The sequence below is a fragment of the Stenotrophomonas sp. GD03654 genome (assembly GCF_029845105.1).
GTDB lineage: Bacteria > Pseudomonadota > Gammaproteobacteria > Xanthomonadales > Xanthomonadaceae > Stenotrophomonas > Stenotrophomonas africana.
Genome location: NZ_JAOCLC010000008.1, coordinates 53,928 through 102,710, shown reverse-complemented (window position 1 = coordinate 102,710; position 48,783 = coordinate 53,928). Strand labels below are relative to the sequence as shown.

The 48,783-nt window shown below is 63.8% G+C and carries 49 protein-coding genes and 1 tRNA gene (1 of these 50 cut by a window edge); 35 read left to right on the top strand and 15 right to left on the bottom strand.

The features are described from left to right. From hutU to hutI, 4 genes are all read right to left on the bottom strand, one after another. Window positions 1–1,624 (bottom strand): urocanate hydratase (gene hutU, locus N5J73_RS05490; protein WP_279940708.1); only part of this gene is annotated, 1,624 nt, incomplete at its 3' end. Further along, window positions 1,621–2,475: an N-formylglutamate deformylase gene (hutG, locus tag N5J73_RS05485; protein ID WP_049448567.1), complete on the bottom strand. Its 855-nt coding sequence runs from the start codon at window positions 2,473–2,475 to the stop codon at window positions 1,621–1,623. The genes hutG and hutU, both read right to left, overlap by 4 nt. Then, window positions 2,472–4,013, bottom strand: coding sequence for a histidine ammonia-lyase (gene hutH, locus N5J73_RS05480; RefSeq protein ID WP_049448565.1), 1,542 nt, complete (start codon window positions 4,011–4,013; stop codon window positions 2,472–2,474). The genes hutG and hutH overlap by 4 nt, the downstream gene beginning before the upstream one ends. Further along, on the bottom strand, window positions 4,010–5,233 hold the full coding sequence (gene hutI, locus N5J73_RS05475; RefSeq protein WP_049448581.1) for an imidazolonepropionase: 1,224 nt from the start codon (window positions 5,231–5,233) through the stop codon (window positions 4,010–4,012). The genes hutH and hutI overlap by 4 nt, the downstream gene beginning before the upstream one ends. Before the next feature lie 67 nt (window positions 5,234–5,300). Here hutI and N5J73_RS05470 point away from each other — a divergent pair, with 67 nt between their 5' ends. Both N5J73_RS05470 and hutC read left to right on the top strand, forming a co-directional pair. Then, on the top strand, window positions 5,301–6,671 hold the full coding sequence (locus N5J73_RS05470) for a formimidoylglutamate deiminase (protein WP_279940707.1): 1,371 nt from the start codon (window positions 5,301–5,303) through the stop codon (window positions 6,669–6,671). 28 nt (window positions 6,672–6,699) lie between these two features. Next, complete coding sequence (gene hutC / locus N5J73_RS05465) at window positions 6,700–7,428, top strand: histidine utilization repressor (protein ID WP_049448561.1); 729 nt, start codon at window positions 6,700–6,702, stop codon at window positions 7,426–7,428. A gap of 157 nt (window positions 7,429–7,585) precedes the next feature. Here the strand turns inward: hutC and N5J73_RS05460 are convergent, their stop codons facing one another. From N5J73_RS05460 to N5J73_RS05450, 3 genes are all read right to left on the bottom strand, one after another. Beyond that, complete coding sequence (locus N5J73_RS05460) at window positions 7,586–8,602, bottom strand: restriction endonuclease (RefSeq protein ID WP_049448559.1); 1,017 nt, start codon at window positions 8,600–8,602, stop codon at window positions 7,586–7,588. Window positions 8,603–8,840: 238 nt separating this feature from the next. Further along, window positions 8,841–9,332, bottom strand: coding sequence for a phasin family protein (locus N5J73_RS05455; RefSeq protein ID WP_049448558.1), 492 nt, complete (start codon window positions 9,330–9,332; stop codon window positions 8,841–8,843). Between the two features lie 80 nt (window positions 9,333–9,412). Continuing rightward, complete coding sequence (locus tag N5J73_RS05450; RefSeq protein WP_005417302.1) at window positions 9,413–9,688, bottom strand: polyhydroxyalkanoic acid system family protein; 276 nt, start codon at window positions 9,686–9,688, stop codon at window positions 9,413–9,415. Window positions 9,689–9,813: 125 nt separating this feature from the next. On the opposite strand from N5J73_RS05450, the gene N5J73_RS05445 reads away from it, so the two are divergent. The 4 genes from N5J73_RS05445 to aroA all read left to right on the top strand — a co-directional run bounded on the left by N5J73_RS05445 (window position 9,814) and on the right by aroA (window position 14,558). Next, on the top strand, window positions 9,814–10,620 hold the full coding sequence (locus N5J73_RS05445) for an FHA domain-containing protein (RefSeq protein WP_049448556.1): 807 nt from the start codon (window positions 9,814–9,816) through the stop codon (window positions 10,618–10,620). 217 nt (window positions 10,621–10,837) lie between these two features. Further along, window positions 10,838–11,923: a 3-phosphoserine/phosphohydroxythreonine transaminase gene (gene serC, locus N5J73_RS05440; RefSeq protein ID WP_049448554.1), complete on the top strand. Its 1,086-nt coding sequence runs from the start codon at window positions 10,838–10,840 to the stop codon at window positions 11,921–11,923. A 45-nt stretch (window positions 11,924–11,968) separates the two neighbouring features. After that, entirely contained in the window at window positions 11,969–13,174 is a 1,206-nt protein-coding gene (pheA, locus tag N5J73_RS05435) for a prephenate dehydratase (protein ID WP_192840572.1), read from the top strand. A 76-nt stretch (window positions 13,175–13,250) separates the two neighbouring features. After that, window positions 13,251–14,558: a 3-phosphoshikimate 1-carboxyvinyltransferase gene (aroA, locus tag N5J73_RS05430; RefSeq protein ID WP_049448549.1), complete on the top strand. Its 1,308-nt coding sequence runs from the start codon at window positions 13,251–13,253 to the stop codon at window positions 14,556–14,558. A gap of 212 nt (window positions 14,559–14,770) precedes the next feature. Here aroA and N5J73_RS05425 read toward each other — a convergent pair whose 3' ends face one another. Both N5J73_RS05425 and N5J73_RS05420 read right to left on the bottom strand, forming a co-directional pair. Then, window positions 14,771–15,343, bottom strand: coding sequence for an energy transducer TonB (locus N5J73_RS05425; RefSeq protein ID WP_049448547.1), 573 nt, complete (start codon window positions 15,341–15,343; stop codon window positions 14,771–14,773). 119 nt (window positions 15,344–15,462) lie between these two features. Next, a complete protein-coding gene (locus N5J73_RS05420; RefSeq protein ID WP_049448545.1) occupies window positions 15,463–16,101 on the bottom strand; it encodes an energy transducer TonB in 639 nt (212 codons plus the stop codon). 113 nt (window positions 16,102–16,214) lie between these two features. On the opposite strand from N5J73_RS05420, the gene serS reads away from it, so the two are divergent. Next, window positions 16,215–17,495: a serine--tRNA ligase gene (serS, locus tag N5J73_RS05415; RefSeq protein WP_049448543.1), complete on the top strand. Its 1,281-nt coding sequence runs from the start codon at window positions 16,215–16,217 to the stop codon at window positions 17,493–17,495. Window positions 17,496–17,582: 87 nt separating this feature from the next. On the opposite strand, the gene N5J73_RS05410 is transcribed toward serS, so the two are convergent. Together N5J73_RS05410 and N5J73_RS05405 are read right to left on the bottom strand one after the other, a co-directional pair. After that, complete coding sequence (locus N5J73_RS05410; RefSeq protein ID WP_049448541.1) at window positions 17,583–17,933, bottom strand: SH3 domain-containing protein; 351 nt, start codon at window positions 17,931–17,933, stop codon at window positions 17,583–17,585. 216 nt (window positions 17,934–18,149) lie between these two features. Next, entirely contained in the window at window positions 18,150–18,737 is a 588-nt protein-coding gene (locus tag N5J73_RS05405) for an NAD(P)H-dependent oxidoreductase (protein WP_049448540.1), read from the bottom strand. Window positions 18,738–18,848: 111 nt separating this feature from the next. On the opposite strand from N5J73_RS05405, the gene N5J73_RS05400 reads away from it, so the two are divergent. Next, the gene (locus N5J73_RS05400) at window positions 18,849–19,856 is read left to right on the top strand and encodes a LysR family transcriptional regulator (RefSeq protein ID WP_088479766.1); all 1,008 of its coding nucleotides are present in this window, start codon (window positions 18,849–18,851) and stop codon (window positions 19,854–19,856) included. Between the two features lie 55 nt (window positions 19,857–19,911). Here N5J73_RS05400 and N5J73_RS05395 read toward each other — a convergent pair whose 3' ends face one another. Further along, complete coding sequence (locus N5J73_RS05395) at window positions 19,912–20,985, bottom strand: DUF4241 domain-containing protein (protein WP_049448539.1); 1,074 nt, start codon at window positions 20,983–20,985, stop codon at window positions 19,912–19,914. 124 nt (window positions 20,986–21,109) lie between these two features. Between N5J73_RS05395 and N5J73_RS05390 the strand changes: the two genes are divergently transcribed. From N5J73_RS05390 to N5J73_RS05350, 9 genes are all read left to right on the top strand, one after another. Then, a tRNA-Ser gene (locus tag N5J73_RS05390) sits at window positions 21,110–21,199 on the top strand. A gap of 83 nt (window positions 21,200–21,282) precedes the next feature. Then, window positions 21,283–22,806 carry a site-specific integrase gene (locus N5J73_RS05385; protein WP_345782446.1) on the top strand — a complete coding sequence of 508 codons (1,524 nt, stop codon included), beginning with the start codon at window positions 21,283–21,285 and terminating at the stop codon, window positions 22,804–22,806. Beyond that, a complete protein-coding gene (locus N5J73_RS05380) occupies window positions 22,806–23,537 on the top strand; it encodes a hypothetical protein (protein WP_088375384.1) in 732 nt (243 codons plus the stop codon). Before N5J73_RS05385 ends, N5J73_RS05380 begins: the two co-directional genes overlap by 1 nt. A gap of 105 nt (window positions 23,538–23,642) precedes the next feature. Then, the gene (locus N5J73_RS05375) at window positions 23,643–23,996 is read left to right on the top strand and encodes a hypothetical protein (protein WP_088375383.1); all 354 of its coding nucleotides are present in this window, start codon (window positions 23,643–23,645) and stop codon (window positions 23,994–23,996) included. 108 nt (window positions 23,997–24,104) lie between these two features. After that, window positions 24,105–24,761, top strand: a complete 657-nt coding sequence (locus N5J73_RS05370; RefSeq protein WP_088375382.1) for a DNA N-6-adenine-methyltransferase — start codon at window positions 24,105–24,107, stop codon at window positions 24,759–24,761. Then, a complete protein-coding gene (locus N5J73_RS05365) occupies window positions 24,754–25,014 on the top strand; it encodes a hypothetical protein (protein WP_049404451.1) in 261 nt (86 codons plus the stop codon). Before N5J73_RS05370 ends, N5J73_RS05365 begins: the two co-directional genes overlap by 8 nt. 9 nt (window positions 25,015–25,023) lie before the next feature. Next, window positions 25,024–25,287, top strand: a complete 264-nt coding sequence (locus tag N5J73_RS05360; RefSeq protein WP_088375381.1) for a hypothetical protein — start codon at window positions 25,024–25,026, stop codon at window positions 25,285–25,287. A 490-nt stretch (window positions 25,288–25,777) separates the two neighbouring features. After that, the gene (locus N5J73_RS05355; protein WP_141098938.1) at window positions 25,778–25,960 is read left to right on the top strand and encodes a ribbon-helix-helix protein, CopG family; all 183 of its coding nucleotides are present in this window, start codon (window positions 25,778–25,780) and stop codon (window positions 25,958–25,960) included. Between the two features lie 69 nt (window positions 25,961–26,029). Further along, the gene (locus N5J73_RS05350; protein ID WP_164078578.1) at window positions 26,030–27,949 is read left to right on the top strand and encodes a DUF5906 domain-containing protein; all 1,920 of its coding nucleotides are present in this window, start codon (window positions 26,030–26,032) and stop codon (window positions 27,947–27,949) included. 57 nt (window positions 27,950–28,006) lie between these two features. On the opposite strand, the gene N5J73_RS05345 is transcribed toward N5J73_RS05350, so the two are convergent. Further along, window positions 28,007–28,969 carry a hypothetical protein gene (locus N5J73_RS05345; protein ID WP_049408736.1) on the bottom strand — a complete coding sequence of 321 codons (963 nt, stop codon included), beginning with the start codon at window positions 28,967–28,969 and terminating at the stop codon, window positions 28,007–28,009. Continuing rightward, window positions 28,960–29,667, bottom strand: a complete 708-nt coding sequence (locus tag N5J73_RS05340) for a hypothetical protein (protein ID WP_049408735.1) — start codon at window positions 29,665–29,667, stop codon at window positions 28,960–28,962. Before N5J73_RS05340 ends, N5J73_RS05345 begins: the two co-directional genes overlap by 10 nt. 147 nt (window positions 29,668–29,814) lie before the next feature. On the opposite strand from N5J73_RS05340, the gene N5J73_RS05335 reads away from it, so the two are divergent. From N5J73_RS05335 to N5J73_RS05305, 7 genes are all read left to right on the top strand, one after another. Further along, window positions 29,815–30,030 carry a hypothetical protein gene (locus N5J73_RS05335; RefSeq protein ID WP_049408734.1) on the top strand — a complete coding sequence of 72 codons (216 nt, stop codon included), beginning with the start codon at window positions 29,815–29,817 and terminating at the stop codon, window positions 30,028–30,030. A gap of 67 nt (window positions 30,031–30,097) precedes the next feature. Then, the gene (locus tag N5J73_RS05330; RefSeq protein ID WP_164078577.1) at window positions 30,098–31,114 is read left to right on the top strand and encodes a zincin-like metallopeptidase domain-containing protein; all 1,017 of its coding nucleotides are present in this window, start codon (window positions 30,098–30,100) and stop codon (window positions 31,112–31,114) included. Window positions 31,115–31,192: 78 nt separating this feature from the next. Further along, window positions 31,193–31,750, top strand: coding sequence for a glycine zipper 2TM domain-containing protein (locus N5J73_RS05325; protein ID WP_164078576.1), 558 nt, complete (start codon window positions 31,193–31,195; stop codon window positions 31,748–31,750). Then, window positions 31,750–32,082, top strand: a complete 333-nt coding sequence (locus N5J73_RS05320; protein WP_049408731.1) for a hypothetical protein — start codon at window positions 31,750–31,752, stop codon at window positions 32,080–32,082. Before N5J73_RS05325 ends, N5J73_RS05320 begins: the two co-directional genes overlap by 1 nt. Window positions 32,083–32,380: 298 nt before the next feature. Beyond that, window positions 32,381–32,719 carry a hypothetical protein gene (locus N5J73_RS05315; RefSeq protein WP_279940702.1) on the top strand — a complete coding sequence of 113 codons (339 nt, stop codon included), beginning with the start codon at window positions 32,381–32,383 and terminating at the stop codon, window positions 32,717–32,719. Then, window positions 32,716–33,192 carry a hypothetical protein gene (locus tag N5J73_RS05310; RefSeq protein WP_164078574.1) on the top strand — a complete coding sequence of 159 codons (477 nt, stop codon included), beginning with the start codon at window positions 32,716–32,718 and terminating at the stop codon, window positions 33,190–33,192. Before N5J73_RS05315 ends, N5J73_RS05310 begins: the two co-directional genes overlap by 4 nt. A gap of 136 nt (window positions 33,193–33,328) precedes the next feature. Next, a complete protein-coding gene (locus N5J73_RS05305) occupies window positions 33,329–33,685 on the top strand; it encodes a hypothetical protein (RefSeq protein ID WP_049422125.1) in 357 nt (118 codons plus the stop codon). Window positions 33,686–33,895: 210 nt separating this feature from the next. Here the strand turns inward: N5J73_RS05305 and N5J73_RS05300 are convergent, their stop codons facing one another. Further along, window positions 33,896–34,870 (bottom strand): hypothetical protein, encoded by a 975-nt coding sequence (locus tag N5J73_RS05300; RefSeq protein ID WP_138927462.1) that lies wholly within the window; start codon window positions 34,868–34,870, stop codon window positions 33,896–33,898. Window positions 34,871–35,140: 270 nt separating this feature from the next. On the opposite strand from N5J73_RS05300, the gene radC reads away from it, so the two are divergent. The 11 genes from radC to N5J73_RS05245 all read left to right on the top strand — a co-directional run. Then, window positions 35,141–35,620, top strand: a complete 480-nt coding sequence (gene radC, locus N5J73_RS05295) for a DNA repair protein RadC (RefSeq protein ID WP_138927463.1) — start codon at window positions 35,141–35,143, stop codon at window positions 35,618–35,620. A 252-nt stretch (window positions 35,621–35,872) separates the two neighbouring features. Beyond that, on the top strand, window positions 35,873–36,184 hold the full coding sequence (locus N5J73_RS05290) for a hypothetical protein (protein WP_138927464.1): 312 nt from the start codon (window positions 35,873–35,875) through the stop codon (window positions 36,182–36,184). A gap of 498 nt (window positions 36,185–36,682) precedes the next feature. Then, the gene (locus N5J73_RS05285; RefSeq protein WP_138927465.1) at window positions 36,683–37,141 is read left to right on the top strand and encodes a hypothetical protein; all 459 of its coding nucleotides are present in this window, start codon (window positions 36,683–36,685) and stop codon (window positions 37,139–37,141) included. A gap of 111 nt (window positions 37,142–37,252) precedes the next feature. After that, window positions 37,253–37,753 carry a spore coat protein U domain-containing protein gene (locus tag N5J73_RS05280; RefSeq protein WP_157804757.1) on the top strand — a complete coding sequence of 167 codons (501 nt, stop codon included), beginning with the start codon at window positions 37,253–37,255 and terminating at the stop codon, window positions 37,751–37,753. A gap of 129 nt (window positions 37,754–37,882) precedes the next feature. After that, window positions 37,883–38,542, top strand: a complete 660-nt coding sequence (locus N5J73_RS05275) for a fimbria/pilus periplasmic chaperone (RefSeq protein ID WP_164078573.1) — start codon at window positions 37,883–37,885, stop codon at window positions 38,540–38,542. Window positions 38,543–38,545: 3 nt separating this feature from the next. Then, complete coding sequence (locus N5J73_RS05270; protein ID WP_100459750.1) at window positions 38,546–40,741, top strand: fimbria/pilus outer membrane usher protein; 2,196 nt, start codon at window positions 38,546–38,548, stop codon at window positions 40,739–40,741. Between the two features lie 197 nt (window positions 40,742–40,938). Next, window positions 40,939–43,713: a DNA methyltransferase gene (locus N5J73_RS05265; protein ID WP_279940696.1), complete on the top strand. Its 2,775-nt coding sequence runs from the start codon at window positions 40,939–40,941 to the stop codon at window positions 43,711–43,713. Then, window positions 43,710–45,815 (top strand): DEAD/DEAH box helicase, encoded by a 2,106-nt coding sequence (locus N5J73_RS05260; RefSeq protein WP_175422511.1) that lies wholly within the window; start codon window positions 43,710–43,712, stop codon window positions 45,813–45,815. The genes N5J73_RS05265 and N5J73_RS05260 overlap by 4 nt, the downstream gene beginning before the upstream one ends. Continuing rightward, complete coding sequence (locus tag N5J73_RS05255) at window positions 45,808–47,001, top strand: GIY-YIG nuclease family protein (protein WP_100459733.1); 1,194 nt, start codon at window positions 45,808–45,810, stop codon at window positions 46,999–47,001. Before N5J73_RS05260 ends, N5J73_RS05255 begins: the two co-directional genes overlap by 8 nt. Window positions 47,002–47,003: 2 nt before the next feature. Continuing rightward, a complete protein-coding gene (locus tag N5J73_RS05250; RefSeq protein WP_238380342.1) occupies window positions 47,004–48,284 on the top strand; it encodes an abortive infection family protein in 1,281 nt (426 codons plus the stop codon). A gap of 140 nt (window positions 48,285–48,424) precedes the next feature. Then, window positions 48,425–48,783, top strand: the 5' portion of a protein-coding gene (locus N5J73_RS05245) for a hypothetical protein (RefSeq protein ID WP_138927467.1). The gene runs 43 nt beyond the window's last position; only the first 359 of its 402 coding nucleotides appear in the window; its start codon is at window positions 48,425–48,427; its stop codon lies beyond the right edge, outside the window.

Below are 48,783 nucleotides of genomic sequence, written 5' to 3'. Positions count from 1 at the left end.
ACTCCACCGCGATCTCATACCCCGCATCGGCATGGCGCATCACGCCGGTGGCCGGGTCGTTCCACAGCACACGCCCAATCCGCTTGGCTGCCGCCTCGGTGCCGTCGCAGACGATCACCATGCCGGCGTGCTGCGAGAAGCCCATGCCCACGCCACCGCCATGGTGCAGCGACACCCAGGTCGCGCCGCTGGCGGTGTTGAGCAGGGCGTTCAGCAGCGGCCAGTCGGACACCGCATCGGAGCCGTCGGCCATCGCTTCGGTTTCGCGGTTCGGCGAAGCGACGCTGCCGCTGTCCAGGTGGTCACGACCGATCACCACCGGCGCCTTCAGTTCGCCGTTGGCGACCATCTCGTTGAAGGCCAAGCCCAGGCGGTCGCGGTCACCCAGGCCGACCCAGCAGATGCGCGCCGGCAGGCCCTGGAACTTGATCTTCTCGGCGGCCATGTCCAGCCAGCGGTGCAGGTGCGGGTTGTCCGGAATCAGTTCCTTCACCTTGGCATCGGTCTTGGCGATGTCTTCCGGATCGCCGCTCAGCGCGGCCCAGCGGAACGGGCCGATGCCGCGGCAGAACAACGGGCGGATGTAGGCCGGCACGAAACCGGGGAAGTCGAAGGCATTGGCCACGCCTTCCTCCAGCGCCATCTGCCGCAGGTTGTTGCCGTAGTCCACGGTCGGCACGCCCAGTGCGTGGAAGCCGAGCATGGCGCGGATGTGGTTGGCCATCGACGCGCGCGCGGCCTTCTCCACTTCCTTGGGGGCGGAAACGCGCTTCTCATCCCACTGCTCGACGGTCCAGCCCTGCGGCAGGTAGCCGTTCACCGGGTCGTGCGCGGAAGTCTGGTCGGTCAGCAGGTCCGGCTTGATGCCGCGCGCCAGCAACTCAGCCAGCACATCGGCGACGTTGCCGAGCAGGCCCACCGACGTCGGTGTACCGGCCTTGCACGACTCGTCGATCAGGCGCAGCGCTTCGTCCAGATTGTCGGTCCAGGTATCCAGGTAACCGGTGCGCAGGCGCATGTCGATGCTGCTCTTGCGGCACTCGACGGCCAGGCAGGAGGCGCCGGCCATCACGGCAGCCAGCGGCTGTGCGCCGCCCATGCCGCCCAGACCGCCGGTGAACAGCCACTTGCCGGTCAGGTTGCCACCGAAGTGCTGGCGGCCCATTTCCACGAAGGTCTCGTAGGTGCCCTGCACGATGCCCTGCGCGCCAATGTAGATCCAGCTGCCGGCGGTCATCTGGCCGTACATGGCCAGGCCCTTCTTATCCAGCTCGTTGAAGTGGTCCCAGTTGGCCCAGCGCGGCACCAGGTTGGAATTGGCGATCAGCACGCGCGGCGCATCGGCGTGGGTGCGGAACACGCCCACCGGCTTGCCCGACTGCACCAGCAGGGTCTGGTCATCGTCCAGGCGCTTGAGCGTTTCGACGATGGCATCGAAGCTTTCCCAGTCGCGTGCGGCGCGGCCGATGCCGCCGTACACCACCAGTTCCTGCGGGCGTTCGGCCACGTCCGGGTGCAGGTTGTTCATCAGCATGCGCAACGGCGCTTCAGTCAGCCAGCTCTTGGCGTTGAGCGTGGTGCCGGTCGGCGCGGCGATGGTGCGGGACGGGTCGTTGCGGGTCATGCGGCGCTCCGGTTCGTAGCGAATTCAAGGCAGGCGTTGAGCACCTGCGCGAGGGTATGGCGCAGCGGTGCGGCGTGGTCGGGGTCGAGCGGGGTGGGCCAGCTGTGTTCGTCCACCTGGTCCGGCAGGGGTTCGTGCATGTAGCCACGGCAGGCCAGCTCCATCTGCAGGCTGTGCACGCCGCCGGCGATGTTGCTGTAGTGGCGGGTGATCCAGCCGCCCTTGAAGCGGCCATTGCGCACCTGGCTCATGCCACTGATCCTGAGCAGGTTTTCAACCACATCGCTCAGGGCGTTGTCGCAGGACGTGTCCGGCGCACCCGAAGGACCGGCGGTGCCCAGGTTGAACTGCGGCAGTTCGCCGTCGAACAAGTGCGGAATATGCGAGCGGATCGAGTGCGCGTCGTACACCACCACGGTGCCGTGGCGTGCACGCAGGCGCGTGATCTGCGAAGCCAGCGCATCGTGGTAAGGCAGGAAATACGTGTCGCGGCGACGTGCGATTTCCGCGTCATCCGGTTCGCGCCCGGCGTGGTACAGCGGCTGGTTGTCGAAGGTGGTCAGTGGGCACAGGCCGGTGGTGTTCTGGCCCGGATACAGCGATACGCCGCTGGGATCGCGGTTGAGGTCGATCACCGAACGTGAGATCGCCGAGCGCACCGTGGTGGCGCCCATGCCGCGCACGAAGTCGTACAGCTCGTGCACCCACCAGTCAGCATCGCGACGGGCCAGCCACGGCGAGTGGTAGTCGCCGATCAGGTCGTGCGGCAGTTCGCTGCCGGTATGCGGGAAGCTGACGATCAACGGGGCGTCGCCCTCGTGCACCGTCAACCATTCGGGATGGGCATTCATGCCTGCGGTTCCACGGTCGGCAGCAGCTCTCCCAGGCCCTGCGCCAGTGCACCGCTGCGCACAAGATTCGTGGCGGTCACCATGTCCGGGTGGAAGTAGCGGTCTTCTTCCAGCGTCGGCACCTGCGCACGCAGGGTGGCGCGCACGGTTTCCAGCGCGGCGCTGGAGCGCAGCGGCGCATGGAAGTCGCAGCCCTGCGCAGCGGCCAGCAGTTCGATGCCGATCACGTTGGCGGCGTTCTCGGCCATCTGCATCAGGCGCCGCGCGCCGTGCGCGGCCATCGACACGTGGTCTTCCTGGTTGGCCGAGGTCGGGATCGAATCAACACTGGCCGGGTAGGCACGCTGCTTGTTTTCCGAGACCAGCGCAGCCGCGGTCACCTGTGGAATCATGAAGCCGGAATTCAGGCCCGGACGCGGGGTCAGGAACGCCGGCAGGCCGGACAGGGCCGGGTCGACCAGCATCGCCAGGCGGCGCTCGCTGATCGAACCGATCTCGCACACCGCCATGGCCAGCATGTCGGCGGCGAATGCGACCGGCTCGGCGTGGAAGTTGCCACCGGACAGCGCCTCGCCGGTATCGGTGAACACCAGCGGATTGTCGGACACGCCGTTGGCTTCGATTTCCAGTGTGGTCGCGGCCTGGCGCAGGATGTCCAGCGCCGCGCCCATCACCTGCGGCTGGCAGCGCAGGCAGTACGGATCCTGCACGCGCACGTCGTTGTCGCGATGCGACTCGCGGATGTCCGAACCCTGCATCAGCGTGCGCAGGGTGGCGGCGGTGGCGATCTGCCCGCGCTGGCCGCGGATCGCGTGGATGCGCGGGTCGAACGGCGTGTCCGAGCCCTTGGCTGCTTCCACCGACAGCGCGCCGGTCACCAGTGCGGCCTGGAACACGGTCTCGATCTCGAACAGGCCGGCCAGTGCATAGGCGGTGGAGAACTGGGTGCCGTTGAGCAGCGCCAGGCCTTCCTTCGCGCCCAGTTCGATCGGCTGCAGGCCGGCACGTGCCAGTGCGTCGGTTGCGGGCAGGCGCTCGCCGCCGATGAAGGCTTCGCCCACGCCCAGCATCACGCTGGCCAGGTGCGAAAGCGGGGCCAGGTCACCCGAGGCACCCACTGAGCCCTGCGCGGGCACCACCGGCAGCACGCCCTTGACCAGCATCGCTTCGAGCAGCAGCAGGGTTTCCTCGCGGATGCCCGACGCACCCTGCGCCAGGCTGACCAGCTTCAGCGCCATCATCAGGCGCACCACGCTGGCCGGCATCGGCTCGCCCACGCCGGCGGCATGCGAGAGCACGATGTTCCGCTGCAGGGTAGCCAGATCTTCGCGCTCGATGCGCACGCTGGCCAGCTTGCCGAAGCCGGTGTTGATGCCATACACCGGCGCGCCCTTGGCGACGATCGCGGCGACTGCAGCAGCACTGGCGCGCACTACCGGCAGCGCGCCCGGGTCCAGTGCAAGTGGCGCACCGCGATAGACCTGCCGCCACTGGGCAAGAGTGACATGGCCGGGGCGAAGAACCAGGGTGTTGCTCATGTGTTGCTCCAGGAGGCAGGCAGGTCGGGCTGTCCGCGCACCACGCGCGCGTGCAGCGGGTTGAATCCCATGCGATAGACCAGGTCGGCGGGCGCGTCGATGTCCCAGATCGCGAGGTCGCAGTCCAGGCCCACGGCCAGTCGCCCGATGCGCTCGCCATGGCCCAGCGCGCGCGCCGCTTCACGGGTGAAGCCGGCGATGCACTCGTCCACGGTCAGGCGGAACAGCGTGGCGCCCATGTTCATCGCCAGCAGCGGGCTGGTCAGTGGCGAGGTGCCCGGGTTGCTGTCGGTGGCCAGCGCCAGTGGCACGCCGGCCGCACGCAGCGCGGCGATCGGCGGCAGGGAGGTATCGCGGGTGAAATAGAAGGCACCGGGCAGCAGCACGGCGACGGTGCCGGCGGCGGCCATCGCGGCAATGCCGGCGTCGTCCAGATGTTCGATATGGTCAGCCGACAGCGCACCGAAGCCGGCCGCCAGTTCGGCACCATGCTGGTTGCTCAACTGTTCGGCATGGATCTTGATCGCCAGCCCGTGCGCGCGCGCTGCTTCGAAGACCTGACGGGCCTGTGCCGGCGAAAACGCGATGTTCTCGCAGAAGATGTCCACGGCCTCGGCCAGGCCTTCGGCGGCAATGGCCGGAATCATCACCTCGCACACTTCGTCGGTGTATTCCTGCGCCTCTCGGCCGGGTGGCACCGCGTGCGCACCGAGGAAGGTGGTCACCACGTTGACCCGGCATTCCTCGCCCAGCGCGCGCGCCACCTGCAGCTGCTTGCGTTCGTCTGGCAGGGTCAGGCCGTAGCCGGACTTGATCTCGATCGTGGTCACGCCTTCGGCACGCATCGCCAGCAGGCGCGGCCGGCTTTCGCGGGCCAGCTGTTCCGGGGTGGCAGCACGGGTGGCGCGTACGGTGGAGACGATGCCACCGCCGGCACGGGCGATGTCGGCATAGCTGACGCCCTGCAGGCGCTGCTCGAACTCGTTGGCGCGGTTGCCGGCGTAGACCAGATGGGTGTGGCAGTCGATCAGGCCGGGCGAAATCCAGCGGCCTTCGCCATCGATGCGGGTGGTTGGCTGCAGCTCGGCATCGCTGCCGGCTGGACCGACATGGACGATGCGGCCGTCAGCGCAGGCCAGTACGCCATCGCGGATGACACCCAGCCCTTCGCCATCGAGGGTGATCAGGTGAACGTTGGACCATAGGGTATCGACGTGCATGGCATCCACAACGCGGCTGTGCTTATATGTCTATACAATATAGGCGTCCATTTCGGGTTGTCCAGCCATGTCGGATTCGCGTTCCACGCACTGTTTCCATGCCGCCCACGTCCTGCTGGCCGACGGCTGGGCCCGCGATGTCCGCCTGCAGGTGCAGGACGGCCGCATCACGGCGATCCACCCGGGGCAGGGCGGCCAGCACGGCGACACCCGCGTCGGTATCCTGGTGCCGGGCCTGCCCAACCTGCACAGCCACGCTTTCCAGCGCGGCATGGCCGGCCTGACCGAGATCGGCGGCGGCGACGGTGACAGTTTCTGGAGCTGGCGTGAGCTGATGTACCGCTTCCTGGCCCATCTGCGCCCGGACGCGGTGCAGGCCATCGCCGCCCAGGCCTACATGGAAATGCTGGAAGGCGGCTTCACCCGCGTCGGCGAATTCCACTACCTGCACCACGACGCCGATGGCCATGCCTATGCCAACCGCGCCGAAATGAGTGCGATGATCGCGGCGGCGGCCGACCAGACCGGTATCGGCCTGACCCTGCTGCCAGTGTTCTATGCACATGCCGATTTCGGCGGCGCGCCGCCGAATCCGGCGCAGCGACGCCTGATCCATGACGTAGAGGGATTTGCGCAGTTGCTGGACGCCGCCAAGCCGGCACTGGGCGCGCTGCCCGACGCGGTACTCGGCATTGCCCCGCACAGCCTGCGTGCAGTCACCGGCGAGGAATTGAGTGCATTGCTGCCGCTCACCGGCGGTCCGGTACACATCCATATCGCCGAGCAGGTGCGCGAAGTCGAGGCCTGCCTGGCCTGGAGCGGCCAGCGTCCGGTGCAGTGGCTGTACGACCATGCACCGGTCGATGCGCGTTGGTGCCTGGTGCATGCCACCCACATCACCGATGACGAGCGCGCGGCCATTGTGGCCAGCCGGGCGGTGGCCGGCCTGTGCCCGATCACCGAAGCCAACCTGGGTGACGGTCTGTTCCCGATGCAGGCGTTCGCGCGCGAGGGCGGGCGCTTCGGTGTGGGCTCCGATTCCAATGTGCTGATCGACGCGGCCGAAGAACTGCGCCTGCTTGAATACGGTCAGCGCCTGACCCTGCGCGGTCGCAACGTGCTGGCGCCGGATGCCACCCGCAGCACCGGTCGCTTCCTGTTTGAAGGCGCACTGCACGGGGGCGCACAGGCCCTGGGCGTGGCCGCCGGCCTGCAGGTGGGGGCCAGTGCCGACCTGGTCGAGCTGGATGCTGAGCACCCCGCGTTGCAGGCGCGGCAGGATGACGCATGGCTTGACAGCTGGGTGTTCGCCGCACGTAATGGCGCGCTGCGATCGGTCTGGCGCCATGGCCGCCAATGCGTGGCCGAGGGCCGCCACCTGCAACGCGAGGCGATCACCACCGCCTTCGCCGCTGCGCTGAAGGGCGTGCTGGGCTGATCGCCTCCCGCCACAGAGACCCCATTACGTGAAGGCCAGCAAGTCCGCCACGCTCAACCAGCGTATCCGCAGCGATCTGGAAAGCCGCATCCTCAGCGGAGAATGGGCGCCGGGCTTTCGTATTCCGTACGAACACGAGCTGATGGAGCAGTACGGCTGCTCACGGATGACGGTGAACAAGGTGCTGACCGCGCTGGCCGAGAGCGGCATGATCGAGCGCCGCCGTCGCGCTGGCTCGTTCGTGGCGCGGCAGCCCCCGCACCTGGAGCAGGTGGCGCTGGAGATTCCCGATATCGCGATGGAAGTCGGCTCGCGCGGCCATCAGTACGCGTATCGTCTGCTGCAGCGCGACCTGCGCCTGGCCAATGCCCGCAATGCCGGTGAAGTCGAGCTGGCCGGCCAGGAAAACCTGCTGGCGATGCGCTGCCTGCATCTGGCCGACGGCCGCCCGCTGGCACTGGAACATCGCCTGATCAGCCCGGTGGGTGTGCCCGAGGTGCTGGACGTCGATTTCAACACCACCGCGCCGGGTAGCTGGCTGTTGCAGAACGTGTCGTGGACCCGCGCCCAGCACCGCATCAGCGCCTGGGGCGCGGACACCGCCACCGCCAAGCTGCTGGACGTGAAGCCCGGCACCGCCTGTCTGGTGATCGAGCGCCTTACCTGGCGCGGCGAACAGCCGATCACCCGTGTGCGCCAGGTGTTCCTCGGCGACGCCTGGGACCTGGTCGCGCGCTTCGCGCCTGGGGCGCGCTAGGGTCGACCCCGCTCGCGCATCTCGCAGCATTGGGCTGAACAGGCGCCATGTAGAGCCGAGCCAATGCTCGGCTGCTGTTCGCGCGATGCGATTGAGTCGAGCGTGGCTCGACTCCACAAGGGCATCCACGCATGGCGTTGATCTACGGACAGCCCAATCAATACGTAGCGCACTGCCGCCAGCGCACCGGCTCATCCACGCCGGGGCGGGCGTTGAGCTGGATGCGCACGTTGCGCAGGGCGGGGTAGTGCAGCACTTCCTCGCAGACCTGCGGCCACACCGCGTCCAGCTCGCCGGTGCGGTTGATGGCCAGCGTCTGCCGGGTCAGCCAGACGCCGCTGGCGATCCCAGGCTTGCCGGCCAAGGCGCGGGACAGATCGGACTGGAAGCGCTCCAGGGTGGCGGCATCCGGGTTGGCGTTGCTGCGTGCGTCGGTGGAGGGTGTGGCCGGTGCAGGCGCGGCGGCCGTTGGCATGCTGGCGGGCGCCGGCGCCGGCGCCGGTTCGGACGCCACCTCAACCGCAGGCGCGACCGGCGCGGAGGCGACCGCCACCTTGGCAACGGGCGGGGCGTTCTGCACATGCAGCCCTTGCAGGCCCAAGCCGACCAGCAGGCCCAGCGTGGCCGAACCCAGAGCGGCAATGGCGATCCGGCGCAGGGCTTCATGGCGGGCGCTGGCGCGCACACGGGTTTCGATTTCCGCCGGAAGATAGGGCTGCAGCAACGGCCACAGGCGCGGGCCGTCCAGCACCTCGACCGCCTGCTTCTCGGCGGCGCTGCGGCCGTCGCGTTCCATCCGGCCTTCGGTCAGCAGCACGCCGCCTTTGGCGCCGGCCAGGCGCGCGGCCGCACCCAGTTCGTTCACTGCGGCGGTGCCGATGCGGTACGCAAGGCCGTGCTTGCACGACACCAGCCAGCTGTTGGGGCCGTCACTGAGCAGGAAATCGCTGCTCGGCTCACGGGATTCCTCGCCCGGGTCATTCAGCTCTCGCAGGCCGCGCTGCTCGCGCAGCATGCGCTTGACCAGTACCGAGAATTCGCGCCAGTGCATGCCGGCCAAGGCCTGCAGGCCGAGTTGCATCTCCTTCTGCCGCCGCTTGATCCACCACAGATAGACAACGGCCAGGGAACAGGTAAGCAGGGCCGACAGCAGGGCCAGGATCCAGGGGAGCATGCAGGAGTAGGGCGGAAGGGGCGAAAGCGGAGAGCGACAGTGTAAAGGTCGCGGTGCCCGGCTGGGTCAGGATGTTCCTGACAGGAAGCGTGATGGAGCGCGCAGATCGGTATACGGCGGACACGAAAAACCCGCCAATCCTGAAGCCGTGAGGGGAGGGAACAAACGGCAGCCGAAGCGATTGGCGGGTTGCTCGCGATTGTCAATCAAATTTTATTGCATTGCAACATGCGCCCGGTCAGGGCACGCCGCCGGGTGACTGGTGGCTGCCAGGTGCGGGGGCATCGGCGCCCGAGGCCGCACGGTTTTCCAGCTTGGCCAGCCGAGCGTGCAGGGCGTCGATGCGGGCCTCCAGCGCAGTCACCTCGTCGGCAGTGGGTACGTGCAGGCGCTTGAGCACGCCCTGCACCTGGTCATCAAAGGCCTTCTCAACCTTGGTCCAGGTGCCGGAGGCCCTTTCGCGGGCCTCGTCCAGCGAGGTCTCGACGTTGTCGCGCCAGCCCGGACCCTGTTCGCCGTGGCGTTCACGGCGGCGGGCCTCCCAGGCTTCGCCTTCCTTCACCAGACCATCAAAGAAGCGGCTGCCTTCAGCCTGTGCACGGCCAAGAGCGCCCAGGCCGGCCAGCCAGACCTGCTGCGCCGAGTCACTCAGCTTGCGCGAGAAGCGCTCGGCCTGGTCACCGAACGAGGCGTCGTCGTTGCGGCGGTCGTCGTTTTCGTAGTGGTTCATCGCACTTCCCGTGGGAGTTGGGCCTGTCCCGAGAGTAGCGCGCGTTGGCGTTGCACGGCCGTGACGGCCGCCGCCGGGGTTCAGCCCAGCTTTTCCTTCAGCACGCGCTGGATCTCGCCTTCGACCATGCCCTTCATTGCCGACAGCAGGAAGCCGAGCTTGGCGGTCACGCGCACGGCGCCCGGCTGCAGTTCGATCGCACCGTCCACGCCGCTGCCGGAGAAATTCAGTACGTCGGCGGTCCAGGACGACTTCAGGCCGAAGCGCTCGGACAACTTGGCGGCAACCTGTTCGATCGCGGCGCGCGCCTGTGCGTCGGGCAGGGCGTGGGCGTGGCGGACATCGATGGTGGACATGCAGGCTCCTGGCGCAGGGCGGGGATGATCAATGAGGGCGAGCATTGTGCGCATCGAGGGCCTCCGCGCCAAGCACTCATCGTGGGTTCTTCTTCGTTGGCGGCCAACCTGCTAGGCTGCGCCGCGTGCAGAACCTGCTTGTTCACTTCAGTCAACAACAACAGCCCGACCAGCCGCTGAGGCCCGGGGTGCAACGCATCGTGCGCCAGGCCAACGGCAGTGTGCGGCTCGGCGATGCCGGCAACGGCGCCCTGCTGCTGGCGCAGTTCTGCATGGACGATCGCGGCCTCTGGTTGCAGGTCGGCAACGGCATCCGCGGCATCCACGTGAACGGCCGCCCGGTGCGGCGCATGGCGCTGCTGCGTGCGGGCGATGCGGTGTACGTGGATGGTGTGGAGATGGTCCTGCAGGGCGAGGTAGAGAGCCTGCTGCAGGCGCCTGCGCCGAAGAACGACGACGGCTCCGATGAGCAGCAGCGCCTGCTGCGCGGCGTCGGCGGCCTGCACCATGGCCGCAGCTTCACCCTGTCGCGAACCCGCTTGGTCGGTCGCGGCGGCGACGCCGACATCGAGATCAATGAGCCGGCCTTCGCCGAACAGCACGCCCGTGTGGAAGTGCATGGCGAGCGCGTGCTGCTGCGCGATCTGGGCAGTGCCGACGGCACCCGGGTCAACGGCGTGGCCGTGCGCCACTGCTGGCTGCAGGCGGGCGACCAGGTGGTGTTCGATGGCCAACACCGGTTCGTGCTGGAAGTACCGCATGACCCACGCCGACGCCCGCTGCCGGATGAAGACGAGTCCAGCCAGGACGCCGAGCAGGCGCCGGTGCTGCCGGCCGTGCCGCGCAGGGTCCGGCGCTGGCCGTGGCTGCTGGTCAGTGCGCTGCTGCTGGCCGCGCTGCTCAGCCTGCTGCTCTGGTTCGGCGCGCGCTGATCTGCTTCCGCTGGGGCTGCTTTGGTAGATGCCGGCCTTGGTCGGCACGCTCCTTCGGTGGCCATGACGCCTGACGGCGTGTGCCAACCAAGGTTGGCGGCTACCGGTGCTGTGCGCCCGGCCAATGGATTCCAATGAAACCAAATTTCCCTTGCGCCACAAGGCCGCAAGGCTGGTGCACTGCGGCATACTAGGGATCTTGCCCCACAGGTGTGACATGACGCGCGCGTTCAACTTCAGTGCCGGCCCTGCGACCTTGCCGGAATCGGTCCTGCGCCAGGCGCAGGCGGAAATGCTGGACTGGCACGGTACCGGTGCCTCGATCGTGGAAATGAGCCATCGCGGCGCGGAATTCATGTCCGTGGCCGCCGAGGCCGAGGCCGACCTGCGTCGCCTGCTCGATATCCCCGAAGACTATGCGGTGCTGTTCCTGTCCGGTGGTGCCACCACCCAGCAGGCCTTGATCCCGCTCAACTTCGCCGCCCCCGGCCAGCGCGCCGATTACGTGGTCAGTGGCCACTGGGGCAAGACGGCGGTCAAGCAGGCCGGTGTCTACGTCGACGTCAACATCGCCGCCAGCAGCGAGGCCAACGGCTACCGCGAGCTGCCGGCACGTGCCGACTGGCGGCTGTCACCCGATGCCGCCTACGTGCACATCACCGCCAACGAGACCATCCACGGCGTCGAGTTCCGTGATGTGCCCGACACCGGCAACGTTCCGCTGATCGCTGATTTCAGCTCGTCCATCGCCAGCGAGCCGCTGGACGTGCGCCGTTATGGCGTGATCTATGCTGGCGCGCAGAAGAACCTCGGCCCGGTCGGCATCGCGGTGATGATCATCCGCCGCGACCTGCTCGAGCGCAGTGGCCAGCCGCGTGCGGACATCTTCGATTACCGCTCGCACGTCGCCCGCGATTCGATGCTCAACACCCCGCCGACCTGGAACTGGTACCTGGCTGGCCTGGTGTTCAAGTGGATGCTGGCCGAAGGCGGCGTGGCCGAGTTCGCCAAGCGCAACGCCGCAAAGGCCGCGTTGGTTTACGGCGCCATCGACGGCTCTGGCGGCTTCTACCGCAACGAGGTCGCACATGCGGCCCGTTCGCGGATGAACATCCCGTTCTTCCTGCCCGATGCCGAGCTCGATGCCCGCTTCGTCGCCGAAGCCAAGGCCGCTGGCCTGCTGGCGCTGAAGGGGCACAAGGTGGTCGGGGGCATCCGCGCCTCGCTGTACAACGCCATGCCGCTGGCCGGGGCCGAGGCGCTGGTCGCCTTCATGGCCGATTTCCAGCAGCGTCACGGCTGAGCAATGAACGGCGCGCACCGTCGGGTGCGGGCCCCGCAACAAGGAATTCCGATGGCAAGCAGCAAATCCAGCAAGACGGCGCCGAAGAAGGCCGAACCGGCCAAGGACAGCGCGTCCACCAAGGCGAAGGGCAAGACCAAGGCCGCCTCGAACCCGGCACCGACCCAGGCGCCGCTGGCACTGGCCGATGTGCGCTCGAAGATCGACCAGATCGACCGCGACATCCAGAGCCTGATCGCCGAGCGCGCTCGCTTCGCCCACCAGGTCGGCAAGGCCAAGGGCAAGCTCGCCGCCGCCGTCGACTACTACCGCCCCGAGCGCGAAGCGCAGGTGCTGCGCATGGTGGTGGACCGCAACGAAGGCCCGCTCAGCGATGAGCTGCTGGTGCACGTCTACCGCGAGATCATGTCGGCCTGCCTGGCCCAGCAGGAGCCGCTGAAGATCGGTTACCTCGGTCCGGAAGGCACCTTCAGCCAGCAGGCCGTGCTCAAGCACTTCGGCCGCTCGGCGCTGGGCCTGCCGATGGCCAGCATCGAAGAAGTGTTCCAGGAAGTGGAAGCAGGCAATGCCGATTTCGGCGTGGTGCCGGTGGAAAATTCGGGGCAGGGCACCATCCAGATCACCCTGGACATGTTCCTGACCTCCAACCTGAAGATCTGTGGCGAAGTGGAACTGCGCGTACAGCAGTACCTGATGTCGCGCAGCGGCCGCATCGAGGACATCGAGCGCATCTACGCGCATCCGCAGTCGTTCATGCAGACCTCGGCGTGGCTGCGCGCCAACCTGCCGAAGGCCGAGAAGATTCCGGTCTCGAGCAATGCCGAAGGTGCGCGCCGTGCGCGCAACGCCGATGATGCGGCGGCCATCGGCGGTGAGAGCGCCGGCCATGTGTACGGCCTGAAGAAGGTGGTCACCAAGCCGATCCAGAACGATGCCGACAACACCACCCGCTTCCTGGTGGTGGGCCGCAACATCTTCCCGACCTCCGGCCACGATCGCACGTCGGTGCTGGTGTTCATCCATGACAAGCCCGGTGCGCTGTTCGACGTGCTCAGCCCGTTCGCCCGCCACGGCATCAGCATGAACCGCATCGAGTCGCGCCCGTCGCACCACGGCAAGTGGGAGTACGGCTTCTTCATCGACCTGGCCGGCCACATCGACGACGCGCCGATGCAGGCCGCGCTGGCCGAACTGGAAGCGCACTCGGCGCAGATCAAGGTGCTGGGTTCCTATCCGGTGGCCGTGCCCTGAGAGTTGCTGTGGCGGCCTCGGTCGCCGCCCCCTGATGCATCGCCGGCGCTGCCGGCGTTTACGGAATGATCGAACGATGAGCAACGCGCAACACTGGATCGCCCGCAAGGGCCAGCCGCTGCAGGGCAGCCTGACCATTCCCGGCGACAAGTCGGTCTCGCACCGCTCGGTGATGTTCGCCGCGCTGGCCGATGGTACCTCGCATATCGAAGGCTTCCTGGAAGGCGAAGACACCCGCGCGACCGCGCGCATCTTCAGCCAGCTGGGTGTGCGCATCGAAACGCCCAGCCCGTCGCAGCGCATCGTGCACGGCGTCGGTGTCGACGGCCTGCAGGCCCCGGATGCGCCGCTGGACTGCGGCAACGCCGGCACCGGCATGCGCCTGCTGGCCGGCCTGCTGGCAGGCCAGGCGTTCGACTGCACGCTGATCGGCGATGAGTCGCTGTCCGGCCGCCCGATGCGCCGTGTCACCGGCCCCCTGTCGCAGATGGGCGCGAAGATCGACACCCAGGATGACGGCACGCCGCCGCTGCACGTGCATGGCGGCCAGACGCTGCATGGCATCGACTTCGCCTCGCCGGTGGCCAGCGCGCAGATCAAGTCGGCGGTGTTGCTGGCAGGCCTGTACGCACAGGGCGAAACCAGCGTTGTCGAACCGCACCCGACCCGCGACTACACCGAACGCATGCTGTCCGCGTTCGGCGTGGACATCGAATTCTCGCCGGGCAAGGCGCGCCTGCGCGGTGGTCAGCGCCTGCGCGCCACGGACATCGTGGTGCCGGCTGACTTCTCGTCTGCCGCGTTCTATCTGGTGGCTGCCAGCATCATTCCCGGCTCCGAGCTGCGCCTGAAGCAGGTCGGCCTGAATCCGCGCCGCACCGGCCTGCTGCACGCGCTGCGGCTGATGGGTGCGGACATCACCGAAGAGAATCCGGCCGAGCAGGGCGGTGAACCGGTGGCGGACCTGGTGGTGCGCTACGCCCCGTTGAAGGGCGCGCGCATTCCGGAAGAGCTGGTGCCAGACATGATCGATGAGTTCCCGGCGCTGTTCGTTGCGGCAGCAGCGGCCGAAGGCCAGACCGTGGTGAGCGGTGCAGCCGAGCTGCGGGTGAAGGAGTCGGACCGCCTTGCCGCAATGGCGACCGGCCTACGCGCGCTGGGCATGCAGGTGGACGAAACTGAAGATGGCGCAACCCTGCACGGCGGTGTACGCCTGGGTAGTGGCACCATCGAAAGTCACGGCGACCATCGCATCGCCATGGCGTTTGCCATTGCCGGCCAGATCAGTGACGGCGAAGTGCGCATCAACGACATCGCCAACGTCGCCACATCCTTCCCGGATTTCGATGGCCTGGCGCGCCGCGCCGGGTTCAACCTGGCCTGATCAGCATCGCGACCGCCGGGCCATGCCCGGCGGATCGCACTGCCTGGCAGGTGCCAACCTTGGCCGGCACGCTCACATCAGCCGGTAGGTGCCAACCTTGGTTGGCACGCTCACCTCACCCGGTAGGTGCCAACCTTGGTTGGCACGCCTTTCCGCATAAAAGGACGGAGGCCGAAGCCTCCGTCTAAACATCACGAACCCCTCGTCCGCGATCAACGCTGCTCGGTACGGAAATCCACCGGGACCCGCACCACGCTGGCGACGGCACGGCCTTCGTGCATCGCCGGCTGGAACTTCCAGTTCTGCACGGTGTTCAGCACCGCACGATCCAGGTCGCGGCTGCGCTCGCCGCTGCGCGAAACGATCGCGGCATTGGCGACATTGCCGCGGGTATCGACATTCAGGCTGGCGATGACGCTGCCCTGCACGCCACTACGCAGCGCGGCGGCGGGGTAGGTGGGCATGCGGTTGCTGGCCAGCGGGCGGGCCTCACGATTGCGCACCACCGGTGCGGCCTTCCGCGAAGCGGTAGCCGGCGCCGTCTGGCGCGCTGCGGGCGCCGCTGCATCGGCTACTGCGGCCTGCTCAGGGGCTGGCAACATGCGCTCGCCGACCGGCGCCGGCGCCACATCTTCCTGGTTGGAATGACGCAGCCACAGCAGGGCGGCTGCAAACATCGCCACGATCAGCGCGATCCACATCCAGGGCGACGTGGGCTTGTGCTGCACGCTTGAATCCTGCTGCAGCTGCGGCGAATGAAGGTCTTCATGGGTCGTGGCAGTCATCGCAAACTCCTTCCGTCAATGGACGACGTGGGCAGTGTTGCCCGAGCCATGGACGGGAAGTGTCAGCGTTGCGTCAACGTCACCGGCAGGGTTCAGTTTGCCTGCCGGGAAGTGTTCAGTTACTGCGTCTTGAAGTCGAACGGCACTTCAATGCTGCCGGGCACGGCCTGGCCGTTGCTCTGCGCCGGGGTGAAACGCCAGCGGCGCACGGCGTCGGTGGCGGCACGGTCGAGTTCGCGCGAACCGCTTCGCTGGATCACCGTGGCGTTGTTGGGATAGCCGGTGGCGTCCACATCCACGCGTACCACCACGGTGCCGGTTTCACCGGCGCGCAGTGCAGCGGCGGGATAGGACGGTGGCGGCGACTGACCGGCAATCGGCATCGGTTGGCTGTTGCCGGTCGTGGCAGGCGCCGCGCCCGGGGTGGCCGGGGCCGGCTCGGCGATCGGGGCGGGCGGCGGCGGGGCGGTTTCGACCAGCTTCGGCGCTTCCTCCTCCACCGGTGCCGGCTTGGCGTCCGGCATGTCGCTGGAACCGGCCGCAGCGGCCAACGGTTCCGGCAGGGGCTCGACCTGGGCGGTTTCTTGCGGGGTCTGTGCGGCCGGGTCGGCGCGGAAGAACTCCTTGTCACGGCCGGTCAGCCAGACCAGCACGAACAGCAGCACGCCCACGCCGAAGGCGATGCCGGCGATCTTCAGGGCGTTGCGCGGGATATGCACAGTGAACGACTTGGCGGACGACGAGCGGGGTGCAGACATGGACCGGACCAGTACGGAATGGCTCGATTCTGCCACGGCCAGAATGAACCGGGCGGCAGAAATCCGTATAACAAGCGATAATCCCATCCCTGATACCCACCACGACACCTGCCATGCTTGATCCAGCCCTGCTCCGCCACCAGCCCGCCGACCTCGCCGAACGCCTGCGCACCAGCCGTGGCTTCGAGCTCGACGTGTCTGCCCTGGAGTCCCTGGAGGCTGATCGCAAGCGCATCCAGGTGCGGACCCAGGAGCTGCAGAGCCTGCGCAACAGCCGTTCCAAGGCCATCGGCCAGGCCAAGGCCAAGGGCGAAGACGTTTCGGCCATCATGGCCGAGGTCGCTGCCTTCGCCGACGAGCTGAAGGCCTCGGAAGTGGCCCTGGATGAGCTGCGCGAGAAGATCGAAGCGATCTCGATGGGCATTCCGAACCTTCCGGCCGATGACGTGCCGGCCGGTGCCGACGAGAACGACAACGTGGAGCAGGCGCGCTGGGGTACCCCGCGCCAGTTCGACTTCAAGGTGCTCGACCACGTTGAGCTGGGCGCCCGCAACAAGTGGCTCGACGGCGAGACCGCGGCCAAGCTGTCCGGCTCGCGATTCACTGTGCTGCGCGGCCCGATCGCGCGCCTGCATCGTGCCCTGGCCCAGTTCATGCTCGACCTGCACAGCGGGGAGCATGAGTACCAGGAGACCAACGTGCCGGTGATCGTCAATGCCGACAGCCTGTACGGCACCGGTCAGCTGCCCAAGTTTGAAGAGGACATGTTCATCACCCAACTGGGTGAGCAGAAGCGTTATCTGATCTCGACCTCGGAAATTTCGCTGACCAACATCGCTCGCGACGAGATCCTCGACGCTGAGCGCCTGCCGCTGCGCATGACCGCCCACTCGCTGTGCTTCCGTTCCGAAGCCGGCAGCGGCGGCCGCGACGTGCGCGGCATGATCCGCCAGCACCAGTTCGAGAAGGTCGAGCTGGTCTCGATCTGTCGCCCGGAAGAGAGCGATGCTGAACACCAGCGCATGACCCGTTGCGCCGAAGTGGTGCTGGAAAAGCTGGGCCTGCCGTACCGCAAGGTGCTGCTGTGTACCGGCGACATGGGCTTCTCGGCGGTGAAGACCTACGACCTGGAAGTCTGGCTGCCGTCGCAGGAGACCTATCGCGAGATTTCCTCGTGCTCGAACTGTGGTGATTTCCAGGCCCGCCGCATGCAGGCCCGCTGGCGCAACCCGGCCACCGGCAAGCCGGAACTGGCGCACACGCTGAACGGCTCGGGCGTGGCGGTTGGCCGCGCGATGATCGCAGTGATGGAGAACTACCAGAACGCTGACGGCAGCATCACCGTGCCGGAGGCCCTGCGCCCGTACATGGGCGGCCTGGAAACCATCGCCTGATTCCCTGATCGGGCGGCGCTGCGGCTCTGGTGGGTGCCATGCTTGCATGGCACCGAATCCACGCCATGCGTGGATGAACCGCCGTGATCACTCCACAGCGCGCAACTTCTCCAACGGCACCCATCCCGGGTCGCCGGCCTCCGGCACGCACCACGCCCAGCCATTGAGCGTGCGCTGCCCGCGCAGCAGCTGCCCGGGATCCACATCCAGTTCCCGCGCGCAGTAATCCTCCGTGGCAAACGCGCCACCCTGCGCATCCCGACCGATCACAGGCGCTGGTACGAATCCAGGCCGCTGCCCTCCGGCTTCGCACAGGAACCAGTCGTCCCAGCCCTCCGGGCCTTCATAACGTTCGCCTACCACTAGTGCCTGACCACGGCGCAGGGTGATCGGTTGCGGAAACTCGCTGCGGTGTGCAGTGGTCACGATGTAGTTCATGGCCCCAGCCTAACGTTCTGGTGAGCGCCGTGCATGGCAGCGAATCCACGCACACGTGCAGCAGATCCACGCCATGCGTGGATGGGGCCCTCTGACCAGACACAAAAAAACGGCCCCGCAAAGCGGGGCCGCCAGGGTGGGCCGGTATGGGGGAGGGGATCCCGGCCCGCGTTCAGCGCCCAGACGAGGAGAGAGGGGCGCCGAACGCTGGAACGCTTATGCAGCAGCGGCTTCGGCCGCTTCGTGCGACGGCAGTGCTGCCAGCGCACCGGCAATGGCGTCTTCACGGTGCTGCGGCGAGTAGGCGATGCCTTCGGCGCGCACGAACTCGACGTCATTGATGCCCATGAAGGCGAACACCTGGCGCAGGAATGGCTCCTGGAAGTCGGCCGGCGAGTCGGTGTAGATGCCGCCACGGCTGCTGGCGATGATCACCCGCTTGCCACCGGCCAGGCCCACCGGGCCGTTCTCGGTGTACTTGAAGGTGCGGCCGGCCACGGCCACGCGGTCGATCCAGGCCTTCAGCGTGGACGGGATGCTGAAGTTGTACATCGGTGCGCCGATCACCACGATGTCGGCCTCAAGGAACTGCTGCATCACCTGTTCGGCATCGGTTGCCTCGGCGGCGTCGGTCCTGGCCAGCGAGCTGCTGCGCAGATGCGGTACCGGATCTGCGTCAAGATCGCGATAATCGACCTGCAGGCCGTCGATCTGGCCGGTGAAGCGGGCGACCACGGCGGCCGACAGCTGGCGGGACACGGAGTTGTCGCCAAGCACGCTGGCGTCGAGATGCAGAAGCTTCATGGCAGTCACCTATGTTCTGGGAGGAAGGGGCGGGGTGCCCCGCCGACGGAGAGAACGATAGGTTGTTGCAAAGGCGGGATAAAGGTGGTTGAATGCCACGTATTGTTCTAGATATGGAGCTCGGGCATGCATGACCTGAATGATCTGTACTACTTCGCGATGGTGGTCGACCACGGCGGGTTCGCCGCCGCCGAGCGTGCACTGGGTATTCCCAAGTCGCGCCTGAGCCGCCGCATCAGCCAGCTGGAAACCGACCTGGGCGTGCGCTTGCTGCAGCGCTCCACCCGTCGTTTCGCCGTGACCGACGTCGGCACCAGCGTGCACCGCCATGCGCAGACGATGCTGGCCGAGGCCCAGGCCGCCCGCGAAGTGGTGGACCGCCTCAGTGCGGAACCGCGCGGCGTGGTGCGCGCCAGCGTGCCGGTGTCACTGGCGCAGATGCAGCTGCCCAAGCTGCTGCCCAAGTTCCTTGAGCAGTACCCGAAGGTGCGCCTGCAGTTGAACATCAGCAACCGCCGCGTGGACATCATCAACGAAGGCTACGACGTGGCCCTGCGCGTGCGTTCGCGCCTGGATGACGATGGCAGTCTGGTGATGCGCAGCTTCGGCCAGGTGCAGGAACTGCTGGTGGCCAGCCCGAAGTACCTGGATCGCGCCGGCCGCCCGAAGGACCCGGAAGAGTTGACCCAGCACGTCACCCTCAGCATCAGCGAAGACGAAGCGCGCCAGCGCTGGGAGCTGCACGGCCCGGAAGGCGAAGTGCGCCGGGTCGACCTGCAGCCGCGCGTGGCCGGCTTCGACTTCCCGCTGCTGCAGAGCATGGTGAAGGACGGTTTCGGCATCACCATGCTGCCGGAAACCGTCTGCGCCGACGCCGTGCGCAACGGCGAGCTGGAAGTGGTGCTGCCCGACTGGTCGCTGCCGCAGGGGGTGTGCCACGCTGTGTTCGCCTCGCGCCGCGGCCTGCTGCCGGCGGTGCGCGTGTTCATCGACTTTCTGGCCGAGCACCTGCCGCCGCAGCTGGAGGCCTCGCGCCTGGATTGCGGTGGCGCCTGTGAAAAGGCCAAGGAGCGGATCAAGGCCAGTGCGCTGGGTGCGCTGGCGGTGGATGCGGGCTGAGAATGCAGGAAGGTAGCGCCGGGCCATGCCCGGCGTTTCTGTATTCCGGCGCCGATTAGTTCCGGCCGAACAGCCGGTCCCAGAAGCTGCGGCGTCGCGGTGCGGCCGGTGGCGGTTCGGCTGCAACGATGGGCACTTCCAGCACCGCCATCAGCTCCGCGCTGCGTGGCTTTTTCAGGAAGCGCGCATAGTCCAGATAGCCGGTCACCTTGCTCATGTGCAGGCGTTCGGGCATCGCCGGTAAAGCGCCGCCCTGCAACAGCACCCGCAATGCCTGAGGACGATCCAGGCGAATCGCCTCGAACAGCGCGGTGCCGCCACAGCCTGGTTCGATCTGGTTGGCGCGCTGCGGCGCATCCTTCAGCAGGGTGTGCAGCGCCTCCGCATCATCGCGTTCCACGGCCGCTACCAGCCGTGCCAACGCTTCGGCTTCTTCGGGTGGAAGGCTTTCGCGATAGGCCTGGTCGGCAATCTCGCGCTCGTCGCGCCCATCGCCGCCCTGGATGCACAGGAAATCGGTGACCAAGGCGACCGGAATGCCGGACGTATCCAGCGCCCAATAGCTGGGATAGACGCCGTCGCCCCAGCCGCTGGTGAATACGACCAGGCCATGCGGTGAGTCCTCGCCCCAAGGGCGGTATTCGGCGCCTTCATCCAGGCCATCGTGATCGATCAGTGCATCCGACCATTCACTCTCTTCGTCGCCATCGGCCTGTTCGATCAGCGCCAGCAGCGCCTGCTGGGTGTCGGTATCCATGAAACAACCGATGCCGGCGTCGACCGGGTAGCCGATGAAGCTGTCCTCATCCAGTCCGGTCAGGTCCTGCGTGGTCCAGTGCGCCATCTGCCAGTGCAGGGCGGTCGCAGTGAGAGCTTCGCGAGGCTTGAACCAGACCACGGCCAACGCCGGGCGGCCGCTGTGCACGATGATCTCGACCGGATGCCGGCCCAGCGGCGCGGTGTAGTCGGCCAGCGCCGGCGCCTCGGCCTGGACCAGCGGATCGCAGACCACCAGATGCCCGCTGCTGACCGGCAGGTGCCCGGCGAAGGCGCGGTGCAGGGCCACTGCGGCCAGCTGGGTGTCGTCCAGCAGGGTGGTGCGCAGGTTGGCCAGGTCGAGGTGGGCCATGGGGGCTCCGATTGCGGTGAAGGCCCCACCGTGCCGGATGCGAAGGGTGGGGGCAAGGGTGGTCTTGGGCAAATGCGCTTCACGTGCGAGAATACGCCGCTGCCCGGGCGACCGGGACCCGATTGGAGAGATGGCCGAGCGGTTTAAGGCACCGGTCTTGAAAACCGGCGAAGGGTTAAACCTTCCGTGGGTTCGAATCCCACTCTCTCCGCCAATCCTTAGTAAGTGTTTGTTTTTAAACAGCATTTTTTAGGGTCTTGAAGGGCGGCTTGGGGCACAAATCGGGGCACAACTCCGATGCGATTACCAAGCTATCTCACTCGCTCTTCCACTGGTCGTTACCAGTTTCGCATGCGCGTTCCGACGGACATGCGCGGCATCCTCGGCAAACCCTTCGTCAAGCATCCCCTAGGCATCCACCTGCATAGCGCAAGGGTGGCTGCCTTGGCCATCGCACAGCGTTATGCTCAAGCATTCGATGCCATCAGGGATGGGTGCATGACCAAGAAGGGACTCACGGTTGAGGATGTTCTCCGCAGCGTCGCGGAGAACGGCTCCAGACGTTATGAAATTGACTTGCCGGGCTTTCGTCTTCGGACCACGGATGCGGCCGACCATGCTCGAGCAATGGAGGCGCTGGAAGAAATCGGCAAGTTCCACTTCCGTGATGCGGGTGCAGTTCCGGCGGCGGCTGGGCCAAACCCGTTGGAATCAGCGGCGGCGCACCCCCTGCCAGCTGAGACGATCAGCCTCATCGATGCGAAGCGAATCTGGCAGGACAAAGTCGCCGCCGAGGACATCGAGGTCAAAACGGTCGGCATCAAACTGCTTCCCGTGACAGAGCTGATCGAGTTCTTGGGCGCCGAGCGCGAGCTGCACACCATCACGCGGCCTGAGATGGCCCGCTTCTACGACCATTTGGCCAAGCGCGGGTTAACGCATTCTACGCTCAACAATCGCCAGAGCTACCTCGCAGGAAAGAGAGGATTCTTCACTTGGGCAATGGCTTCAGGCTATGTGCTAAAGGGAGACAACGTCGCCGCAGGTCACGTCAGCGTTTCGATGGCCGAGAAGCGCAAGCGTAGAAAATTTGGCTTCCAGGCCTTTACCTTGGACCAGGTCCATCAACTCTTCGCACCCGATAGCTTCAGGCAGCTTTCAACGGGAGCGCGCTGGGCGGCTTTGTTGGGCCTGTATACGGGAGCCCGGGCGGGTGAGGTGGGGCAGCTGTTCACCCTCGACGTCAAGGAGGAGGAGGGGATCCCGTGCATACGGTTTACCGATGAGGGGGAGGATCAGCGGTTGAAGACCGATGTTTCCAATCGGGTCGTCCCGTTGCATCCCGACCTGATCAAGCTCGGTTTCTTGGACTACGTCGCCGAACGAAGGGAGAGCGGGGACTGGCGGTTGTTTCCGCAGGCTGACAGTAAAGCGAAGAATGGCGCGGGGAACTGGATTTCGAAGGCGTTCAGCTACTACCTCCAAAAGCACAGTGGTGGGTGGCCGAAAGCGAAGCGTGGTTTCCATAGTCTCCGAAAGACCGTGATTCAGGAGATGCAGGGCAGCGGTGTGGCCTCTGAGATGCGAGCCCAAATCGTCGGCCACGAATTGGACGACGAACACCACGCGACTTACAGCAGGCCCTTTACGGTGAGTGAGAAGCTCAACGGTGCCGGAGGAACGCCAGCTTTGGGTGTCCTAGATTACGGGATCGACCTGGAGGCGCTGCGCACCCTGCCGGCGCGCAAGGTCGGGCGGCGCAGCAGCAATACCTCCGCACGCTCTACGAAGGCCGGTGGTAAGGGAAGGGAGCGGAACTAATGGCCCTCAGTGCTGCGGACGCCTACCGCCGTGCGGCCGAGCGGTTTCTTGGAAAGCTCTCGGGGACGCAGACGGTGGGAGGTATGGAGAGGGCAGTCAAAGAACAGCGTCGCCACGGGCTGAGGCGTCCCATTTTGGATCTTGAACTGACTTTCAACGAAGCCGCCGGTGTTCTCGCCATCAGCACTGGCCAGTTGGAGACACTGCTCCAACAGCACCCTCCCAAGGATCATCTGTTCGAGGTCAAAGGGACTCGCAAGAGGGCCACTACCCTATCCAGGTTAATGGACTGGGCCGACTGGCTAAGGGGGGAGGGCTACTGGAAGCCGCTGACGGAACGCGGAACCAGTCCCGATACCTTGCTCACAGCTAAGTTGCCCTTCTTGCTGGTCAAGTCGTCCGGGGCGCAGCGAGTGATTGTGGAGCCTCTGTCCGGCAAAGACATTTCCGATGCGCTCCTTCAACAGATACAGGAGCTTGGACGTGCGAACAACTGTAAAGTCATCTTCAGGACGTTTGCAGATGCCTTTGCCATGCCTTGGCTGAGGCCTGACATCAAACGCGCCTGGGCTGACACGTTCTTCAGGATGGCAAAAGCACAGGCGGCTCACCTCCGCGATTTGGCGCAACGGTTGGAAACCACCCGCGCTCAGGTTAGTAGGCAAGTATTGGACGAGCACCTGCAGCCAGCGCCTCGAAAGACGCCCCATCAGGGCGCTAGGCGCCTCTAACGGCAACTGAATGGAATTGGAGGCCTCCAATATCCGTATCTATGGCAGCCCTCACTTTGGATGATTACTCCAACGCCCCGGTGGTCGGAGCGATGGAGCAACAAGATGGGCCTTGATATGTATGGGGGAAAGATCCACAAGGAGGAGACGTCGTGCGAGGGACAGGTGTTCTTTCAGTGGCGATGCCATCCCAACCTCCACGGCTGGATGTTCGGGCTGCACAGTGCCCGGACGGGGTGCTCTGACCCGTTTGAGTTCAACATGGTTCGCGTGTTTCTCGGAGCGGCAGGCCTCGACGCATTGGAGCAGGCGGTCCTCGATGAGCGGCTGGCCCATACGGTGGTCTTCTTCTTCGGTGAATCGGATCCCGATCGAGCTGAAGAAGATCTGGACTTCATTGCGCAGGCCCGCGCATTGATCAAGGACGGTTGGGACGTGTTCTACGACTCTTGGTGGTAACCCGCCGCGAGCAGCGCCTCTCGGGCTAGTTCAAGCCCAACTCCCAAAACCCATTCCTTCAACGCGGCAACGCAGCCGTGCTGGCGGAGCATTGCCTGGAGAATCCTCATGCAGCCCAAGTCCAACGTTCTGCCGTTCAACGCAGCAACCCGCTCCAAGCGCCTTCTGGCACAGAAATCCACCCGGGTCACCTCCGTTTGCTACAAGGCAAGCGACAAGGCCCACACGAGCGTGGATTGGTATACCCCGCCTGCCATCGTCAAGGCGCTGGGAGGAAAGCGCGGCTTTGACCTCGATCCTTGCACGCCCGAAGACCCGTCGCGGCTGCCGGCGCCCACGGCCCGTCGGATGATCCCGCCGAGCCAGGACGGCCTGCTCACGCCGTGGCCCACGCAAGCGTTCGTGTGGATGAATCCGCCCTACGGCAAGGGGGTTGAGAAGTGGCTGAGCAAGCTGGCCAACCACCCCGGTGGCGGTATCGCTCTGGTGCCCGTCAGCATGGAAACGGGCTGGATGCACAACTGCGTGCTTTCCCATCCCAACGTGACGGCGATCCTGTTTACCCGCGGGCGGCTGAAGTTTGTGCGTCCCGACGGAACCACCGGCACTGCGGCGCCTTCGGGATCGTTGGTGGTGGCTTACGGCAAGCGCGCCGCCGGTCACCTTCAGCAAGCGCAGGCAAGCGGTGTGTTGCGCGGGAAGTTCTTTGCCATCCAGCGCGTGGCGCAGGTGGCCACTGCGAACCAGGAGAGCTCCAATGGCTGATCACTGGAAAGTTGTTGTCTTGGGCCGCGCGACGGCCGAACTGGAAATTCGAATCGACGCGGACTCAGAAGCGGCAGCCTTGGAGATTCTGAACTCGATGGGCGTGGCCGAGATTCAAGCCGGTGGATGGCGTACCGAGTTGGAGGAGGTTTACGGCTTCGTGGAGGTCATCAGCCCCGATGGCTCCGATCGAGAAGATCTCAACTGGCCGTGTCCAACCATGCGCCACCACCTCAACTACCTCAACTATTAGGAGAAGCCGATGGGAACTTACGAATTCGTCGTCCAGGGTGACTACTTGGTGAGCAAGGTGATTGAGGTCTCCGCCCAGACCCAGTCCGAGGCAATGGAGGCATTCGCGCGACTGTCCTTGGCGGAGTTGGATGCCATCGATTGGCACCATGGCGCCCTTACGATTGAAGAAGAGGTGGTGGTGACGGAGGTGGAAACCGGGAGGGAGGTTCAGCATCCGTTTTTGACCGATTGCAAGCGCGAGCAACTGGAGTGCTTGGCCGGAGATGAGTAGGAACTTCCGGCTGCTGGTCTTCCATTAGCCAGCAGCGATCGAAGGCCAGCAGGAAGATCAGCAGTGCAAGGTCGTTGAATCCCATGGGATTTCTGCGACTAAGAAGTGCGCTGCTGGCTTGCTGGCTTTCGATTCAACTCCCCTGTGCAAATGCGTCCAAAGAGCATGGAAAGCGTTGGTATCTCAAATTTCAAAACCGATTATTTTTTGACCCAGCAGACCAGTAGAACGGTTTTCTATGAATGAAAGCTTTTGGAATCAAGGATTTGTAGCTGCTGGTCTTCCTGCTGGTCTTCTCTTTCTGCTGGCTAATGGAAGACCAGCAGGGAAGGGAAAGCCAGCAGGACAGGGCTTCCGGAAAAAGTGCGGGAGATTCCGCAGTTTTCGTGTTTAGTCAAAAACCGTGGGTTGCGGAAAGCTCCTGCAGTGGTTGAGTGGAAGTGTCCCCCATGTGGGACACACCAAACCTTTCACCTTCGGAGTTGCCACCGTGAACGCCGCCACCCATCCCTCATCGCCGCCGACTTACAGCATCCGCGCCAGCGTGAAAAAGCACGTTCGGATCAAACGCCCCTTGGCGGAACGCCTTCGTCTCGCCGCGGCCGAAAACGAGATGACAGAGAGCGAGTTCATTCGCCGCGCCTTGGAAACCGCTCTCCCACGCGCTGCCTGATCAAGCCTGTCCCCCCACAACGACAAACCCCCACCGGCCAGGGCGAGGGTTTGAGAGGAACCAACAACAATGTCTACAACCAATGTGTCCCCAAAAGGGAAGGCTGTCAACCCGACGACGGAAGAGCCGAGCAACATTGTGCCATTCGAAGCGTCGCGTTTCCTGGGTGCGGAAGCCTCCGCCCGCAAGATCAACCTGGAGGCAGAGGAACACAAGCAAATCTACCGCCACTCGGTTGATCGAGAGGGCCAGCGCAAGCCACCGTCGCTCCCCATCCTGTTTGCCCGCCGCACCACCGAATGCGTCGATCGCTTGTGGGCGTGCCAAGCCACCAGCGGCACCGGCGAGATCGTCCACCATTGGAACGGCGCCTACTGGCAAGCGATCAGCGACGCAGAAGGTGTGGGTGTGGCATCCGATTGGATCGACCGCAACGCCGATTTCGCGGGCAGCCCCAAACTCGCGAAGGACTGCTGGGACATGGCTTCCCTTCGGCTGCGCCAGAAAAACCCCATGCCGACCCAAGCCAAGCGGGCCATCGTGCCGGTGGCAGACGGCTACGTGGAAATCCTTCCCGACGGTTTCCATGTGCTCGCCCCTGATCCCGCCTTGGGCATGACCCACGCGGTCAGGGTGGCCTGTGGTGGCAGGCAGGGCCACGCATACAAGCCCCAGCCTTTGCCGGCTGACTCGCGCTTCGCCAAGTTCCTCTGCCAAGCCCACGACGACCCGCGCGTCATCGACCTGCTCCAAGAGCAGTGCGGCATGACCTTGTTGCCGGGTGTCTACAGCCAGGCAGCCTGGTGGCACGGCGTCGCAGGCTCCGGCAAATCCACCCTGGCGGAGATCGTGGAAGCCATGCACCGCCAGGTGGCCCGCTGCAACCTCGAAACCTTGGGCGACCGCTTCAGCCTGGAACCCATGATCGGCGCCAGCCTGATCCTGGTGGACGAAGTGGAGTGCGAGAAGTGGGCCGAAGGTCGGTTCAAGACGATGGTCTCCGGCAATGGCATTGGCATCGACCGCAAGAACCAGAAGCAGCTGGCGAGCTACCATTCCACGGCCAAGTGGATCATCACGTCCAACTCGGCACCCTTCATCCGCGACAAGAGCAACGGCGTGTGGCGCCGCCTCACCGTCGTGCATTGGAAGAAGGCGGTACCGGTCAACCAGCACGACCCTGATCTGGTCAAGAACATCCTGGCAGAGGAAGGCCAGCTTGTGCTGGACTGGATGCTCGAAGGCGCCCGACGCATCGTGGCCCGTGGTAGGGCGTTGTCCGACACCGACGCCGACATGCCCGAAGCCGTGCGCGCAGCGAAGCTGGCCGCCCGCCATGGCAGCGACCAGGTCATGGCTTGGGCTCAAGCCGAGCGCGTGGTGCGCATTGAGACGGATGAGTGCACGCTTTCCATGCGGCAGGTCTACGAGAACTACAAAAACTGGGGCTACCGACAAGGGCTGGCGGACATCGATCTCCTCACCGGTCGCCAGTTCTGGCGAGGCTTGAAAGAGATGGGCCTGGACGACGGCGCCCGCTCGAACCGTCGCATCAACGGCAAACAGGAAGAATGCGTGCGCCTGCGAATCAACGGAGCAGTCACCGTCGGCGAGGCCTGTGGCGATCTGCCGTTGAGATCATCGGCGACCGTGACAGCACTGCCCGTTGCGCAAGAGCGCTCTCAGTCTTTGGAGCCTTGGGAAACCGATGTAACGCCCTCCCTCGAACAGCAAGAGGCTCGGCAGGAAGAGATGGAGCGTCGATTCGACCGATTGAGCGCCCAGCAGCAGGCGGATGAGATGGGAGCTCTCCATGCCGATGCGTTGAGGGAGGAGGCAGGGCGCACCAGAGCCCAGGCAATCCAGCTCCAGCTGCAGGAACGTATCAACGAACTAGAGATTCGCGCGCTGTTCGGTGAGCCGTTGTCCGCCCTTGAAAGCAGCGAGGCTCAAACTGACATTGGGCCGGTAGGTGGGGCCGCGAGCTGAGGGTGAACGCGAAAGCAGGAGAGGCCAAGGCAGACCTTGGCCTCCCCCGAGTGCCGATCAGGCAGCCACAAGCCTGATTTCCGCGGATTCAGAGGCCTGCTCAAGGAGGCCGCGACGACGGATTTCCAAGTCGATGACGTCGGCTTGGTAAGCCAGCGCCGGGACCATCTCCTTCCCAGACTTCAAGAACGAGGTGATCTCGCTGAAATCGCTCTTTCGTACCTGTGTTGCAACTTCGCTGCCAAGCATTGCGTCGATGCGCTTGGCGTTGAGGGCGCTCACGGTCTCGGCCAGATTGACGAGCGATGCTTTTCCATAGTCTGGAGAGCCGCTCTTCAGTTGAACATGAGTCAAGCCAAGGCCAAGGTGGATCAAGCGTTCCTGCAGCAACTGAATTTCGCCGAATCGATCCAGATTGCTGCTGCCGATGGGAGCATGACGCTCCAGTATGAGCTTGGTGAACTCGTATTCCTCGTGGAACCTAGGGATCAACGTCCGGAGTTGATGCGTGTCACCCTCACCACAAAACTGTTGGGCGGACAGAAGGAGAGAGCGGAACCTTGCTTCATCGTTCAGCAGGCTTCTCTCGTGCACCTCGCCTACCAAGTGAAGTGTCCGCGCGATGCCTTCGGACTGCTCTTGTATCTGGGCGCTGATCTTGTTCAATTTCTTGCATACGACCACGAACCCGGCTGTCGTGACCGCAAGATTCAACCCCGTCATGGCCAAGTTCGCGACCTGTAGGCCCTGCAGAACATTCATGCTCTGCTGGAGGCCATCCATTCCGGTTTGGATGCTGTTCATGCCCTTGGACAAGGCTGACTGGAGCTCTTGAAGTCGCTGCTGCGTCTGGAGCGCATCTCCTGGGAAGATCAAGTGGCCTACGATCTGTCCTCCTCTGCCAGTGCCGGCTGCGTGGCGAATGACGCCGCCATGGAGCGTGTAAGTGCCATCGGTCAGCTTGGCCAACACGTCGGGAAACTCGGGCAGAGCCCGAGAGAGGTCGGGATTCACTTGCATGCTAGTAGAGCCTCGCGGTATGAAGCCAGGTCAGAATCGAACTGGCGGCGACGTATGACAGCAATTTGGAGGACGGCTGGCACCGTGATACGGAAGGCTGGCGTCGCCGCTTGAAGCGCGGTCGCCCCAACCGCAGTGGCCGCCAAAGGGACCAAAACTAGGGGGGCAACGCGAGCGCCCAAGAACCCTGCGATCCCAGAGGCTCCGCCATTGGCGAGGGCGCCCCAGGCCGATCCTGCCTCTTTGATCATTCCGTTGATGGTTGGCCGCATGAGGTCAGCCAACTGCGCACCGCTTTTCTTGGAGACATCGACGGCAACGTCCTTGAAGGCCTTCTTCACCGCTTGGATCAACGCGATCTCTTCAAGATCCCATGGAGCAAGCCCGCTGGAGGGCTTTCCATCCAACTGCTTGGCCACGTCCGATGCCAGTTCTTGATAGGACACCCCGCCTTTGCGCACGGCATTCACAAGGGTGTTGCCACCGAATGCCGAGATTTCTCCGGCAAGAAGTTCCGAGATGTCTTGGAGGCGACCTCGCTCCTTACAGGCCAGAATCTGAGACTTGACCGAGCCATCCAAGGCGACTCGGCCCTTGCCGAAGTCGGTGATGAGGTCGGCGAGCACATTGAGATCGCCGGATGAAGCACGTGAAAGCAAATCGGGCAGCTCCCGATCGCGCGGAACAACCAAATCCATGTTTCCCCCTGTATCCATCGCTAAGCCTGGCCGTCTGAGGCCAAGCGAGGCCAGTATCCACGGCCTCAGTCTCAATTCTAGCGAATGGATTGCCCTGTAGATCGATTCAAGGCTTGCCAAATCCCCATCCTGTCGCATGCTGAAACCATGACTGCTTCCAATGCCTTCGTGGATAACAGCATGGACCGCCAAGACGCCCTGGCGGCCTCCCCCCGTTTCACCGTGCAACGAACCCCGGATGGCGTCCGTGTGCAGCTCCAGGAGGGCGACGGAGACCCCGGCACCGGTTTGACCATCGACCGGGCCTTGGCGTTGCTGGAGAACCTATTGGAGCAGGGACGCGCCGTCACCATTCGCGATTGATGTTCCCAGCCCAACCCCTTGGCGTTGCCGACAGGCGCCTTTTCTTGCCTTCCAGGAGAGCCTGTCCGTGTCCGATGCCACCCCCAACGAAAGCTTCCTTCAGCGCCACTCCCGCGACGTCGTCGAACGCCTGATTCGGCAAATGGAGGAGGGCACCGGTCCCTTCCTCAAACCCTGGGACGCCCGCGTGGACCTCGGATTGCCAATGAACCCCACCACCGGCAAAAACTACCGGGGCGGTAACTTGCTCCACCTGTGGGCCCTGCAGAGCACCTGGGACAGCCAGGACAACCGGTGGATGACTTACAAGCAAGCCGCGGCCGTGGGCGCGCAGGTTCGCAAAGGCGAGAAAGCCAGCGTTATCGAATACTGGGATTGGTCCCCGGTCGAAGAGGCAAAGAAGAGCGGGGACCCAGAGCTCATCGCCAAGGCCCGCCCCAAGGTCTTCTTCCCCCGGGTGTTCAACGCAATGCAGATCGATGGGTTGCCGGCACTGGTCCTGCCACCCCCGCGCCCAGAGCCCGACATCCACCAGGCCTGCGAAGCGGTGCTCAAGGGCAGCGGGGCTGAGATCCACCACGACGGGGGCAACCAGGCGTTCTACCGGCCGATGACGGACAGCATCCACTTGCCCCAGCGCAACAGCTTCCACTCGGCCAGCGGCTACTACGCCACCGCGTTGCACGAACTGGGCCACTGGACAGGCTTTCCCTCCCGCCTCAACCGCGATCAGAAGGGGGCCTTTGGGAGCATCGACTACGCCAAGGAAGAACTGGTCGCGGAGGTGTCATCCATGCTGGTGGGCGAACGCTTAAGCATTGGCCACGATCCCACCCAACACGCGGCTTACGTGAAGTCGTGGATCCAAATCCTCCGGGACGATCCCCGGGAGCTCTTCCGAGCCGCGGCGGCGGCCGAGCGGGTGGTGGAATTCCTGAAGGTGCCCGAGTTGGTTCGTGAGCCGCTCCCGAAGGTTGAGCGGGAGCGGGAGCCGGTGGCGGCCAACCAGCAGGAGCTTGAAAAACCTAACGGCACGAAGGTCCGCACGAAAGCGCGTGAGAAGGCCAGGCAGAGGAGCAGGTGATGGTGGCCTGAACCCCCTTGCGCATTTCCAGAATCGATCTATGCATAGGTGAACCTACTCACGAAATGGAGGTGCACCTTGAAAACCACTGTTCTGGCCCTTGCGCTGGCGTTGTCTGCTCCGGCCGCCTTTGCCGCCGATTCCACCTCCGCTCGCCGTTACGGTTCGTCCGAAGCCCTCTCGGTCCAGGACGCCCGACTGGGCGAGGTCCTGATGGTTCGCACGGTTCAGCTGAAGTCCGACCAGCGGCTCAACGCTGGTTCTGCCATCGGGGCGGCTGTTGGTTATGGGGTTGCTAACCAGGTCAAGAACCGGGACTACCGCAATGCTGCCCGCGTGGCCGGTGGCGTCATCGGTGGGGTTGCCGGAACCGCGGTTCAAAAGGGTCTCAGCGGCCACCGTGCGGTGGAGATCTACGTTCGCGACTTGTCTGATCGCCGCCAGCGCGTCCTCGCGGTGGTCCAAGACGCCGACGTGGACGTGCGCGAAGGTGATCGGGTGTTCCTGGTGGGGAAGGGTAAGAGGACCCGGGTTGTGCCGATTGCGCGGATGGATGTTTCGCCGTGGGGAGGTGGTGAGAACGCAAGTGCGTGCGGGGTGGGCGCTTGTGGCGTGAGTTTAGGGGACATGCGCTGATGGACATCGCGAACCCCATCCTTGCTGTTCTGTTCCTTGGCGCGTTTGCCTACGTAACCGCGTTTGCGCCGATCTGGGCCGGGCACCGTTTCCGACTGGTGTGGGACGGACTGCGCCGACGACGCAAGGGAATCTCCACGGTCGTCGTTCTCAATGCTTTGGCTGGGCTGCTCAGCGTGTTGTTCCTGCTCGGAATCTGGTTGGTCTTGTTCTCAGGGGCGCAAACGGAAATCTCAGCTTCCAAAGTGGTTGTTCTACTCGCAGTTGTCCCGGTGGACGCTCTGCTTTTCCAAAAAGGGTGGAGCCGGGCAGCACTGAGAAGCCAGGGTTGAGCCGAGACCTTACCCACCGCCGCTCCGAGGTCGCCCGGATGTTTCGAGAAGGACACCGCCGGGCGGCCATCGCCCAAGCACTGGGCGTTCCGTCGCCCGTGGTGAGCGCCGACCTCGCTCACCTGGGGTTGCGTCAAAAGCCCCGGCGCCCACTGGCTGACCAACACGCCCTGGTGGTGCGCCTCCTGGAGCAGGGGAGCAACGGCCCTGCAATTGCCAAGCGCCTCGGCGTGACCCGACAGGCAGTCCACGCTTACCTGCAGGCCCATGGCCTGCTCCGAACCCAGAGGAGGATCCCATGACCGTTTTTCTGGTGGTCGTGCTGTTTAAGCTCGTCATGTTTGCGATCACCTTCGGAATCGCATGGCTGTGCGCCTCCAAGGCACGCAGCGCACGCAGCGGCTGGGAGGCGTTCCAAGCCGGCCAAGAGGACGCCCCATCCGTGGCTGCATTGCTGTGGCCGTTGGCCCTGTTCTACGCGTGCTTGGCATTGCTGGCCTACCAACTTAAGCACCTAGTGACCGGGGTCTGGTTGGATCCTTCCAACCCATACCTGTCATCCTCGCTGGCTCTTGTCGTCTATTCGATCACGTGTGGGCTGCTTCACGGCAGCGGGCTGGCGCGGAGGCGGGCATGAGAAGCAGCCACGGCCGGTTGCGCCCAGACCCCGTCGACGCCCGCCCTCGCCACGACGGGCTGTTCCAGGGCGAAGGCACGGGCGAAGAGGTTCACCAAGAGCGCGATCCGTTGCTTCAGGCGCTTTACACCGAATCGCTCCACGCCCGCGGGGACGTGGACGCGGTTGATCGCTTGCTCGATGCCCACCGGGAGGCGTTTGGGGAGCCTGAGCAAGTCGCCTATGCCCGTCAACAAGACAAACGCCATGATCGGGCGTTGCCCTTGCCGAGCGGTGGCTTGCAGTTGAAGCCGTCCATGGAGCGCTACTTGGAGGAGCATCGATCATGGAACCCGCCGACCGCCAAAGAGGCCGCCATCGCACGTTCCAGATGTCCTACGATGGTGCTCGAAGGGAAGGCATGGCGTGCTGCAGACGACGTTGCCGAGGTTACGGTGGAGGCACCCAAGGACGCCCCGCGGCAGCGGATGTAATGAGCGCGTCGCGTCTCAACTAGAGAGACAGTCCAGTGCGATCATTGTTGCCGAGGTGACATCGTTGCCGTAGCTCAGCCCTCGGCTATCCTATCGAGGGTATCCATCAGTGGTTTTACTAACAAAAGGGGGCGTTATGGCAAGCGTGACAGTAAGGACGCGGGATGAGCTGGAAGCGGCCAAGAATGCAAAGGCGCAGCAGATTGTGGTTGTGGGTAAGTTGGCAGATGATCTGAAGAAGACACGCAAGTTCGCCAAGCTTGGTGCCGTCGGTGTTGCAGCAATCGTTGCTGCTGTTGGACTGGCTCCAGTAACAGCTGGACTCAGTACACTCAGCTTGGGAGCGGTCGCGGCGGTCACTGGAGTCGAGATCATCGGCATCATCACCGCCGCAAGCCTAGGTCTTTCTTTGATCCTCGCAATCTACAAAGGCTACGATGTGGAATACGAGGCTGGCGGAAAGGTCATTTTCAAGCGCAAGGAAGGAAAGTGATGCCCGGCTTCGTTCCAGGGGCGCCTTACCTTTTTGTTTGCAAGAAGTGCAATCATCACTTTCAGCGGAAGATCAACTTGGGCCTCTTCTGTCCGGCATGCAAGTCGCTGTCGGTGAGTCCTCGTTTGGCATGTAAGTAGTGCCCGGTGGCCGCCATAAAGTTGGCGGCCACTTCCAATGACCGGTCGAGCCGCGCTTTACATCGCGGCCTCAGGTGCCCCGCAACCCTTTTGCTTCAAAGCACTCCAGTATCGCTGTCACGGCTTCTGCAGCCCGGCCCGGTGATGCATCTATGCGTTCCAATGCCTCCATGGCGGCGGGCACCGGCGCGTTCGGATCGGTCGTGGCCACCACCGTCAGAGCTCGCCCTCGGATGGTGTCTTCCACCGTGGTCCACTCGTCTGCGAAAAGCTGAGGGTTGTCGGTGAGCAGAATCACCATGACGGGCCCGGGTGTCAGCAGGCGGTTGGAACGCCCACGAACGGCGGCGCCATGGTGCACATGAATTGCTCTCGCGTGGCCCACCTCGTCGAGCTTTAACAGAAAGTCATAGCAGGCTGGTGTATCCATTTCATTGCAGACGATGTGGATTTGGCCCTTCGCCCATTCTTGAAACCCTACCGCAGAGGGCTCGAGCTCTCCGCCGGCGAAGCACGCTTCTACGAACTTCCGGCCCATCAGGCTCAGTCCCTTTTCATCAATGAGGGCCCATCGCTCAAAGGTTTGCCTATTGAATCCGGGTTTCCCGTGCAGTCCTAATAATTCCTTAGGGTTCAAATTTCCCCCGCCTCTCCCTGGAAAGATTTGGTGGCGCTCGGCGATCCAAGCGCGACGCAGAAGATCGACCTGGCCAAATGATAGGTCGCTCAGCGCCTTAATGAAGTGGCGCTTGAGATGGCCTGCCGTTTTGCCGGTAGCGATTGAGCAGGCAAGGCGGCCATAGACGGTGGCCTTCTCGGCCTCGATGTCCATCTCTAATGCCCGCAGCATGGCCAGAAAATCTTCCGAGGTCATGGCCTCCGCGTTTTCGGGGAACACCTGACCATCAAGCGCGGCACGGGTGAACTCCCGGAAGCGCTCCTCAGTGCGCGTGGCAAGCCAGGCGGCGATGAACTTGGGACCCTTCGAAAGAAGGGCGAACGGACCGGAGATTTCCTCCAGTGGGGCAAGGTCAGGGTAGTCCATCGGGGTCTCGTGACGGTTTGCGGGGCCAGATGCCTCATCCTCAAGCCTTCAAACCCGTTCTTCAATCCTTCGATTGAATTCCCCATCCGGGCAGTGGCCTCTTTCATTGGGAATCCTGGCTCCGCTGACGCAGCCGCAAGGACAGGCCTCCTCCACGCTGTTCCGGCCCTTCGATACGCGCCTGGCGTTGCTCACTCCCGGGTGCGGATTCGTCCAACGCTTCGCCCGCCGGTCCCCACGAGGCGCATCCCGCGCCGGTGGAGAAAGCAAATGAAGCGAGCCAACGACATTCGGGCCCAATACCAGCTGGCCATGGACGAAGAGGGCATCCTCCTGGCCGCCTCGCACATCCTGGAGCGTCGCCTCCTCCGCCAAGGAGCCATCACCGACCCCAACAGCGCCAGCAGCTACCTCACTGCCCGCTGCGCGCACCTGGACCACGAAGTGTTTGGCACAGTGTTCCTGGACACCCGCCACCGCATCCTTGCCACCGAGCACCTCTTCCAAGGCACCATCGACGGGTGCGAAGTCCATCCCCGCATCGTCGCCAAGAAGGCACTGGACCACAACGCCGCCGCGGTCATCTTCTTTCACAACCACCCCAGCGGAAACCCCGAGCCCAGCGCTGCCGACCGCGCCATCACCGACCGCCTCAAGCAGGCCCTTGCCCTTCTCGACATCCGAGTGCTGGATCACCTGGTGATCGCGGGCACCTCGCACGTGTCGATGGCCTCACGGGGGTGGGTATGAACACCCCCTTGGAAGAAAGAACCTGTGCCGGAAGCCGCCGCCGGCCACTGCGCGCCGGCATCGGAAAAGCATGCGCATGGAGGGGAAGCACCAACGCCTTCGGCGCGAAAACCCGTAGAAACTGCTGCCGTCGCTTCGCACTTTTTGTATCTAGTCAAAGTCTTGTCCACTCATGATGTGGACAAAATCCAGTGACGATCTACCTTGAATCTATAGGTAGGCAATACCGCCGACCAAGCCAAAAGGTGTCACATGAGCGCAGCCGTCACAACCAACGAAGCCGCGATGACCGGGTTGGGGTTGAACCCCGGTTTGATTGAAGATTATGCAGCGGTCTCCTTGGAGCCCGTGAGCTTTGAAGAAGAGGACAGCCTGGGCTGGGCGACCACTTGGACCGCGGTTCATGCCGTCGAGCTCCACAACGGCGGGAAGGTCTACGTTAACGGCCGATCCTTCCACGTCATCCAAGCCAAGCCCGGTTACAAGCACTTGCTCAAGTGCTGGCGAGGAGAGCAGGGGCGGCGCACGGAATTGCCTTATTGGGAGGCTCGGGATGGGCACTGATCTCGTGAGACACCGCTCTGCGAACAGGGAAGATGAGGCTGTGGTGGATTGCCCTATCCAATGGATGAAAGAGCGCTGGTGTGAAGCCAGGACGAAACGCGGAAAGAGAACCGTTGTCATGGGGGCTATTCGATTCGCAAGTCCGAGTGTTTTTTCACGCTTGGGCGAGCGCGCAGGTGTTCTCACTTTGGCGGACCTTAGGGCTGTGCTGTCGGATGTCAGCCTGTGCCGGGTGGCGGCGCGCGAGTTGCGGAACTATATTGAATCCAGCGTCGAATCCCGCAGAGAGCAGTGTTGGGAGGGTTTGTGGGGGCCAACTGTGGACAGACTTTCAAGGACCTCTGCCAATGTGCAGCTCGTCGTTGACTATGAGGACATTGGGGCGTTTGCCATTTTCATCAACCAGATGGTTTGCGAGGCACTTGCGCGGCACAACGCGCACGCGTTGGACCAAGCGTGGCCCGAAGGTTCTCCCAGTCCAAAGAAGTGGCGGTTGTGATGGATGACGCGACCCCTCGGATGAACGGACATTGGGGAGACGGAGAGCTCGGAAAGAGTGAGAGGGCAACCGTGCTTCACGGCATCCATTTCATCAATCCCACGGTGGGTAGCCCGCTCTTCAATACGGTGTGGCTTCCCACGCTTGCCGACTTGCGGGCGCTGCTCACTGACGCTGACCTCTGTAAAGCAGCCGAAACCGAGGTGAGCGCGTTCATTGACACGGTCGTGGACCCGTTGCCTCCTGAGCTCGATGAGGTCATTTACCAGCCATCGATAAGAGAGATTTCCAGCCTGCCGGATAACTATGGGATCGGGGTGGGCGTTTTTGTGACTGACGCTTTTGCGTTCGTCCTTCAGCGCATGATTAAGGAGGCAATGGCTCAGCACCGGGCGCGTGAGCTGGATCGGGTATGGGAACAGTCAGCCACCGCAGGTGGCAAACGACCCAAGCTCTGACCGCTGGCTCAATGGCCCCTTGCGCGTTTTCAGATTCGAGGTATCGGTAAGGGGATGGCCCTTTTGGGGGCTACTCATCCCCACTCAATCCCTCTCAAGGAGACGATACCCATGACACGCAAGACCTTCCTTCGCGCCCTGCTGCCCATCGCCCTGGCCTCGCTGGCGGTGCCCGCATTCGCCGCCGACACCACCGCGGACCTGTCGATTCAGGGAACCTTGACCAACACCTGTCAGCTGTCCGTGACCTCCATCGAAGGGATGGACTGGTCGGGCATCTCTGAAGCTGCCGCCCGCACCTCCGGGCTGAGCATCGTGTGCAACGCCGGCACGACTTACTCCATTTCGCCGGGCCAGGGGCAGAACTTCGGCCTGCTGTCCGGGTATGAGACCTACCGGGCTGTGACCAACGGCGCCGGAGCTTACATCCCCTACGGCTTCTTCAAGGACCCGCAGGGAAGCCAAGTCTGGGGGGATGACGCCGACGCGTTCACCGGCGTTGGCGACGGCACTGTCCAAAGTTACAACTACGCGGTGCGCTTCTTGGCCCTCAAGCAGGCCGTGGGCGGCAACTACACCGACACGGTCACCGTCACCGCCACTTACAACTGATCCCCTCGGTTGTCCCGAAGCCCCCGGCTTGCCCCGGGGGCTTTTTGTTGCCGCAAAGGTGAGTAGGTATGGGTTGACGGAATGGTATTCCGATCTAGCTTGAATGGAGACACCCCCAAAGGAGCTCCCATGACCCATTCCCAGCGTTTTTTGGCCGTGGCTGCGGCGTCCTTGCTGTCCTTCTCGGCGTCCGCCGGTTCCATCTCCGTTGGCCCCACCACCCTGATGGCCGATACATCGGCCAAGCACGTCGCCGTGACGCTGCACAACAGCGGGGACACCTCGGTGCGTTACCAGGTGAAAGCCGTGGGGTGGGATCAGGCCACGGGGCAGAACGTGTTTTCCCCCACCACGGAGATCGTGGGGGCGCCGACCTTCGTGGACGTCCCGCCCCAATCCAAGCGCACCGCCCGGTTGATGCGGGTGGGCGCGCTGAGCGAGCGGCGCTACTACCGCGTGCTGCTGATGCAGCTCAAGGACCCCAACGCCCAAGGCGTCCAGTTGCTGGTCAACCAGGATTTGCCCGTGGCCTTTGAAGCCGCCAACGCGCCCGTCCCCCAGGTGACCGTCCAAGCGGTGGCCAAGGGCTACCGCCTGACCAACCACGGCCAGACCGCGGCCCGCGTGTCGTCCATCGGCCCGGCCGGTGGGAAGCCATGGCGCGAGGGTGCGTTGGGTTGGACGCTGCCGGGGGCTTCGATGACCTACGAGACCCAACCCGGCCAGCGCGCTGAAAACCTTTCAATCACCGTCAACGGCCAGCCCGTCACCATCCCTGTGGGGCGGTGATCGATGCGTGGCCAAGCCTTGGCGTTGTTGTTGCTGGCTGCATCGTCGGCCAGCGCAGCGGTGCCCGATGGCGTGGCGCCAGCGTTCCTGGTGCCGGTCATCGGCGGCAAGGCCAGGGCGGATCCACTCACGTTCTGGCAGCAAGACGGCCAATGGTTCGCCGACTCGGTCACCTGGCGCGAGGTCGGGCTCCAACTTCCCGCCGGTCGAACGGAGCCGATGAGCGCCCAAGCGTTGGGCGTGGGCTTTGTTGTGGACGAGGCCACCGCCACGGTCGCCCTGGACCTGCCGGCAGACCGGCTCAAGGCCCAACGCGTGACCCGTGACCGCGCCGGGCGCGGCCCCATCGCGCCGCCCGCTCCCGGGCTGCTGGTGAACTACAGCGTGGCGGGCATGGTGTCCGAACAACAGCAGGCGCTCTCCTTGGGGCACGAGGTGCGCAAGGCGGGACGTTGGGGCGTTGTCAGCATCAGCGGGCAGGTCAACACCGACGCGTCGGGCACCGGCTACGTTCGCGGCGTGACGCGCTGGCAGAAAGACGATTCCAACCGCTTGGTGACTTACCAGGCCGGCGATGTGTTCGCAGGTCCGTCGTCCTCGCCGGTCAACCTGGGCGGGGTGCGCGTGGCCAAGGACCCGCGGGCCTTGGATCCGTTGACCCCAACCTATCCCGTCCCGATGCTCGGCGGCGTGGCGCTCGATCCGGCCACGGTCGAAGTCCTGGCCAACCGCGCCCGCGTGCTGCAAGGCCGGGTGGGGAAGGGGCCGTTCACGGCCGATGGCAGCGCCTTGGGCACCGGTGCGCAGCAAACACAAGTGGTGGTGCGAGACCCTTACGGCCGCGAAACCGTGGTGAGCGATCAGCGTTTCTACGTCGCCCCCACGTTGCTCCGCAAAGGGCTCACCACCTGGGAAGTCGCCGCTGGCCGGGTGCGCCAAGGGGAGATCGATTACGGGACGTTGGGCGCGACCGGGTCGGTGGCTTGGGGCCTCAACGACCGGTGGACCCTGCGCGGCACCGCCCAAACCTCATCGGGCGGGAAGGCCAACGTGGCGTTGGGGGCCACCACGGTGCTTGGAACCTACGGCACGCTGGATCTGGAAGTGGGCACGTCCACCCAGGGCGGCCAACGCCAGGCCGTGGTTTACGACTACCGCGGCCCGAGGTTTGGCGTGCGCCTGGAGCTCGAGCGCCAGCAGGAGTATTGGCGCCTTCGCGCCCCCGGTGCGTTGGAGGTGGAGCAGCGCACCCGAGGCTCGGTGATCTGGCGACCCGGGCCCCAGTGGTCCCTTCGGGCCAGCTATTCGGACGTGCGCACGCCACGCTTTCGCACCGCTTACGCCGACGCCGGACTGACCTGGCGTGGCAACGGGCACACCGTGGCCGTCTCCGCCTTGCGGGATCTGGAGCGCAAGGAAACCCGGGTGGAGGTGGGCTACAGCCACGATTTCGGCCGGGGCAAGGGCGTGAGCGTTAGGGCCCGGCAAGCCCCCGATGCCAACGCCTGGGCTGTCCAGGGACGCGCCCGTCCCACGGTGTTGGGAACCCCGGTCGGCTTGTTCGCGTCGGTGGTCGAGGGGGCGGCCGGCCAGGCGGCCCGGGCCAACGCCAACTGGACCACCCGGGCAGGGTGGGTCCAGATCAACGCCGAGCACGGGCCCAACGGCACCTGGACTTCCGGTTCGATGGCCGGTGCCGTCCACCTGGACCGCCAGGGCGTGACGTTCCTGGGGCCGGCCGAATCCTTTGCCGTTGTGGACGTGCCGGGCCAAGCCGGGGTGCCGGTGAGGGTGGGCGGCCGCTTGGTGGGGAAGACCAACGCCCAGGGCCGCCTGGTGGTGGGCGAGGTGACCCCAATGGTGCCCACCGAGGTCCGCGTAGACGATCGGGCGCTGCCACTGGGCACCCAGTTGGCCGAGATCGAGCAAACCGCCACCGCTGGCCGCCAAGCCGGCATGCACCTCACCTTCCCGGTCCTGACCGAGACCGCACGCACCTTCCGCCTCACTGGCCCGGCCATCAAGGCGGGCACGGTGGCCAAGACAGCGACCGAGACGACCCAGGTGGGCTATGACGGCGTGCTCTACCTACAGCAGCCGCGCCCCGGCCAGACGGTGGACGTGGAAGGGGTCTGCAAGGCCCAGCTGCCTGCGGACCTTGGGGCTGCGCAAACGGTGGCCGAGGTGGCTTGCCGCTGATGGGGAGAGCCTTTGGAAACAAAGGCTTGCTATGTCGCAGGTGCTGCGACAGTGGCCCTGTCTCATGCGCCTGGCCGATACTAGGTGCCTGCCTTACGAGATCGCCGGATGCCACGTTTTTGCCCACCCTTGGGACAGTCCCTCCTCCCCATTGGACTTGCCGTTGACGGCACGGTAGTCCAAACAGGTCGCGTCGCATGAATGCGGTTGAGATTGAGGAGGCCATCTCCGAGTTGGCCATCGCCGACTTTGACCCTGTTGAGTTCCCGTTCCAGTTCCTCGCAGCTTTCGGCAACAACGAAGTCACCCTCAAGCGCCTGCGGAAGGTTGGGTCCGGAGGAACCAACTTCTCCGACCTTCCCGGCGCAGTTCTTCAGCGGAACCACATCCATTTGGCCGTGTGCGAACCCGGCCGCGTGCGCGAAACCCTGGCTGCCTTGAAGGTCAGTCCCAAGAACCTGTCAAACAAGGTCAAGTTGGTCCTGGCCACCGATGGGGACACTCTGGAAGCCGAGTATCTGGACACCGAGGAGCCTTTGTCGTGCTCCGTATCGGAGCTGGCCGAACGGTTCGGCTTCTTCCTTCCGTTCGCTGGCATCACGACAATCCAGGAGATCAAAGAAAACCCGATCGACGTTCGGGCAACGGGCCGGTTGAACAAGCTCTACGTGGAACTGTTGGCCAACAACAAGGAATGGGACACGGAAGAGCGGCGTTCGGACATGAATCACTTCATGGCCCGCCTCATCTTCTGCTTCTTCGCTGAGGACACCGGAATCTTCGACGGGGATGGCCAGTTCACGCGCACCGTGGACAAGATGACCGAGCCGGACGGTTCCAACACTCATGACGTATTGAAGACTCTGTTCGACGCGATGAACCTGCCGGCGTCCGATAGGGTTGCGGTCAAGCTTCCGGTCTCGGCTCAGGTCTTTCCCTACGTCAATGGCGGCCTGTTCTCGGGTAACACTGATGTGCCCAGGTTCACTCGCGCTGCACGCTCCTACCTGCTGCGTGCGGGTGAGCTCAACTGGCGTCAGATCAACCCAGACATTTTTGGGTCGATGATCCAAGCGGTGGCTGATAAGAATGAGCGCGGTTCATTGGGGATGCATTACACGAGCGTTCCCAACATCCTCAGGGTATTGAATCCGCTGTTTCTGGATGATCTGCGTGGTCAGCTGGAGGCCGCGGGGGGCAACAAAGCTAAGTTGCTTAACTTGCGCAAGCGCATGGCCCGTATTCGCGTGTTCGATCCGGCGTGTGGATCAGGGAATTTCCTGGTCATTGCCTATAAGGAAATGCGCAAGATCGAGGCGGAGATCAACCGTCTTCGAGGTGAGGAGGATCGAAAGTCCGATATTCCGATTAACAATTTCCGCGGTATTGAGCTCAACGACTTTCCGGCCGAAATCGCACGCCTGGCACTCATCATCGCCGAATTTCAATCTGACGTGCTTTACAGGGGGCGCCAGCAAGCCCTCGCAACGGTTCTTCCACTGGACAGCAAGAACTGGATTCTCTGTGGGAATGCCCTTCAGGTTGACTGGTTGTCCGTCTGTCCGCCTGACGGAGTGGGGGTAAAGCTCCAGGGTAGCGATCTGTTCAGTGGCATAGAAGAGAAGCCTGAAGTCGATTTCATGAACGAGGGTGGCGAAACTTATATTTGCGGGAACCCTTACGGTAGCCGTAAGCAGGAGGATCAGCAGAAGCAGGACATGAAGTCAGTGTGTGGTGACTTCATCAAGAAGTGGAAGTCGCTGGACTATGTGGCCGGTTGGTTCCTTTTAGCGAAGCGTTACATGGAGTCTGCCGAGGCTGCGTGCGCTTTCGTTGCGACTAGCTCAATCTGCGAAGGCTTGCAGGTGGGGGTGCTATGGCCGCATGTCCTCAAGGATGGCGTGGCAATCCGCTTCGGTGTCCGTCCGTTCAAGTGGAGCAATCTCGCGGCAAAGAATGCCGGCGTTACGGTGGTTGTGGTTGGTATCGCAAACAAGGAGGGGGCTGGCGGGCTGCTCTATACCGATGAAACGGTGCGTCAGGTGGAGGAGGTCAGTCCATATTTGACGGCTGGAAAGACGACGTTCGTTGATGCGGCGCCTTCGCCAATTTTCGATCTTCCTCGAATGGTTACTGGCAGTATGCCGCGCGATGGTGGGGGCCTAATTTTGAGCCGGTCTGAAGCTGATGATCTGCTGCATAAGCATCCAGAAGCCGCCAAATACGTTCGGCCATACGTTGGCTCAGATGAGTTGATCAACGGTGGGGATCGTTCTTGCCTGTGGATTGACGATTCGGAGTTGAATGGGGCGCGCAAGATACCAAGCATAGAGAAGCGGTTGTTGGATGTTGAGAGGTTTCGAAATGAAAGCCCACTCGACTCAACGCGTGAGTATGCGAGCAAGCCCCATCGTTTTGTCTACCTGGCAGGTCAGTCGCGGGTTCAAACGCTAGTCATCGGGGCTGTTTCATCCGAGCGCAGAGAATATTTGCCAGTCGGCCTCTTAGGCCGCAATACAGTCGTCAGCAATCTAGCGCTCGCCATCTACGACAGCCCGCTCTGGTGCCTCTCTTTGATTGCATCGAAGCTTCATTTGGCCTGGATTGCCGCAGTTTGTGGAAAATTGGAGACGCGATACCGGTATTCGAATACGCTGGGATGGAATACGTTTCCGATACCCATTCTGACCGATCAGAATAAATTGGACCTTACTCGTTGTGCCAAAGAGATCTTGTTGGCGCGAGAGGCAAGCTATCCCAGGACAATTGCCGAGCTCTACGATCCAGATGACATGCCTGATGACCTGCGGCGGGCACATGAACGCAATGACGAGGTTGTGGAACGGATTTACATCGGGCGTAGGTTCCGTAACGACACTGAACGGTTGGAAAAGCTGTTTGATCTCTACACAAAAATGACGGCCGTGTCAGTCAAGCAGGCCAAGCCGAGGAAAGGGGCAAGAGCAAAATGACCATGGAAAACAATCCGAGCAATCGGCACACCGTGCCGTCCGTCTCCATCGCGGTCGCTCGAACTGGCGGGTCTAACAAGGTCAACGTGCTGGGCATGCGGCCCATGCAGGAGAGAGCTTTTGCCAGCCGTGGTGCGCAATTTTTGCTCATCAAGTCGCCTCCAGCCTCGGGCAAGTCGCGAGCCCTGATGTTCATTGCATTGGACAAGCTGGAGAACCAAGGGCTCAAGCAGGCCCTCATCGTGGTGCCCGAACGCTCGATCGGGGGCAGCTTTGCCGACGAAGAGCTGAGCAAGCATGGGTTCTGGAGCGATTGGGTGGTTCGGCCACAGTGGAACTTGTGCAACGCACCGGGCGAAGACAACGGGAAGGTCGCCAAGTCCAAAATCAAAGCCGTTGGCGAGTTTCTGTCCAGCGATGACCGGGTGCTGGTCTGCACCCATGCGACCTTCCGCTTCGCCGTGGACGAGTTCGGTATCGAGGCCTTCGACAACCGTTTGATCGCCATCGACGAGTTCCATCACGTCAGCAGCAACCCGGACAACAAGCTGGGCAGTCAGCTGGGTCAGCTCATCGCGCATGGACAGGTCCACGTGGTGGCGATGACCGGTTCCTACTTCCGTGGAGACACCGTGGCGGTGCTCTCGCCCTCGGACGAGGCACGCTTTGAAACGGTGACCTACACCTACTACGAGCAGCTCAACGGCTACACCTACCTCAAGTCCCTGGACATCGGCTATTTCTTCTACACCGGCCGCTACCTGGACGCGATCATGAAGGTGCTGGATCCTGGCCTGAAAACCATCGTCCACATCCCCAACGTCAATGCCCGGGAGAGCCTCAAGGACAAGCACCGTGAGGTCGAGGAAATCATGTCCCGCTTGGGCACCTGGAAGGGATTGGACCCGGCCACGGGGTTCCATCAGGTCGAGCTGGCCGACGGACGCGTGCTCAAGGTTGCCGACCTGGTGGACGACACCGACGCTGCACAGCGCACCAAGGTTCTGTCGGCGCTGAAGGATCCTGCGCACAAGGACGACCGAGACCACGTCGACATCATCATTGCCTTGGGCATGGCCAAGGAAGGGTTCGACTGGATTTGGTGCGAACACGCGCTGACCATTGGCTACCGCAGCAGCTTGACCGAAATTGTTCAGATCATCGGTCGTGCCACCCGCGATGCGCCAGGTAAGGAGCGCTCCCGATTCACCAACCTCATAGCCGAACCCGCTGCCGACGAGGCCGCGGTCGTGGACGCCGTCAATGACACCCTGAAGGCCATCGCGGCCAGCTTGCTCATGGAGCAAGTCCTAGCCCCGCGGTTCGAGTTCACGCCCAAGAACGCCGGCAAGATGGACGGCTTTGACTACGGCGACGACGGCTACCAAGAGGGCGGTCCCAACGTGGGTGTTAATCCGACCACCGGCCAAGTTCACGTGGAGATTGGGGGGCTGGCCATGCCGACCTCGCCCGAAGCGGCGCGCATCTGCCGTGAGGATCTGAACGAGGTGATCACCACCTTCATTCAAGACAAGACGGCGGTGGAACGGGGGCTGTTCGACAAGGAAAACACCCTGCCCGAAGATCTGACCCAGGTTCAGCTCGGCAAGATCGTGCGTGATCGATACCCGGACCTGACCGCAGAAGATCAGGAGGCCATCCGTCAGCACGCCATCGCCGCGCTCAACGTGACCCAACAGGCCAAGCAGCGGCTGGCAGAAGACGATGCCCAGGGCGAGCAGGGCAACACCTCGCTCATCGACGGGGTGCGAAAGTTCGTCAACGTGCGGGATTTGAACATTGACCTCATCGACCGGATCAACCCGTTCGATGCCGCCTACGCGGTGTTGGCCAAGGCCATGGATGAGAAGATTCTCCGTCAGGTCCAGGCCAGCATTTCAGCCAAGCGCGTGGCCATTCCTTACGACGAGGCCAAGGCGTTGGCCCTGCGAGCCCGCGCGTTCAAGGCAGAAAAGCAGCGAGCCCCCGACATCAACTCGCCAGACCCGTGGGAGCGCAAAATGGCCGAAGGCGTGGTGGCCTTGGCCAAGCACGTCCAGCAACGCAAGGCGGCCGAGGCCCGAGGTGGCGATCATGGCTGATTGGGACGAAGACGAGGCCTTGTTGGCCGAGTTGGGGCAGGACCTGGCCCCGATCAAGGCCGCTGCGCGAACGCCCCAGGAAGAACGGCTGATCGCCGGTTTCGAGGAAATCCTCCGGTTCGTGGACGAGCATGGGCGTGCTCCTCAGCATGGAGAAGAGCGCGACATCTTTGAACGCCTGTTCGCCGTGCGTCTGGACCGCCTGCGGTCGCTTGCCGATGCACATCCGTTGCTCATGCCCTTTGATACGCACGGATTGCTCCAAGAAGCCCCCACCCTTGCTGCCACCGGACAAGGAGAATCGGTGGACGATGACGCCCTGCTGGCCGACTTGGGTGTGAGCGAAGGAGGAACAGAGGACGACATTACCCAGCTGCGTCACGTTCGGTCCTATGAAGAGCGCAAGGCCTTGGAAGACATCGCCAGCCGCACGCCTTGCGCAGACTTTGAACGCTTTGCGCCGCTCTTTGAGCGTGTGGAGGGGGATCTCAAGTCGGGGCTCCGGAAGACCTTGCGGTTTGGCCGCGACGCCAGCGTGGAGAAGGGCAACTTCTTCATTCTCGGCGGGCAGATGGCTTACGTCGCCGAGGTGGGCGAGCTGGTGCGCACGCCCAATGGGGAATCCAACGCCAGGCTGCGGGTGATCTATTCCAACGGCACAGAGAGCGATTTGCTCGAGCGCTCCTTGCAGCGGGCTCTCTACAAGGACGACACCGGCCGACGCATCACCGACGACGATTACGGCCCCCTGTTTGGGGATGCTTTGGAAACGGACGACGTGGTGAACGGCACCATCTATGTGCTGCGGAGCCTTTCCCGCAATTCATACGTCCAGGAGAATCAGCAGCTGATCCACAAGATCGGCGTTACCGGGGGTAAGGTCGAGACCAGGATTGCTAACGCGGAGAGGGAGTCGACCTACATGTTGGCAAAGGTGGAGGTCATCGCGACTTACAAGCTCGCCAACGTTAATCCCATTCGCCTTGAGAACCTCTTTCATCGCATCTTCCAGTCTGCGCGTCTTGAGCTAACCCTCCGAGATCGGATGGGGGTTCCTGTGAAACCGCGGGAGTGGTTCTTGGTTCCGCTTCCGGTGATTGACGAGGCGGTCAGACGCATCCAAGACGGGAGCATCACCGACTACATCTACGACCCCGCCCAGGCCATGCTGGTTCGCCGGAGCTGATCGTGCTGACGAACCCTCTCGATGACCAGGTGTTGGAGCGGTGCTTGGGCGCCGCTTACGTGCTGCTCCAAGAGAGCGGGCACACCGACGCGGCTGATCTTCTTCGCACCTCAACCGCATCGATCCAGCACGACACGTCTGATAACTGGAACGGGGGAACGAACTACTGGAACGTGTTGCTGGAGGTGCCGGCGCCGGAGTTCGCGCGCTTGCGGCCCAAACTCAAGGACGTATGCGAACAGATCACCGAGGCATTGTCGGAAGCCATTCCCCCGAATGGCCACGACTTCTTCGCCGCCCGGTTGATTCCCATCGTCGGCCAGAACGAAGATTGGCGCTCCGCCTCTCCGGTTGCGATTCCGCGAGGGGTCCGTCGGAACATCTTCGATGGGCTTCGGCTGGAGCAGGTGAACGTGTTCGGCGCGTTGGACGACACCGAGTTCCTGAGCCGCATCTACGAGCTTCGGCGGTTGCCATCCACCGATCCGCGCTACAAGGATGCGGCCGGGGACATCCACCAGCACCGGGTCAACAATTTTGACTGGGACGATTACTGGATCTTCGACGACGACCGTTTCCCGTTGCTCGATGGTCCGGCCGATACCTTCCTGCGGTTCTTGGCGGAGATGGTCCACCCGGTGGTGAGGCCTGATCGGGAGGAGGCCGCCACCATCGTTGAGCACCTCAACGACCAACTGCGGCAAGCGGGTTGGCACTTGGTCGAAGTCGAGCGGATCGCAGGAAGGGCCCGGTATGAACCCCGCCCGTTGACCTCCAACGGACACCGATCCTTTGAGAGAGGAAGGTCTGCCGCCGATTCCTTGGACGCGGGCGCCATTGCCAAGCAGATACAGCGCATGGAATACGCGGTTGAGAAAGATCCCGAGCTGGCCATCGGCAGCGCCAAGGAGCTGGTGGAATCGTGCTGCAAGACCATCCTGGGCAAGATGGGGGTGGAGATAGGCAAGAGCGACGACATGAACGACTTGGCCAAGAAGCTGGCCAAGAGCTTGGACCTGGTGCCCGAAGGGATCGATGACCAAGCCAAGGGGGCCGAGTGCATCAAGCGCATCCTGAGCAACCTGAACCAAATCGCCGGTAACCTGGCCAACCTTCGCCGCCTCTACGGCACCGGCCATGGCAAGGACGGCAAGCACCGTGGGCTTCAGCCCCGGCATGCGCGCTTGGCGGTGGCGTCTGCCGTGGCGTTTGTGGACTTCGTCACCGAGACCTACCGGGACCGCACGCAAGCACGGCCGGCCAAATCGGAGGTGGATAGGTGACACCTCGATCGGCAAGGAGGCCGAAGTCGGCGCAGCCTTCGGGCAAGAAGGGTCCTGTTGGGCGTTTCCCCAAAAAGCGGGCGTCTAAGAAGGGGCAGCCCAACGGGCCGATTGTTCTGACCCCAGCGCAAGAGAGGTTCTTGGAAACGATCATCGTCGAGGGAATGACACGCATGGGGTGGTCGCGTGCCTATGCGGAGCGCCGTGCGCGCATTTTTCTCCGCAAGGCCAATTCACCGTCGAAACTGCGCATGGTGGCTGCCAAGCTTGGCATGCTCGACGAAGCGCCGCCTGCACCGAAACCGAGGCCGCTTGAGAAAAAAGTGACGGGGAAGACAGAGCTTCCCAAGAATCGGTTCAAGCCCTCGGCCAAAATGACCAAGGCTGAGATAGCCAAGCTACCGTCCATTGATGCCAGGCCAGCGCCCAAGACAGCGCTGCAGCGTCTAGAGCGTGCGCTGGGTCCGGACGATGGGAGGCGGCGGCGAGGTGGCAGCCC

Coding starts and splice junctions, on each gene's coding strand:
- N5J73_RS05340 (WP_049408735.1), bottom strand. CDS start 29,667: ATGGATTTGGTTGTTCCGCGCGATCGGGAGCTGCCCGATTTGCTTTCA.
- N5J73_RS05265 (WP_279940696.1), top strand. CDS start 40,939: ATGAATGCGGTTGAGATTGAGGAGGCCATCTCCGAGTTGGCCATCGCC.
- N5J73_RS05280 (WP_157804757.1), top strand. CDS start 37,253: ATGACACGCAAGACCTTCCTTCGCGCCCTGCTGCCCATCGCCCTGGCC.
- N5J73_RS05315 (WP_279940702.1), top strand. CDS start 32,381: ATGACCGTTTTTCTGGTGGTCGTGCTGTTTAAGCTCGTCATGTTTGCG.
- N5J73_RS05350 (WP_164078578.1), top strand. CDS start 26,030: ATGTCTACAACCAATGTGTCCCCAAAAGGGAAGGCTGTCAACCCGACG.
- serS (WP_049448543.1), top strand. CDS start 16,215: ATGCTTGATCCAGCCCTGCTCCGCCACCAGCCCGCCGACCTCGCCGAA.
- N5J73_RS05450 (WP_005417302.1), bottom strand. CDS start 9,688: ATGTCCACCATCGATGTCCGCCACGCCCACGCCCTGCCCGACGCACAG.
- N5J73_RS05470 (WP_279940707.1), top strand. CDS start 5,301: ATGTCGGATTCGCGTTCCACGCACTGTTTCCATGCCGCCCACGTCCTG.
- hutH (WP_049448565.1), bottom strand. CDS start 4,013: ATGAGCAACACCCTGGTTCTTCGCCCCGGCCATGTCACTCTTGCCCAG.
- N5J73_RS05285 (WP_138927465.1), top strand. CDS start 36,683: ATGGATGACGCGACCCCTCGGATGAACGGACATTGGGGAGACGGAGAG.
- N5J73_RS05410 (WP_049448541.1), bottom strand. CDS start 17,933: ATGAACTACATCGTGACCACTGCACACCGCAGCGAGTTTCCGCAACCG.
- N5J73_RS05320 (WP_049408731.1), top strand. CDS start 31,750: ATGGACATCGCGAACCCCATCCTTGCTGTTCTGTTCCTTGGCGCGTTT.
- N5J73_RS05420 (WP_049448545.1), bottom strand. CDS start 16,101: ATGTCTGCACCCCGCTCGTCGTCCGCCAAGTCGTTCACTGTGCATATC.
- hutG (WP_049448567.1), bottom strand. CDS start 2,475: ATGAATGCCCATCCCGAATGGTTGACGGTGCACGAGGGCGACGCCCCG.
- N5J73_RS05365 (WP_049404451.1), top strand. CDS start 24,754: ATGGCTGATCACTGGAAAGTTGTTGTCTTGGGCCGCGCGACGGCCGAA.
- N5J73_RS05345 (WP_049408736.1), bottom strand. CDS start 28,969: ATGCAAGTGAATCCCGACCTCTCTCGGGCTCTGCCCGAGTTTCCCGAC.
- N5J73_RS05360 (WP_088375381.1), top strand. CDS start 25,024: ATGGGAACTTACGAATTCGTCGTCCAGGGTGACTACTTGGTGAGCAAG.
- N5J73_RS05305 (WP_049422125.1), top strand. CDS start 33,329: ATGGCAAGCGTGACAGTAAGGACGCGGGATGAGCTGGAAGCGGCCAAG.
- N5J73_RS05260 (WP_175422511.1), top strand. CDS start 43,710: ATGACCATGGAAAACAATCCGAGCAATCGGCACACCGTGCCGTCCGTC.
- N5J73_RS05335 (WP_049408734.1), top strand. CDS start 29,815: ATGACTGCTTCCAATGCCTTCGTGGATAACAGCATGGACCGCCAAGAC.
- N5J73_RS05395 (WP_049448539.1), bottom strand. CDS start 20,985: ATGGCCCACCTCGACCTGGCCAACCTGCGCACCACCCTGCTGGACGAC.
- N5J73_RS05370 (WP_088375382.1), top strand. CDS start 24,105: ATGCAGCCCAAGTCCAACGTTCTGCCGTTCAACGCAGCAACCCGCTCC.
- N5J73_RS05275 (WP_164078573.1), top strand. CDS start 37,883: ATGACCCATTCCCAGCGTTTTTTGGCCGTGGCTGCGGCGTCCTTGCTG.
- N5J73_RS05375 (WP_088375383.1), top strand. CDS start 23,643: ATGGGCCTTGATATGTATGGGGGAAAGATCCACAAGGAGGAGACGTCG.
- aroA (WP_049448549.1), top strand. CDS start 13,251: ATGAGCAACGCGCAACACTGGATCGCCCGCAAGGGCCAGCCGCTGCAG.
- N5J73_RS05460 (WP_049448559.1), bottom strand. CDS start 8,602: ATGCTCCCCTGGATCCTGGCCCTGCTGTCGGCCCTGCTTACCTGTTCC.
- N5J73_RS05255 (WP_100459733.1), top strand. CDS start 45,808: ATGGCTGATTGGGACGAAGACGAGGCCTTGTTGGCCGAGTTGGGGCAG.
- N5J73_RS05455 (WP_049448558.1), bottom strand. CDS start 9,332: ATGAACCACTACGAAAACGACGACCGCCGCAACGACGACGCCTCGTTC.
- serC (WP_049448554.1), top strand. CDS start 10,838: ATGACGCGCGCGTTCAACTTCAGTGCCGGCCCTGCGACCTTGCCGGAA.
- N5J73_RS05385 (WP_345782446.1), top strand. CDS start 21,283: ATGCGATTACCAAGCTATCTCACTCGCTCTTCCACTGGTCGTTACCAG.
- N5J73_RS05380 (WP_088375384.1), top strand. CDS start 22,806: ATGGCCCTCAGTGCTGCGGACGCCTACCGCCGTGCGGCCGAGCGGTTT.
- radC (WP_138927463.1), top strand. CDS start 35,141: ATGAAGCGAGCCAACGACATTCGGGCCCAATACCAGCTGGCCATGGAC.
- N5J73_RS05290 (WP_138927464.1), top strand. CDS start 35,873: ATGAGCGCAGCCGTCACAACCAACGAAGCCGCGATGACCGGGTTGGGG.
- N5J73_RS05300 (WP_138927462.1), bottom strand. CDS start 34,870: ATGGACTACCCTGACCTTGCCCCACTGGAGGAAATCTCCGGTCCGTTC.
- N5J73_RS05425 (WP_049448547.1), bottom strand. CDS start 15,343: ATGACTGCCACGACCCATGAAGACCTTCATTCGCCGCAGCTGCAGCAG.
- N5J73_RS05310 (WP_164078574.1), top strand. CDS start 32,716: ATGAGAAGCAGCCACGGCCGGTTGCGCCCAGACCCCGTCGACGCCCGC.
- N5J73_RS05405 (WP_049448540.1), bottom strand. CDS start 18,737: ATGAAGCTTCTGCATCTCGACGCCAGCGTGCTTGGCGACAACTCCGTG.
- hutI (WP_049448581.1), bottom strand. CDS start 5,233: ATGCACGTCGATACCCTATGGTCCAACGTTCACCTGATCACCCTCGAT.
- N5J73_RS05270 (WP_100459750.1), top strand. CDS start 38,546: ATGCGTGGCCAAGCCTTGGCGTTGTTGTTGCTGGCTGCATCGTCGGCC.